A 56,974-nucleotide genomic window follows, 5' to 3' on the forward strand; every position below is an offset into this window, starting at 1 on the left:
AGTTCGAACCTCATCACATTTTCAGTTACACTGAACATCCTGGTCCTGCCTATTACGAGAATCATGCGGAATTGCAGACTCGCGTCACCATTACCTTAGAACCGGTTGGCGGCTGCACCAAGCTGACGCTGATTCAGGATCAATGGACAGAAAACCATCCCTCCCACGCAAGTGCCAGCAACAATTGGCCGATGATGCTCTCGTCGATCAAGACGTATGCGGAGACAGGCAAGACACTTGATTTTGGATTCTAATACAAAAGAATCCCGAGACCAGCAATTTCGTTGGCCTCGGGATTTTTTTCTATTCGTTACTCCGTCATTTCTGCCCACTTGAGGTCGATAAATCCGAGCCCATCTACTTGAACGCCTTTTACCTTGTCACTTTGCACCCACACATCCACATCCGTGAACAGCGGAATCAACGGCATGGCATCCATAAAGATTTGCTCAGCCTCTGCAAACAGCTGCTTGCGTTTCTCTGGATCAGTTTCTACCGATGACTGTTTCAGCAGCTCTTGATAGCGCGGATCTTCCCAGCCCGTGTCGTTGTTGCCTGTTTTGCCATCTCGGAACATTTCCAGGTAGTTCATCGGATCATTAAAGTCTGCATTCCAACCGATACGGCCCATCTCGTAATTGAGTTCATGCATATCCTGCAAATGAACGGCCGCTTCCTTTACCATGATCTTTATATCAATGCCCAGCTTTTGTTTCCATTGGTCCTGAATCGCTTCGGCAATTTTCTTATGTCTGTCGCTTGGATTGTAAGACAAGGTGATCGGAGGCAGCGTTGTCACGTTGAGCTCTTTCATGCCTTCTTCCAGCAGCTTTTTCGCTGTTTCTACATCATTATCCTTGAAGTATCCATCTTTTTTGATAATCATGGACTGCGGCAACATCCCCATCGTTGGCACCTGTCCGACTTGTGTGATGTTATCTACGATAGTTTGACGATCTACCGAGTATGCCAATGCTTTACGAATTTTCACATTGCTGAGCGGCCCTTTTGTCGTATTCATCTTGTACCAGTACATCGTCGCTTTTGGATGAACAACGAGTTTTCCCGCGTCTTTTAGTGACGGAATCGCATCGGTGGGAAGTCCGCCGAGTGGCTGGCCTGCCCAATCCAGCTCACCGTTCTCGAACATGGACAGCGCTGTATTATCGTCCTCGATCATCGCAAACTCAATGCGATCGAGCTTTACTACGTCTTTATCCCAGTAGTGCTCATTCTTTTCAAGCACGATTTTGCTCTTGTGCTCCCACGCTGTCATCTTAAATGGACCGTTGCTTACGTGTGTGGCCGCTTCATTTGCCCATTTGGGATTAGCCTCCACTACTTTTTGGTTAACTGGGTAGTACGTGTAGAAAGCCGTCAGCTCCAGGAAGTAAGGCGTTGGATTCTCCAGCGTGACTTCCAGTGTTTTGTCATCGATTGCCCTCGCACCGAGTTCGTCGGGGTTCGCCTTGCCTTCGTGAATCGGCTTCGCATTTTTGATGTAGTACAACTGATAGGCATACTCGGCACCAAAGGTCTTGCCAAGTGCACGCTTCCATGCATATACGAAGTCATGGGCAGTTACTGGGTCTCCATTGCTCCACTTCGAGTCGCGGAGCGTGAACGTATACACCAGTTTGTCATCTGAGAGCTTCACATCAGATGCTACTGAATTCACTGGCTTTGCGTTTGCATCGAAGCGCGTCAAGCCATCAAAAGTAGCACGAATGATCGCTCCCGAAGTGGCATCCTTCGCAAGACCAGGGTCCGCTGTCGAAGGCTCACTCATAATGTTCGCCCGAAATACCTGCGACTTTGCATTTGCAGACTTTTCAGCGTTTGCTGCATTTCCCTCTGCTGGAGGGGTTGTCGTCGATGGCGTACTCGTGGAGCATCCAGCTAACACGCTTCCGGCGACCAGCATCGCACCAAGAAACAACTTGAGATTTCGTTTCATCAGAAAATTCCCCCTTATCTGTATTTTTCTGTTCCAAACACAATATACGCGACCGGAATTGGGTTGAAAACGGGGTTAGTATAGATTTAATTTAATTTTATGAAAATTCACTATATTATAAACAAAAGTAAAACCCAACCAGCTTTTCGGCCAGTTGGGCTTTTGTTGATCGATCAATTATTTCTACATTAGAACGCTGGAATAATCGCGCCTTTGTATTCATCTTCAATGAACTTTTTCACTTCAGGTGAGTTCAGTTCTTTTGCCAGCTTTTGAATGGCTTCGGAATCCTTGTTGTCAGGACGAGCTACCAGGATGTTTGCGTATGGCGTATCTTTATCTTCAATAAACAGAGCGTCTTTGGTTGGAACAAGCTTTGCTTCCAGCGCATAGTTCGTGTTGATCAGCGCCATATCTACTTCTTCCAGAACGCGCGGCAGCATTGCTGCTTCTACTTCTTTGAATTTCAGGTTTTTCTTGTTCTCAACAACGTCTTTCACTGTGCCGCTGATGCCAGCGCCTTCTTTCAGCTTGATCACGCCGTTTTTCTCCAAGAGTGCGAGTGCGCGACCGCTGTTTGTCGGGTCGTTTGGCAGCGCGATTGTTGCGCCATCAGCTAATTCATCTACAGATTTTATTTTTTTGCTGTAAGCGCCGAATGGCTCGATGTGTACAGCCACCACTGGCACCAGATTCATGTTTTGTCCTTTATTGAAGTCTTCCAGGTAAGGCTTGTGCTGGAAGAAGTTTGCGTCGAGTTGTTTCTCGTTCACTTGAACGTTAGGTTGTACGTAATCAGTGAACTCTTGGACTTCCAAGTTCACGCCTTGTTCTTTCAGTTTTGGTTGAATGAACTTCAAGATTGCTGCATGTGGAACGGGAGAAGCGCCTACCTTCAATGTTACTTCCTGTTTTCCGCCTTGTGCGCCGCCTTCAGCCGGAGCAGGTGCTGTTTCGGTTTTGCCTCCGCAAGCTGCCAAAGAAAATGCCAACACAGTAGAAAGTACAGATACGACTAGCTTTTTCATGAATGATTTCCCCCTTGCATGTATTTCGTTTTATTTTTTGACAATCTATATGGAAAGATCCTATTTGCGGCTGAATTTCAGAACCAAACGGTCCCCCAGCGATTGTAAGATCTGTACCATCACCAGCAAAATAACAACAGTCACAACCATAACATCGGTTTGGAAACGCTGATAACCGTATCGGATCGCCAAGTCACCCAAACCACCACCGCCAATTACCCCAGACATTGCTGTGTAGGAGACCAGTGTTACCGTCGTGATCGTAATACCCGCGATCAGACCGGATCTAGACTCTGGCAAAAGGACATTCCAGACGATCTGCCAATTGGAAGCACCCATAGATTGTGCGGCCTCAATCACGCCCTTATCAATCTCACGCAGAGAGGTTTCCACCAAACGTGCGAAAAACGGAGCGGCACCAAATACGAGCGGCGGAATGGCACCCAGTACGCCGAGTGAAGTCCCTACGATCATTTTCGTCACTGGAATCAGCAAGATCATCAGAATAATAAATGGTACCGAGCGCAATACGTTGACAACGAATGATGCAATCGTATAAAAAGTGCGGTTTTGCAAAAGCTGTCCGCGAGAAGTCAAAAACAGAATGATGCCCAACGGCAAACCAATCAGGACGGTAAACAGAGTGGAGAAGCCAAGCATCGTGAGCGTGTCCATCGTACCTTCGCCGATTTCAGCCCAATCCACATTTTCGAATGTCCAGTCCATTTATATCACCTCTACTTCCAAGCCACGTTGGCGCAGCGTCTCGATGGTCTTTTGATTCTGTGCGACATCGCCTTCCAGCTCGATCACTAACTGACCATACGGCGTATCTTTCATGCGAGAAATCGTTCCCTGCAAAATACTGAACACCGTACCAGTCTCTTGCATGGTTTGGAACAGGATCGGCTGGTATGTTTTTTCTCCGAGGAAGGTGACACGAGCAATCGTGCGGTTCCCCGAGGCCTTTTCGTGCTCGACCGCTTCGCGCAGCTCTGTAGAATCGGCTACTTGCTCCACGAATTCTTGTGTCGTTGGATGCTTTGGACGAAGGAATACATCCAGTACGTTACCCGACTCGACGATCTTTCCTCCATCAATCACGCCGACACGATCACAAATGGAGCGAATGACGTGCATCTCGTGGGTAATCAACACAATGGTCAAGCCCAGCTTGCGGTTAATGTCCAGGAGCAGTGCCAGAATGGAGTTCGTCGTCTGCGGATCGAGAGCTGATGTCGCTTCGTCGCAGAGCAGCACTTTTGGATCATTCGCGAGCGCACGGGCGATCCCGACACGCTGCTTCTGTCCGCCAGACAGCTGGGAAGGATATTTGTCCTTATGAGCCTCCAAGCCAACCAGCTTCAGCAGCTCGTTTACTTTCTTATCAATCTCTGCCTTCGAACGCTTTGCCAGCTTGAGCGGAAAAGCAACATTTTCGCCGACCGTCGAAGAAGACAGCAAGTTGAAATGCTGAAAAATCATGCCGATTGCTCGGCGCTTTTCTTGCAGCTTCCCTTCATCTAGCTTCGTCAAATCGACGCCGTCCACAATAACTTCCCCCGAAGTTGGGCGCTCCAGCAAATTGATGCACCGGATCAACGTACTTTTCCCTGCACCAGAGTGTCCGATAATCCCGTATATTTCGCCTTGCTCTATGGAAAGGTCGATCCCCGTTAACGCTGGGATGGTTTTACCTTGTACTTGATAGCTTTTATGCAATTGACACAGTTGGATCAACGCATCCACCTCCCGACCATAATCTTGATAAAAATATAAAAACCCCTTTTTCATAAACGAAAAAGGGGCTGCAACGCAATTGTATACGTTCGCATCCACCCTTCTCATCTACACAAGATCCAAAAATCCTGTAGGAATTGGCACCGCGACGTTCATTCGAAAATGAACCGGCTGCCGGGCTTCATAGGGCCTGTCCCTCCGCCTCTCTTGATAAGAAAGATATCTACGTATATTATGTTCGTTTGTTCTATTTCTTGATGATACAAAACGGATTATATCCTTTTTGAAAATATCACGTCAATAGTAATAGCAGGAAAAAGTTTTTTAATCCATGACGCCGTTGCGGATGATGGTTGACTTTATGTGGAAGCGAAATGTCGCATCTTTGAACATCTTTCTCCATTCGGCCTGCTTCATATTTGCCTTCCCTCTTCTATTTGAACGATACACGATCCCGAAACCAGCTGGATCGACATTGAGGTCCTGTAATTTGTGTACTACTTTCTGCAGTTCTTTTCCGAGCTCTTCTTCCAGTGCATGTTCCATGATTTTCATCAACCTTGCATTCTCTAGCTTTAACGGGAGGGTTAATTCCAAAATCCGCGCATTTAATCGGATGTGAATATCAAAGATCGGGGGAGATACTTGGGTCAGCTCGATTTTTGAATGGCTGGAAATCGTATCAAAGACAAGCTGCACACGGTCTTTTTTACTTCCGCGACTCTTGGGTACCTCGCCAAAAATATGTGCAGGAACAGAAGTATCGTAGCTTCCAATGCGGAATTTTCCATGCATGAGCTTGATTAAAAAGGCTTCCTTGGGTGTGATCCACCCTACATAACGCTCCCCTCGAAATAATGCGACACCCTTGATTTGCAGCTCATTTCCCTTTCTTGCAATGTACGGCATGATCGGGTCGATTCCTTTGTCATAATAAGCTCGAAAAAACTCATGCATGGTGGAAGAAGGAATTTTTTCCCCTTCAATATTTTGCTCAATCATACGGTATAAATAGATTCCGATATTCCCTTCTTCCGAATAGGGATACGTTAACATATCATATGTTTCGCCTTCAAATAGGCAAAGATAAACCCTGCTGGAAATAGATGAATCCCGATACAACGTGTCAACGATACTGCCAAGCCCACGTCTTGCCAAGTTTTCACTGTAGATTGCGACACGAATCTGCCCACCCAATACTCTTTTATCTGATTGTAAATTAACCCGATCGCGGATTGATTTGCTGGTCTCCCCCGTTGCTGAGAAAATCTGTATTTTTTGTTTTGCCTCTGGATTAATGGAGGGCATGATTGCAGTCCCACGAATGTTTCCATCCTTTGACAAGTCATAGCCGACAGCTGTGGCAAGTCCAGTTTCATCAAAAATCTGCCGATCTCCACAGCCTGTGACCACCATGACGCCAGAACAACACAACGCCAAAAAACGTTTGATGAAGGGCATTCTCCTTTTTCGATCATCAAGCATCAGGCACTCTCTCCTTTGCTCTTCGATTTTGCCCGTTGCGTTCGCTGTTTCAGCAAAACCATCATGTACAAAAAATAGGGGTACAGATATACAACCCATATGCTAATTTTCCCATGCACTGTATAAAGCCAATTCATCTGCTGTCTGGAAAGCATCGTCAAGGAAGCAAGATAAATCACCGGCAAAATCCAATGCAATGAACTTCGCAAGTTGAAGCCAAACAAGCGCTTGAGTCCTCGCGCCGAGCACCACAAATACAGCATGATATTCGGCAAGATGACGATAAGCCACAACGAGATAACGACTAGCTCAAATCTTTCCAGAATGGGGAGGTACACCATCTTTTGCAGATTGAGTGTGGCCCAAATCGTCCTCATGAGCTGACCTTGGCTAAAAAAGACCAAGGTTACAATCATGAGAATTAAATAGATAATGTAAGTCACCAGCACCGCCAACTGTGCACTTTTATTTACCTTGTCCTTATTCTGTACATAGGGATAGACCACGTAGAGAACCTCAAAACCGACACTGGTCAAGGACATAGCCAGCATTCCTCTGAAAAGGTTCTCAAAGCTGGTATCCATGATCGGAAACAAATATTCCCACCGCGCAAATTGCAAAGGGAAATATATATCAAAGACTAGCCATAGCGTTGCAATTATGGAAAAAAACGTATAGCCCGCTATGACTCTTATCCCCCCCACAATGGTGTAGTACGCAAGAAAAAGAATGATTCCAGACAAAATCCACGTAGGTAAATTCGGGAACACCCAGGTTTGGACAACCTCAATGTAGCTGCGAAGAATGATTCCAGCTGTCATTATAAAAAAGGTTATATATATGATGCTGACAGCAGTTCCTAGCCACCTTCCAAACACATCATCTTGAATGCCGTAAATATCGGCCGAAGGGTATTTTTGCATGGTCTTGATAATGATCCACAATGTTAGATGAGTAACCAAGCCTGCAAGTACGACCGAAATCCAAGCATCATGCCCTGCTTCCCTCGCAACGATTCGTTGAAAGCCCAAGATGCCCACCCCAATTTGAGTAGCATGCACCAGCACCCCTGCAAGAAATGCCGTTATCGTATTGTCCTTACTTACATCGATGTTGATCTTCATGGCCGCCTCGCTTACTCGTCAATGTCTTTCTTCTCTTTGGCTCTATCCCTGTCAAAGCGCGATATTCGTTTTGGGTTAAAAAACTTGAGGCGTTCCGAAAGAGAGGATAAGGGAGCGCGTATAAAGCCATCCTTCCAATCTGAAAATCGCACGGGATAAATCGGGTACATATACGGACGCCCCAAGCTGGTCTGGCGAAGCAAGTGACTGGCCAAATAACTAAATCCGACCACAATGCCTAATGCACCCAGCAAACCCGCCAGAAAAATCATCGGAAAACGAACCACCCGGATCGTAGAACCGATCATATAGCTAGGCGCGATAAAGGATGACAAAGCCCCGAGTGCAACAATAATAATCAAGATATTGCTGGTGAATCCGGCCTGAACGATAGCTTGTCCGATAACAATACCGCCCACAATACCAATCGTCTGACCGACCTTGGTCGGCAGTCTCGCTCCCGCTTCCCGCAAAAGCTCAATGATCAGCTCCATCAAGAGGGCCTCCCACAACGGCGGGAACGGTACCCGAGAGCGTGATTGCGCGAGCGAAAGCAAGAGGTCAGCTGGAACCATCTCGTAATGATAGGTCAAGGCTGCTACATAGATCGGCGTGAGGATCAGGGACAAAATCATGGCAAAGATGCGCATGAGCCTGTTGAAGGTAGCAAGACTCCAACGCAAGTAATAGTCATCTGGCGACTGAAAAAATTGCAACAGGGTGGTAGGCCCGAGCAGAGCAAATGGGCTCCCCTCCACGAGTATGGCAATCTGCCCTTGTCGTAAACCGTGTATAGCACGGTCTGGACGCTCTGTTTGCTGAAGAGTAGGAAATAATGATTTCTCATTGTCCGCGATATGCTGAGCCAGTATGGTGGAATCCAGACTGGTGTCTAATTCCAGATCATTAATCCGTTGACGTACCGTATTCACATTTTCCTCATCGGCCGTCCCACTCAAATACAGCATCGACACATTCATCGGTATGGTTTTCCCCACACTCAATCGTTCATGGAACAGTCTTGGGGTAGACATATATTTGCGAATGATACAGATGTTCACATTCAACTCTTCTACAAAGGCGATCTGTGGACCGAGTACAACTGTTTCGATTTCCGGCGCTTGAATGTTTCTGCCAACTGTGCCATCACTGGGGAACGCCAAGCCATAGGACGATTCCTCTACTTGAATAACAATATGGCCGCTGAGTAAACGCTCAATGGCTTCCCCATCATCGAAGACTCGGTTGCTGCTAGACACTCCTAGATGCTGAGCAATCACTGCAATTTCGCTTTCTTCCAAACAAATCTCACGCAGCTTCGGGATGAGCTCGCTGTAAACAACCTTGGCATCTGCCATGGTCGATAAATAGAAAAGTCGCACGCGGCCTTCAGGTTCATCGATATGTTCAGTGACCAAGTCGCTTGTATGTGTAAACCAATTACGTGCACTCTCCCGATCCATCTACACTGTCACCTCAGCACTTAGAAAATCATGGTTAGTCTTTCCTAAAAAATACAAAAAAAACAGCACGCTTAGTTTTGCGTGCTGCTTTTCTTTTCTCCCACAGGTTGATCTGATGCTTCGGTAGGAGGTGCGATTTTTTCTTGGATAAACGACTGAACCTGATCGACATCCGGAACCAGAACTGAACCTGCGCGGTGCGATTCACGGAACATCCCCATTGGCGGCAACTGATAGTTACCTGGCTCTAGCGTGTTCAATTTTAATCCGAGTGAAGACAGCTTCAGCATGTCCACCGAGCTAATATTGGTTTGAACATACGGTGTTACTTCCTTCAAAATGGTAGGAAGCTGCATCAGCGTCGTACCATTTTTCATCTGATCCACGACTGCCGTCATTAATTTCCGCTGACGCTCCGTCCGTGTGTAATCAGAGGTCGCATCATGGCGGAAACGAACATATTGCAAAGCTTTGTCTCCATCCAGCTTTTGCAGACCTTTTTTCAGATTAATATCGTAGACACCTTTGTCTGTCGGGTCATGATAATACATGTTTTTTTCTACATCGATTTGGACTCCACCTACTGCATCAATCAAAGCCTTGAAGCCTTCAAAGTCAGTAATGACGTAACGATCTACTGGAAGTCCAGTGAACTGACTAACCGTTTCCATTGCCAGCTCAGGTCCACCTTCTACAATCGCAGAGTTGATCCGCGAGCTACCTCTACCGGGAATATCTACATACGTATCACGCAGGATTGAAAACATGTCATAACGTTTCCCCGTAGGATCGATGCTGACCAGCATCATGGAGTCAGAACGAGGCAGCCCGTTATTTTTCATCCCTCTGCGGTCTACTCCCATCAGCAGGATATTGACACGTTCCTTACCATCCCACTCTGGTATTTCCGCTGCTTTGGTGGAATTCCCACCACTAGGCGGTGCGATGTTAGGCTCTTGAATATTTTGAGCAAATTGATAAAAAGAGTATCCGTAATATCCAGCTGTCGTAGCTATCACGACAAGCAAAAGAAGCAACACTCGTTTCCATATTTTCATAAAGTCCACCTTTATTCTCTCTATCCTCAGTTGATGTCATCTCTCCACTTTGATTAGTATACTCGAATTTGCGGAAAGTGGAGCAGCCTTTATTTGGGTACCTGTGACATTGTAAACATTTCATTTTACAAAGTTTAGAATATTCGCTATACTATTCTTATCCTTACTGATAAGGGGTGCATTCGCGTGATATCACCGTCAGTTTTCTTCAATCGCTATCCACGTGAGGCCATTTTCTTCCTCATCGCCAGCTTTATTAACTCCTCTGGGAGTGCTTTTATGTGGCCACTTACTACCTTATACGTACATACCATTTTGCAACGCTCGATGACGGAAGCCGGATTCGTCTTGATGATCCAATCTCTCGCTGGCATCTTCGGCCAATTCATCGGAGGATCGTTGTTTCATCGACTAGGTGCCAAGCGTCTTATTGTCGGCGCATTGATTATTCAAGGACTTATTCAATTTTCCATTCCTTTCGTTCAGAGTTGGCCTGCCTACCTGATTCTCATGATGGGGCTTGGCTTTACCTTCAACCTGTCGTTTCCAGCGATTCAGGCATTTATTGGTTTCCGCTGGAAGGAACAGCGTCGCGAATTATTTAACATCGTCTACGTCGGCAATAATTTGGGGATGGCAATCGGAACCGCGTTGGCTGGCGTCATTGCCACTTTATCCTTCCAGCTCACTTTTTGGTTCAACAGCACGAGCACCTTATTGTTTGCCTTGTTCTTCTTCCTTTTTATGAAGAATATATCCCATCAGGAGCTAATCGGAGAAAACCTGGAAGAACAGCAAAAGCATCGCGTGAAAAACAACTTTACCCTGTTATTCCGCTACCAATTGTACTTGTTTATGGCATTGGGCGCAGCATTGATTTTCTTTTCCAATACGGTATGGAATACAGGCGTTGCTCCTTATATTACCGAACAAGGCATGCCGCTGTCTTCGTATAGCTGGCTGTGGACCATCAACGGGATTATCATTTTTGCCGGGCAGCCTATCACGTCTTGGATCAAGCGGCTGTTGAATCAGAACTTGTCTGCTCAACTCGTCGTCAGTGCCATCGCGTATGCTGTCGGTTTTGGGTGTATGCTTGTCTACCACGGTAGTTATTACGCATTTGTTGTCGGAATGGTTATCACTACATTTGGAGAAATGCTCATCTCGCCGACTATCCCTACTTTTATATCGGAAAAAACCGGAGAGAATGCACCCTTTTATTTGGGGGTCGTAGGGGCGATTACAACTGGTGGAAGGCTCTTGGGGCCGTTGGCTATGGGGTTCATGTATGACCATGGTGGTATTCATCCAACTCTGTTCTTGGCAACGCTTGTCTCTGCGGGTTCGGTCCTGCTCTGTCTGTTACACGCTTATTTTCATCGGGAAAATCGAGCAGAGGTTGCTAAATACTGATTTCAATTGCAAAGAAGCCGCCCGATCCTTTTACAGGACGAGCGGCTTTTTGGTTGAACTCAATCTGTCGAGGGCATTCTCGACAGCTAATAAAACAATGACAACGATATTCAGTTGGTTCTTTTTCTCACGGATGAGCAGGTAAGCGACTTTCCGTTGTCTTGCGGACCAAGGCCGATGATGTACGGTACCGCCACACGGCTCCATTCTACCGGATTTGGTGCGGTGTCCACATCTTCTGGCGAGCATGAACGGAGCATGGCAGTATCGATACTGCCTCCTGGATCAAGCGTCACGGCGGCCATTCCCTCAGGTAATTCGGCTGCCAATGATTGCGTCAATCCTTCGATGGCGAACTTCGAAGCGCAGTACGGCGATAAAAACGCTTCCCCGTGTCTTCCCCAGTACGAGCTGATATTGACGACGACTCCTCCATTTGCGCGCTGAACCATATACGGTAAAAAGGAGCGAATCACATAGAAAACGCCATTCACATTGATGTCCATCACTCTCGAAAACTCATTTGCCTCAAGACCAATGACTGGACTGTTCCGGTTGATAATAGAAGCATTGTTAATCAACAGATCGGGAACGCCCACCTCGGCTCTGACTTCCTCTGCCCACTTTTCCACTTGCTCCATGACCGAAACGTCGACGACAGAAAAATGATGCTGTTCTCCGAATTGCTGACGCAGTCTTAGCACCTCTTTTTCCGAACGACCGCAGCCTGCAACTGTCCAGCCTGCTTCGTGAAAACGCTCGACCATTTCCCTGCCCAAACCACGTGTCACGCCTGTAATCACTACCAGCTTGTTCATTTTCTCTCCCCTTATTATTATACTTATTAAACATTTTAGTATAATAACAAAAGGAAATCAATGCCAAGAGATTTGAGTTTGGGCTGTAGTGGTGGGGAGGAAACAGGAGAAAACGCTCAGATTCTAGGTCCACCCACTGGGGGATTGACTGCCCGACTCCATGCAAAAAGCGAAACCGCGTCCAAAGTGGTCCTTTCAGGATGTGCTTTCAGAGGTGGACGCTTAAGGGCGTGTTTCGCTTTTTGCATTGCGTCTCGGTCGATGTCCCTAAGATCTTCGCTTTTTTCTCCTGTTTCCTCTACGAGCTTTCCCTGTTGATCGGTTTTTAAATACCTTAAAAGAATGTAAAGATGCCATCAGTAACGACAGAGAAGAATATTTCCAGGCGTAGCGACTTGTGGAGTCCTACCGAGCGGAGAAGGGATTCGCGGGCAAAAGAAACGCAACCGTGCCCATACGGCGTAGCGGCTACCACTTTTGCGTTTCCCCGTGAATCCCTTCGGAGCGGACAGCCTTAACCCTCGATGGACGGAGCCTGGAGCCTAGACTGGAAATATTCTTCTCTTCACTACAGCCCCGTTTCAAGTCTGTAAAAAAAAGACGCCCGTTACCGGGCGCCTCGTGATGTTTCGGACTTCCTTATTTGTAAGTGTCGTAAGCGTTGGTCAACAAGCCAGCGATTGTTGCCAGTTCGTTGTTCTCGATTTGATGACGCTCGATCATGGTCATGATTTTGCCGTCTTTCATGATCGCGAAGGATGGGGAAGACGGTGCATATCCTTCGAAATACTCACGAGCTTTTGCTGTCGCTTCCTTGTCTTGACCTGCGAATACCGTGAAGATGTTATCCGGCTTTGTAGCGTGATTCAAGGAATGTACAACTGCTGGACGAGCGAGTCCTGCTGCGCAGCCACAAACCGAGTTCACGACAACAAGTGTCAGGCCTTTTGCATTTGGCAGTGCTTGCTCTACTTCTTCAGCAGTGCGAAGCTCTTGAAAACCGTTGCGAGTCAACTCATCGCGCATCGGTTGAATTACTTGGCTCATATATGCTTCATAAGACATCATTGGGCAACCTCTCCTTTGTATCACGTATTCAACTTACTTATTATTATACCCCGACTGCGCCTACCCGAGAAAGCAGAAGCTACACTTCCATCAAAATGGTAAGAATCATTGGGTTACGGCCTGTTTTTTCATATATGAACGGCTTGATCACTTCATTAATCTGTGACTTCAGCTCAGACCATTCCTTGATTTTCTTATCCAATGCTTCTTGCAGACGCCCACGAACGAGCTGTGTCGCTTCCTGAATCAAGGATTCCGAACCGCGTACGTATACGAACCCGCGGCTCACGATATCTGGGCCCGTCAAAATTTTGAAGTTCTTCATATCCAGGCTGACAACTACAACCATCAAGCCATCCTCTGCCAAATGCTTGCGATCGCGCAGAACGATATTGCCGACGTCGCCAACACCGCTGCCATCAATGAGGACAATCCCTGCTTGTACTTTGCTGAGCCACGCTTTTTCGCGGTTGCAATTCAGCACTTCGCCGTTGTCCATAATAAAGATGTTGCTCTCCTCGATCCCAACCTGTTGGGCCAGCTTGGAGTGAGTCTTGAGCATCCGGTATTCCCCGTGGATCGGGATGAAATATTTCGGACGAATGAAGTTGAGCATGAGCTTCAATTCTTCACTGCTGCCATGTCCAGATGCGTGGATGTCAAACGCATGACTCAATACCACGTTGGCACCTGCACGGTACAGCTTGTCTATCGTGCGACTGACGTTGATTGTGTTCCCAGGAATCGGGGATGCGGAAATGATCACCGTATCTTCCGGATAAATGGAAACAGTACGGTGCGATCCGGAAGCAATTCGGGTCAACGCTGCCATCGGTTCACCTTGACTACCCGTGCAAATAATAAGCACTTGGTTGTCCGCGTAGTTGTCGATGTGCTTAATATCAATCAACATGCCCTCTGGCATTTGGATGTAACCCAGTTCTTGTCCAATCAAGAAAACCTTTTCCATACTGCGACCAATAACCGCCACTTTGCGATTGCACTGCTCTGCAGCATCTACCACCTGTTGCAGGCGATGCACGTTGGAAGCAAAGGTAGCCAGGATGATGCGTCCACGCGCTTTGCGTACCACATCGAGAATCCCTTCCCCTACCGTTCTCTCCGACATCGTAAATCCAGGACGCTCACTGTTCGTACTGTCGGACAAAAGCGCCAAGACGTCTCCACTCGCACCAATGCGTGCAATTTTTCCGTACTCCGTTGTTTGTCCGACTGGTGTCATGTCAAACTTGAAGTCACCCGTGTGAATGACCATTCCCTCTGGTGTATAGAGCACAACTCCCAGGGAATCCGGAATACTGTGGTTCGTCCGGAAGAATGTCGCCTTCAGCTTCGCAAAAGGAATTTCCGTATCTTCCGAAATCGGAATCAGCTTCACTTCATTCTGCAAACGGTGCTCTTCCAGCTTCGCCTTGACCAAGCCCAGGGTCAGACGACCACCGTAGATCGGCACCTTAATTTGCCGTAAAATATAAGGAATCGCACCAATGTGATCCTCATGTCCGTGCGTTAACAAAAGTGCTTTGATCTTGTGCTGGTTATCCTTCAGATAAGAAATATCCGGGATAACCAGATCAATACCAAACATTTCATTCTCGGGGAATTTCACCCCGCAGTCAATGATGATGATTTCGTCCTCATACTCGACGCAGTACATATTTTTTCCGATCTCGCCGAGGCCGCCCATCGCGAAAATCTTAACGTCGCTCAATCTCTTTCCTCCTAACATCGTCGTGCATGATTATGGGAATCCGAACCAAGCATGCCATTCTTATTATATCACAACGTAAGACGTTCGTTTCACCCAGTCTTGTCTATTCCACACATTCATCTTCGGTCAATAATCGAATACTGATACTCCAAATCGGCAACTCGTTCATCGGTAACGGTACTAGCTCTCGCCCAGAAATCGTGCTTCGCATAAGAATCGTCGGTCCATACCTCCGTTATTTCTCCTGAAGCGAGCTTTAACGGTATGGCCTCGACCTCTTTTAATACGTTGCCGCTTTTGTTTTTCAATCGCAGCTTTAGATCGATCTCCACCGGCTGGTCCGACTGATTTCGTACCAGGATGAGACTTGAATACGGATACCCGACACAATTTTTGGTACACTCTTGTCTGCTGTATACGAGGGCGAGATCAATAGGCTTCTCGTTGTCCATCTTGGCCTCTTTCCACTGGTCTTTTGCTTTTTGTACGACGATGACGTACTCCGCTTTCTTCAAAAAGGGACCCATCCCTAAAAAGGCAGCAGCAAAAAAACTAAACAAACCAAAAGCTGTGCATAGAAAAACGAGGTTCATCTTCCAAAACTGTTTTCTCATCGTGATCAAAAAGCCAATATACAGGAGAATACAAACAAACACTAACAGGATACAAAAGTATAAAAAGACCTCCAAATCAGACTCCGTAGGTAACACCGGAATGCCATACTTCACTTGCCAATATACATTCACGGCAAAGCAGCCTCCGTAAATCAATACGGCTGAAGCAATCGTCAGCCCCCATTTTTTCCAGAAAGGAGGCTTTTGAAAAATCGCCGTAAGAACCCCCACCAAAACAGGAACGTTAAATAAGGGAATGAGCAAGTAATGCATCGAAAACCTCCCGCACTTCATTGTCATTATTTTCTACGAATGATATTCCGAAAAGTCTTCAAAATACATGGCAAACCATTCGAAAAAGAGAGGGAATAGCAAGTGCAAACCGCTCGTCGCCTATTTCGCTATCGGAACATGATGCCCCTTCTCTCCACCGTCCTTTTCCTGCTCATCTTTCAGCCGTTCCCTACCTATGCCCAGCCTCCCTATGCAAAATGGGGCAGGCTCGCGATGCAGGAAACGATGAAGCGATATCCAAACGCTCAAATTGTGGACTACCTGCATGTCGGACGAAAACAAAAAACGCCCACCACGTCAGAAGAGACGTTTAAGCTCTTGCTTCAAGAAAGCAATCGCAGGTGGGCGTTACTCGTTCATATTGAATTCGTGAATCAAACAGAAGAGGTCGTAAACATCTTCTATGAGGAGACCCGCTAGTCAGCGAGCTGTACCATCTCTTTCATCATGACTTCCAGTTCCATGTTAGCTGCCATCCCGTACGCGCGACGCATGTTTCCCTCTCCATCCACAAGGAACATGCGAGCCGTGTGGGAATAAGAACCATCTGGCTCCTTAATGACCATCAGACCAAAATCCTTCGTTACTTTCTCTACAGCCTGAGCGTCCCCACGCAGGAACTTCCAGCCACTCTGATCTGCCTTGAACTTGGCTGCATAGTCCTGCAAGACTTCCGGCGTATCGTTATCAGGGTCAAAGGAAATGGAAACAAACTCCACTTTGTCTCCGAACAGTCCCTTTTCTTTCAACTGATCTTGCAGCTTGGCCATGTTGAACGTAGTCGCCGGACAAATATCCGGGCACTTGGTAAACATAAACTCTACCAGTCGTACCTTGCCAGCACTTGAATGAAATGTATAGGTTGTTCCGTCACTGTTGTCTAAGGTGAAGTCTGCGATCGGCTTCAATACCTCGATCTTCTCTTTTGTCATGTAATTATAACCAAATACTCCGACGATAGCTAAAATGATAATACCAGCTAACACAGGAAACCAATGTTTCTTCATTGCAGATTCCTGCTGCAATTGTGCTCCTTCACTCATCGGTTGCTTCCTCCCTGCTTGTCCCATGTGTGATGCCTCCTGATTACACACGGGAGGCATTCACACTGTTTCTATCTCGTTTATTGTTCCACTTCACCTGGCCATGCGAGCATGCCGCCAACCATATTCGCCACGTCATACCCTTGTGCACTCAAATACTCTGTAGCTGTATTGCTTCTGGCACCACTGCGGCAAACCATCACAATCGGAATGTTCTTATCCAGCTCATCGATACGATGTGGCAAAAAGCCAAGTGGGATCAGCTTTGCCTCTTTAATGTGACCTGCATTCCACTCATCCACTTCACGTACATCAATGACTTGCAGTTCCTCTTTGGCTTCCAGCTTTTCCAACAGCTCTTGTGGTGTCATTTCCTTTACTCCATGGCTCATCGCTATTTATCCTCCTATATGTACGATCAGATCAGTTGTAACCACCTCCATGATATCACACGCTTTTTTACTTTTCTAACGCGAGGAGCACTTGGCTTCACCCTGCATTGATGCTCCCTATTTTCTACCATTATCTCCTATTTCGCTGCGGCAGTAGCCACACGGGATGTGAACAGCTTGAGACAAAACCGTTACAAATTAATGGCATGAGTAAGCCACCTTCATTCATATATACATAAAAACCTCCCTGATAACTGTATATTCCACATTGACAGCACGGATTTATTTTCATACAATTACGACAACAATTATTTTCATCAAGAGCGGTGGAGGGACAGGCCCTACGAAGCCCGGCAACCAGCAGACTAGCTGCATGGTGCCAATTCCTGCAGAATCCAGTGATTCTGAGAGATGAACAAAAGCCCGTGTATGCTCGGAGCCTTCTTCTTCTCAGGAGAATGCTCCGTTTTTTTATTCGCTGATTCCCCATAGTAAAAGGAGAGATGGACATGTCCGATCAACAACAATGGAAGCCAGAAACACTTGCGGTACACGGTGGGCAGGAGGTTGACCCTGTAACAGGCTCACGTGCTGTTCCGATCTATCAGACAACCTCCTATGTTTTCCGCGATACGGAGCATGCAGCCAACCTGTTTGGCCTAAAAGAGTTTGGGAACATCTATACACGCATCATGAATCCCACACAAGATGTATTCGAGAAGCGTGTTGCTCTGCTCGAAGGTGGTGTTGGTGCACTCGCGACCGCATCCGGGCAGGCTGCCATTACATTCGCCATCTTAAATATTGCACATGCGGGTGACGAGATTGTCGCTTCCAGCAGCCTCTACGGCGGTACCTACAACCTGTTCGCCCACACTCTTCCCCGCCTCGGTATCAAGGTTCATTTTGCAGATCAATCCAATCCGGAAAATTTCCGGACCTATATCAATGAAAAGACAAAAGCCGTGTTTTGCGAGACAATCGGCAACCCGCGCATTGATGTCGCTGATATCGAGGCGATCGCCCGTATTGCTCACGAGAATGGTGTGCCCTTGATCGTGGACAACACTTTTGCGACTCCGATTTTGTGCCGTCCTTTTGAGCACGGGGCCGATATCGTCGTGCACTCCACCACCAAATTCATCGGCGGCCACGGAACAGCAATTGGCGGTATCATCGTAGACTCAGGAAAATTCGACTGGAACAACGGAAAATTCCCAGGTCTGACTACACCAGACCCTAGCTACCATGGCGTCGTCTATACAGAAGCAGTCGGTCCGCTTGCCTATATTATCAAGGCACGTGTCCAGCTCCAGCGCGATATCGGAGCAGCAGTCGCTCCGATTAACTCCTTCTTGTTCCTGCAAGGATTAGAAACTCTACATCTGCGCATCGAGCGGCATAGCCAGAACGCCTTGGCAGTAGCCCAGTTTCTCGCCAATCACTCTGCCGTAGAGTGGGTGAGTTATCCGGGATTGGAGTCAGACTCCCAGCGTGAATTGGCCCAAAAATATTTGCCAAAAGGTGCCGGCGCGATCCTGACCTTTGGCATTCGCGGTGGCGTTGAGGCAGGAAAAACACTAATCGAGTCAGTGAAGCTGTTCTCCCATCTCGCAAATGTCGGAGATTCCAAGTCACTTATCATTCATCCAGCGAGCACAACACATCAGCAGATGACAGAAGAGGAGCAGGCAGCAGCCGGAGTGACTCCGGGACTTATTCGCCTCTCCGTCGGTACAGAAGCCATCGACGATATCCTCTCTGATCTGGAGCAAGCACTACAGCGTGCGTTGCAATTATCCACGGTCGGCTAACCATATCTTTACAGAAAGAAGAATCACATGATCTCTTTGGATAGAGATTTGTGATTCTTCTTTTCCTTTTGTCATTTCGTTCGAAAAATATTGAATTTAGAATTCGTATTTTATAAAATACATAATTATGTACAAATTCTGGAAGGATGATCACATGAAGATTTTGAACATTGGCAGTGAACGAACAACCTATCGGGTCGAGCTCTCGTATTCTCCTTTATTCGAAGCTGCCTTGGGAATCGCTGCCGCTACCTACGACCAATTGCATCACACGATGGAGCACCCTCCTGCCTACTGGCGTCAACTGTTGGACGAGCTTTCACCTTCTGTACGGCAAGAGGTCGACTATGCGAAGGAACACAACACGTGGAAGACGCTTTTGCAACTACTCGATCTTTGCCCATTCGCTGATCTAAATTCCTTTCTCTCGTATGTCAGAGAGCTCTCAATCGAACAGCTCCGATACGAAGCCCTCCCTTACCTCGGTGAAAATAGGCAGGAGGCACGGCGGAAGGCTGCACAAGGAAGCAAGGATGATTGCGCCGCTTTGCAGGAAGCGTGCCGTGCGCACCTCTTTTTTGAATCGTATATCGGACATATTACTTCCGTTGATGGAGAAGTGCTGCGGAGTCATATTCTCCAGTTGATGGAAGGCTGGTATACCACTCACATTAAGCCCCGTGAGGAAGAAATCGTTCGCATGCTAGAACGGGATTGGTCGCAAAAGCAAAACAAGCTAGGAAAGCTAACCTCAGAAGCCCTGGTGGAGTATGCGACGGGATCGAGCTACCTTCCAGAGCCTGCCGTGACACGTGTACTGCTGATCCCACAAGCGATCTATCGCCCGTGGACCGTACAGGCCGATGCTGTCGGAACGAAAATTTTTTATTACCCTGTTGCCGACGAAAATTTGCACGATGCTGTAGATCCTTATCAGCCACCCCCATCACTGGTGCAAGCCTTAAAAGCACTTGGAGATGAGCACAGGCTGCGCATGGTCAAAATGCTGGCGGAAAAGGACCTGAGCCTGCAAGAGATAACCGATCAACTCTCTATGGCGAAATCGACAGTACACCATCATCTGTCCATGCTGCGGTCTGCCCATCTCGTTGAATCAGCAGGCTCCCGTTACAGACTCCGCCGTTATACGCTGGACAAGCTTCCTCTGTTGTGGGATGAATTCCTGGACAGGAGCACCTCATGAACCAAACCGCTGTACAAGCCTCTGTCTGGCAGCAGCGTTCTTATCGTTGGATTGTTTTCGGTCAGCTCATTTCAGAACTAGGCGCCTCACTCGGTACCCTCGCCAATAGCTGGTTAATCTATCAGGCAACAGGCTCACAAGGTGCGGTCGGACAGATGTGGCTGCTGTATTTCGTGCCGTCGCTCGCCATTCAGCTGGTAGCCGGACCGTACATCGACCGATTCGATAAAAAGCGTGTCATGCTTTTTTCTCAATGGATGCGAGCGGCTGCCTTTTGTTTTTCCTTTGCGGTCATTACTTCCGGGACGGAATCGCTCTGGCCTCTGTATTTCACTGCCTTGATCAACGGTCTCGTTCAACCGCTGTATGTGCCAGCAAGCCAGTCGCTCCTCCCTGCTCTGGTCAAAAGAGAGCAGCTCCTCCAAGCCAATGCCTATTTGGATAGTGTCCTGCGCATTGCCTTGATTACAGGTCCGCCATTGGCTGGGATTCTCGTGGCGAGTATCGGCGGTGAGTCCGTACTTGCATTGGTCGCGATCAGCTATGCGCTCAGCGGTTTCTTTCTGGTTCTTTGTCCACTCGCCCCAGCGGATACCGCCAACAAGAAGCAATCGTGGTACGTCATGTTTAAGGCTGGTCTTGCGATTTTTTGGCAGAAGCCCCTTCTACTCTGGCTCGGTCTGTACTCGGCTCTCGTCCAATTTGCTGTCGGAGTCACACTTGTACTAAACCTGCCTTTTGTAGCCGGCGAGCTACAAGGCACCTCGTTTTATGTAGGCTTGTTTTTGGCTGGCTATCCGCTGGGATATTTCTTCGGCTCATTGCTCGTGCCTCGCTTCCGTAGCAGCCTTGGACAGCCCCTGATCATGTTGGGGTCACTGGTACTAGGTGGCTTGAGCTTTGTTGCAATAGGCTTTACCCATGACATCTGGCTTGCAATCACCATCGAACTACTGGCTGGTCTGTTTGCTCCCTTTTTCCAGGTACACAGCACAAGCCTGTATCAGCTTCACGTTCCTTCCGAGCTAATGGGGCGTGTACTGTCTGTCCGCTTGCTCATCGTGCGTGCGACGATGCCCGTCGGTATTTGGCTAGGCGGACAGCTAAGCGATCAGGTAGGGATTCGCCCTCTTTACATATCTGTAGGGGCCGTCATCGTGCTCGCCGCGCTTACAGGATTATTATTTCGAAAATTTGTAACTAACAGGATATTCCATATATAATAAAAATCGTATGACTCCGCATTTTTGAATGAGAAAAGGAGAATTTTCATGATACATCCGACATTGGATAACCTTCAGCATGCTATCAGTAGCGTCATCGTGGGAAAGGAAAGTCAGACCCGTCTATTAGTAACGGCCTTGCTTGCCCGTGGTCACGTATTGCTGGAGGACTTGCCCGGAATGGGAAAAACCGTGCTTGCCAAAACATTGGCGCAAGCGATTGGCGGCTCTTACAACCGCCTGCAATTCACCGCGGATCTGCTGCCATCCGATGTCGTCGGTCTTCACGTATTCAATCAACGAACAAGTGAATTCGAACTACGAAAGGGACCTGTTTTTGCGGATGTCTTGCTCGCAGATGAAATCAACCGGGCCACTCCCAGAACTCAATCCGGTTTACTCGAATGCATGGAGGAACGCCAGGTTACGATTGAAGGCGTCACCCTGCCACTCCCATCGACCATGCTGGTCATCGCTACCCAAAATCCGATTGAATCGGAAGGGACCTATCCGCTGCCGGAAGCACAGTTGGATCGCTTCCTTTTCAAGCTGTCTCTTGGCTACGGTACACGAGAGGATGCCAAAGAAATTTTGCGGAGATTCCGCAGCGGCTCCCCATTAGAGGCAGTCGAGCCGGTCATCACTGTCGAACAAATTGCGGCTCTGCAACGCGAGGTCACGACCGTTCACGTCAGCCAACCGGTGGAAGACTATATCATCGAACTGACGGAAGCGACTCGCCAGCATCGCTCGGTTGAGGTCGGCATCAGTCCACGCGCCATGCTCGCCCTGTTGCGATCCGCCCAAGCTTACGCGTTCGTTTCTGGTCGTACTTATGTCTTGCCCGATGATGTAAAAGTGGTGTTCCCAAGTCTGGCAGCTCACCGCATCCGCCTGTCCATGGAAGCAGAGCTGCACGTGACGGAGCAGGAAGTCGTGGAGCAAATCTTGACCAGCGTCCCCGCTCCCGTCGAAGAAAGCGTGTAGTGCGATGATCACCAAGCAAACCTTTCACGTAATCGGTTTTGTCTTACTGCTCTTCGCCGTTTTTTCCGGGCATTGGTTTTTCTTTCTGTTTGGGGGCTTTTTCTTTTTTCTCCCCGCTGCACAAGACTGGTGGGCCAAGTCCATGTCCAAATGGGTGTCGCTTGAGTGGTCCAGTGATCAAACGCGCGTCTTGTCAGGGACACCCGTGCACATTACAGTTCGCCTGCACAATCGTTCGTGGCTGCCTTTGCCTGCTACCTGGCTTCGCTTCACACTGCCGGAGCATGTCTCAGTGGAAGGTGCAGACGAGGTGCGAATCCTCAATCATCGGACGAGCGTTCGCCTGCGGTTTGATCTACCGATGCGGCAAAGTGCCACACGCACCTTGACTCTCATCCCAAACAAACGAGGCACAGTCTGGCTGACGGATGTGCAATCCGAGACATTGCCATTATTGGGAGAGGAGCCTACCGCCATGACACTGTCGGTTTCCTTTTCCTTGCTGGTCTATCCGCTGCCTCTTGCGCTTTCTCCCGTCGTACTTGCTGAATCGGAGCCGGACGGGAATCGGCTTTCTCGTCAGCGCCAACAGGATGATGTCACTTTTCAGCGTGGTGTTCGGTCGTACATGCCAGGCGACCGTTTCAAGCACATCCATTGGAAGGCAACCGCCAAAACAGGCTCGCTCGAGACGCGTCTTTTCGAGTATACAGCCCATCCAAACTGGAGAATCGTCGGGCATATCCTGCCCTCGTATGAACCCATGATGCAAAAGTATAACGATATCACCAATGAACGGACGATCTCCTGTCTTGCGGCTTTGGCTGGCCTGTGCAGGAGAAAATCGGTTGGATACGAGCTGTACCTCACCGTGAAGCAACGAGGACGTGAGCATTTTCATTTGCCTGCGGGAAGTGGCAAGGCACACCACTTACACGTCATGACCCAGCTGGCGCAAATCCACCATTTTGTGACAACGCCACTGGCGCCTGTTCTTCGCCGGTTAGAGGGAGCGCATGGGAAGGAAGCCATTCTCATTGTGACACCACGAATGGACCCATCCCTACAAGCCTCTGCGGAGCGCCTTATTCAATGCGGTCATCAGGTTGCGGTACTGGACGTTTCTTCTGACCCTGTCATCATCCAGCGCTTCCAGCATGCTCGTCTGAAAAAAAGGAGCGTGATGATGGGATGACACTCTCGTTGATGGGCCGGTGGACGCTCGCGTTTTGGCTGGAGGCCATGCTGACGGGCGTTTTCCTGGTATTGTTTGGGTATATGACAGCAGGCTTTGGTCAACTGCTCACGTTTTGCCTGGTCGCAGCGATCCTGCTCATGACCGGGGGCTGGTTGTACTATGGTGGTGGCGGTCGATTTATGCTCCATCTGTTGCTGTATCCCCTTGTGTTTTTCATCGGAATGGGCAGCTTCTATCTCTACGATTCTTGGCTTATCGCGCTTGTACTGGCTGCTGTTTATTTTTGGAGGGTACAAAGCGCTGCATCAAAAGGGTATCGACACGACAGTCTGCAACGCAGATTTGTTCTGGCGCTGATGGCGGGCCTCATGCAGCTCGTGATAGCAGTACTCTACACCTCCATCGTTGACCCAGGTTCCCATACACTCGCAGCCTCTTTTTCCATGCTTGTCTTCATCACTCTCAGCTATATGTTGGTGGCGATTGTGGCGTTCGTGCTGCGGGAAGGATCACTCTCTACGAGGCTACCTGCTCGCATCAGCTTGCTACTAGGCAGTCAAGTGCTCGGCACACGTTTTCTTTTAATCTCAGGCTATTTGGCTGTCAGCTCTATCGTACTTGGTCTCATCTATTGGATCTGGAGTTGGATAAAAGGGCCGGTCAGCGATGGGCTGTATACGCTCTTTGAGCCAGTGCTTATTTTCATTGTGGAAATGTTTGAGCAATTGTACGAGAAGGCGAACCAAAAACAGGCAGGCATGAAGGTACTCATGGAAAGTACAGGGCAAAAAGCAGATCATCCTGTGGTACAGATACAGCTCGGGGAATCACTCTTTTCTATTCTGCAGCCGTACTTAATCATTGCCTTCATCCTCGCCTGCGTGATCCTGCTCGGCCGATACATATGGAAAAAGCGCTTCAAGGGGACGATTACGTTAGAAAAAGAAGTGGCGGCTGCACAAAATACCGTATTGAGCAATGTTCCTCCCTCTACCAGTGAAGAAAGCTTAGAAAATGGCTCTGCCAAATGGTTCAAACAGCCAGTCGGCCCAGAGGATGATCCCACCCGATACGCCTACTATCAATTCCTTGTCCTCATGGAGAAGCAAGGAGTGCCGATCGAGCTGCATGAGACACCCCAAGAGTTTTTCAATCGCCTGCGGGAACATCCCTTGCTAGATGCAGGTCAGCTGGATGCAGTCGCTCGCATCACCCGTTACTATCAGCAATATCGCTATCAGGAAAAGGCGCTTCCCGAAGCGGATTTGACAGCGATGCAGCAAGCCGTGCAGACGCTCGGCGCTCGTTTCTCTGAGACATAATACCTCTCCACAACCACGTGCTATGCGTTAGCCGTGGTTGTTTTCTTTTTCTCTTGACATTGAGAAGTCCCTCCGGCATAATTTCTTCAATTTTGCCCGCTCCCAAAATGAATTCACCAGATGGTTAATTGAACGAGAAAGGAGGATGCTCGGTGCAAGATTTGCCTGACTGGCTGCGTAAGCATCTTCATGTCGCATACATACCCGGCTATGAGTTTTTCTTAAGTCTCCACGTGCTTGCAAAGCCAGAGCATCACACCTCCCGCTTGCATTGGGCGGAGGAGTTGCTCACTGCTTTACCTGCCCCGCTCTTGAAAAAGCTTCACTATTTTAGCTCCATGTCCAATCAGTTTCTCGATGCCATGGACTTCCTGGCACCTTGGGAGGAGTGCTTTGAGCATTCTGTTGAGGCCGCGTTGGAGCGTGTACAGGCGATGGATGCCGGAGAGTTTGCCCAGCTCATGATTGGTCCCGTCTATCATCCCAGACAACTTCACGCTTGGATGCAAGGACGTACAGACGAGATTTTTGAAGAGCTGAAACCAGAGCATCGGGAGCTTTTGCGCCATCCGCTCTCGACCAAACGAAGCTTTCTGGAGCTTTGCTACGACTATCTGCCTCTTTTCCAGAAGGAAGAACGGCGGATTGAACCGTGGCTCGTCCGCGCCGTACATGAGGCACAAGAGCAGATCAAGCTAGACCCGATTCCGTTTTTGTCGCAGGTTCACCCGCGCTTGAAGGTGCACGAGAACTTCTTGCAATTTCATAAGGCAAAAACGTACACATTTGGCTATTCGGAGCTGGCCCGTATCCATTTGCGTGTCTCTACTTTTGTAGCGCCGCATTTGTTGCTCGGCATTTACGACGACCATATCTCTGTGTGCTTATCCGTAGACGTTCCCGGCACCAGAGCCACCTCGGTGATTCCCGTTGACTTCATCAGCAAAATGAAGGTGTTCAGCGACACGACACGGACTGCGATTCTCAAATCATTATTGGCTCATCCTTACTGCACGCAGCAGTTGGCTGACCTGCACAACATCAGTGAGCCTGCCGTCAACAAGCACTTGAATCTGTTGGTAGACACAGGCTTTATCTGGAGTGAACGGCGGGGACGGTATGTGTTTTACCGCGCGATTGCATCACGGCTGGAACAACTCGCCGTCGATCTGCATGAGTTCATCGATATGCCTGATCCCGGACTTGTCTCTCCACCTGCTTCATCACATCCCTCAGAACGGAGGAAATAACGTGTTTCATGTCGCCAAAGCTACCTTTATCCGCAATACCCGCGTAATGCTTCGTGCCTATCCGTGGTCGTTTGTCATCGGCCACATTTTCTCCGGGCTGTATACGGTGCTGTTTGCCTTCTTTGCCTATCACTATGTATTTGCCGGGCAGTTAGATGAAAATTTCGCATATCTCACCGGCTCGTCCGATTACTTGTCGTACGCCATCCTCGGCGGAGCTTTTTATGCGTTTGCCGTCTCGACCTTGATGAATGTCAGCCGCTCACTCATTACGGAGCTTCGGGAAGGGACCTTGGAGGCCGTTTTGCTCACCCCTTCTTTGCGAAGAGGGTATTTTTTGGGGAATGTCGCCCAACAGCTCATGCGTACTTTGTTTGAATTTTCGGTGATTGTGCTGGTAGGGGCGTTGTTTGGGCTCACCCTCTCTCAAACAAATGTATGGAGCGCCGTCCTAGTCTGGATATTGTCTACAGGAGCTTTCTTTTGCCAGGCACTCGTTTTGGGCAGTCTCATGCTACGGTTCCGCGATACGTACATCACACAAAACACGCTGTTTGCTGTGATGGCCTTTGTCAGTGGGGTGACGTTTCCGATTCCGTATTTGCCTGAATGGGTGCAACCACTCGGTCTCATCATGCCGCTCGCGCCTGCGCTGGATGCTTTTCGGCAATGCGTGATTCAAGGAGCGCCGCTGCATGCTGTTTCCCCACAGCTGTTTCATATGGCAGCCTTATCCCTCGTCTATCTCGTCATGGGGGTGTGGGGCATACGTCGGATGGAAAAACGCGTCATGGAATCGATTTTCGGATAACGAACGAGGAGGTCAATAATCATGCTGATCGCAGAAAATGTACGGAAGGTATACCGGGTGAAGGAGAAAAAAGGCTGGTTTCGCCAGCAATGGACGGAGGTCGAGGCAGTTGCTGATCTGTCTTTTCGCATGGTACCCGGCAAAATTATTGGATTGTTAGGCATTAATGGTGCAGGAAAAACAACAACGATCAAGATGTGCTCCACACTGCTCACCCCAACCAGTGGCACGATCACGGTAGACGGATATGACGCGGTAAAAGACGATCGGTTCGTCAAAGCCAAGGTCAACATGATCGCAGGGGGCGAGCGAATGCTGTACTGGCGGCTGACAGGGCGGGAAAACCTGCAATACTTCGGCAGTCTATACGGTTTGCAAGGGCAGGAACTGCGTAATCGGATCGATTCATTGCTTTTGCAGGTTGGCCTGTATGAGGCCGCCAACACCCCTGTCGAGCGCTATTCCAAAGGCATGAAGCAACGACTGCAAATTGCCCGCGGCCTGATCAATGATCCGCGTTACCTGTTCCTGGACGAACCGACTCTCGGCTTGGACGCCCCCATCGCCCGGCAGCTTCGCAAGCATGTGAGTGAGCTCGCTTCTCAGCATGGAAAAGCCATTCTGTTGACCAGTCACTACATTCATGAGGTAGAGGAGCTTTGCGACGAGGTATACATCATCGATAAAGGAAGACTCGTGGCGCATGATACACCGGAGCACCTGATCAAATCGCTCCACCTGGATACAGCCTTACAGGTAGTGATCCCCTCTCTCTCCGACTCGCTTGATTACGATCTGCGCCAGCTGGCTCAAGATTACGACGGCTCGCGTGAAATCGCAGAAACAGACGAGCAGACCTGGGAAGTGAGATTACGGGGAAAAACGGATATGACAACTCCGCTGCTTTCCCTCTTGGCTGCTCACCAATCCCCCGTCTTGCATCTCTCCACCCAACAGCCATCATTGGAGGACGTCATCCTGCACATGGCAGATCGGAGGGGGGCATGAAACAGCTGGGTAGCCTGCTTTTGGCAGAAATCATCAAGGAGCATCGCCACTCGTTTCACAGCAAAATGATCTACTTCTCGCTCTTGGTCTGGCCTGTCATTAATTTCGTGACCGCGTATTATTCGTTTGCCCCGTTCCGGATGGGAGCTGATTCCCCTCTAGCCCGGTTCATCAGCTACGAGCAGTTGCCTTTGTTCCTATTGACTGGCTATTTAGGCTACATCTTTTATTGGTGCCTGGTGCAGTCTTCCTGGCAGATGAGCTTTGAACGGCAAGCGGGAACCATGGAAATGATCTTCATCAGTCCGGTCAACCGACTCGCTTTTCTGTATGGGCGTTCGCTTTCCTCGCTGATCGAGGGAGTCTGGCTGTTCTTTTGTTTTGTCCTGTTAGCCTTGTTTTTTGTCGATGGCATTCAATTGAGCGGCTGGTGGGCGCCTCCACTCGCCTTCCTCATTTTGCTGGTATCGGCCATCGTCTGGGGCGGCTTTCTCTGTGTGCTCTTTCTGTTTTCACGCGACGCGAGCTTTCTGTACACCGTCCTGGATGAGCCGATGCTAATCTTTTCTGGTGTCCGTCTGCCCCCGATGGCCTTTCCGGTTTGGGCCAAGGTCATTTCCTTTTGCTTTCCCCTGACCTACGCGCTTCAGTTGATTCGCGAGCTGCTGATGGAGGGGGCACCATTACAAGCAATGCTGCCGAGTATGGGACTTCTCGCCGCTGTCTTGCTCCTGCTGGTGACGGCGACTGTCGTGTTGCTGAAGCTGGCGGAGAAGCATATGAAAAAGACCGGGAACATGGTGATGTATTAAGTGCTGGTGAAAACCCAGATGAAGAGGATCTTAGGGTCGTGCTTTTGCTTCAGAAGGAATCGTGGTTGTAGGTTGTAATTCGGCTAGAAGTAGCTTTCCTCTCAGCGGGTTCCTACTTTTCCAGCTAATAATTTTCAATTACAAACAAACGAAACCTTTTCCAAAAATTACCGTCTTAAAAAGTATAATGATTTATGGAATCGGTAGGGGAAATATAAATTCCCACTTTCATATCGTTTTGACGGAGGTCTGGTCTTATGAAACGAATATTTTTATGTGTTGTTTGTATTGGGTTATTATCCGGATGCGGAGTTAGCACTCAAGGTCAAGAAATACACCAGCAAAACACCCCGATTGTTGATTCCGAGGCTCCAAAAAAACATCCAGAAGTAAGCAAAATCATCATCCAGAGAGGAAAGGAAATATTTATTTCGGACGTTTCCCCTATTTGCGATGGGCTTCTCGAAAACTCGATGGATTTGTACACCGTTGCTTATCGGAGGGATGGCAAGCTGATAGGCACAAAAGATGAGAAGGAGCTACCTTTTTTACAAGAGAGCCAACCTTATCTCCAAGGAAGTCTAGATGAGGGAGAAAGCACGCAAGACCATACGTATATTCGATTGGTCAGAGAGCCTTTTATTCCAGAAGTGGGAGTCAACGAATTCCCGAGAAAGGACATCGTGCTTTTCTTGGAACCTACCACTCCTAATGCTGCCTTTGTTGGCGTTCAAAACCCACAAAAACTAAAAGAATGGAAAATTTATCAAGTGGAGGATTATGGGGTATGGTTAAAAAAGCAAATTGATTTAGAACTCAATTTAAGTAAAGGCCTTTGAACGCTCCCACCACTTAGGCTATCCCCGTAGTCCCTACGGTTATGACAAAACGAGTACATTGGACTCTTCTCGGCTAAATACGGTAAAAAAACAAGAAGCACCCGTTTTGAGGTGCTTCTTGTTTTTGAAAAACAGGTTAGAGGCGCTTACGAACGGATTCCAGGTAGTCAATAACTTCATCGTAGTATTTGTCATGATTGGTACCGCCGTAACCTGCATCAGCAATATAACGTGCACATTTTTCTGACTTAGGATTATTTGTGCCCTTCAAGTAATCGATTAATTTGGAGTAACGCTTTCCTTGTAAGAAATCTGCAAACGCTTCTCCGTGAGTTGAACGGCCAGGAAAAGCCGCCCACCCTCTTATCCCTTCACCGATATTCCCTTCAGGGTAGGTCGAGTCTACATACATCATATTCGACCAGTTCTGGTTCTCAACTTGTGTATCATACTGAGACCACCCCGATTCCCCGCCCCACATTGCAAGGATTAATTCAACAGGCAAACCGTAGCAAGCATCACTGGTCCTTCCTGCTACTGCTTTAAAAGCATCAATAAAAGCAAGGATTTTTTCATTCCCTCTATTATTGGGATTGACCCCAACATATGTGTCTACAATTCCGTCAATCTTCACTCTTTTTGTAGGAATAGGCTCATACTTAGCCATTCTTCATTTCCCCTTTTTGATAGTTGATCAACGACTTTTTGACCGGTCAATGTCGCTTCACCTATCTAGGAAAAAAAACAGGAAAACTAGAAACCACTTTTTTACATTATTTTTTTAGCAGCTGGAGAGCAGAAGCAATTTGTTCGACTTCCTTTTCAAATTGGTTGGAGTCATTACTTACAGCTACATTGGTGCTATTCAATTGAAAATATAATTCTGCGACGGCTGCCTCAACATTTTCCTTATGATTCGAGAAGGAAATCCATTTTGCAGGAGTACCGTTATCGAGTTTGGTTTCTTGCTGTTGTATAACGGCACCCCCAAGTAAAACTTCTTGAGGGGATAAACTAATTTCTAATGTTTGATCACCTTGCTCATTTTCGAATCGGAGAGAAATCTGTTTTGTTTGCTCGCTACCGGAAATCTCCTGTAATGTTAAACCCTCTCTAACAAATAGCGGGACATAAATATTCTGTATACCAAATTTCTCTGCATCAGCCATTATTTTTGTTTTATTTTCTTCTGTCAATGTCAACGGTACAAAGCCCTGAGGCACTTCTTGCTTAATCATTTGTTGCTGCTGGGAAGCAGGCTCCTGTGATAGTTGACTTGGCTGTGAACATCCTGCAACTAAACCCACGAAACAAACAATCGGAATCATCAAGTTGTTTTTCACATGTAATCTCTCCCTCTAACTTCATGACAGTCTCGAGTATAAAGAAAAATAGTAATTTTTCCAATTTATGGTTTCTTTTTGTGCTCGTTTTTTACCTATGTATATGAGGGTCGAGAAATTTCAGGGGGAATGTAAGACTGTTTCAATTGGAAGTACAAATACATTATGGCAGGTGATTTTAGTGGAAGATGAAATGCTGAAAGAACGTTGTAGAAGAATCCTTAAGCGAATTGCTTGGAGAATGCAATACGCTGCTAAAACCCGATTTAATCGGGAAACCGCTATCATTGAGGAGGTATTTGGCGATAACTTAATAGATTCCATAGACTCGAGCATATACGTGCAGGAGCTACTCATGCAAATTCCCGAAAAACCCCGATTCATCATTAAGAGTATTGTGATAGACAGACTTACGGAAGAAGAGGTGGCCAAGCAGCTAAATATGACTCGACAAGGGGTACACAAATGCAAAAAGAAATACTTGAATGTATTGGCGCACAAAATCAGTCATTCTCCATCATTTTGAGACGTGCACAGTCCGGTGATACGCAAGCCTTACCTAGCATCCTCGATTTTCTCCTTCCAGTTATGGAGCATCCCACTTCTTTTATCAAGCTACCACGTGAAGAAAGCATAGATAAATGAAAACAGCCATGCTGGAGGTTAATCCGTCATGGCAAGGCAAGATGCAAGCATGATATCAACAGAACTTTTGAATGTCTGAGTTGCCGTGATTTCCGACGAACCAGTGGCTAGCTTATCGACTCAACTCTATGAGCGCTTTCCTTACTCCACCGTCAACAGCTTCTCCACAAATCCCCCAATTTCCCGTTCCCGATCAACAAAATGAACCTCCAAAATCCAATCGCGCGGGTGCCCGTTATGGTCCGGCTCTCTCATCGGCTTGTGATTGTCAGGGTGAATATAGTTGACGATATCATCCCCTTGAATCTTTTCATGCGGGAATTCGCCGATAAGATGCCCTGCGTGTGGACCACCGTACTCCCAGCCGTATGCTTTGGCAAGCTCGCACATGTAGGTAAACAGCTCGCTGCTCGTAATATCCGGCTTGGACAAAAAGTAAGTCTTGCCCTCGTCCCACGCTTTTTCAATATCGTCGCGCAGCTTTTGTTTTACCGGATCATTTCCAAGCACATACGTCCGACCAAGATCAGCTTCCCAGTCCTCAAAAATGGGCCCGAAATCGAGAAAGACAATATCTTCAGGAGCGACAATCAAATTCGGTGGGTTTTCTCTGTATGGATACAGCGTGTTTCTGCCCGCTCGCACAATCCGCTTATGCCAATATTTTTTGATCCCGAACAATTGAAAGGCCAGCTCGTAAATTTCCTTGTTAATCTCTTTTTCCGTCACACCGCTGCGAATAATGCCCTTTTCTTCGATGGTGGTAAATAAAAACTCAGCTTTGGCCTCTGCTTCGCGCAGTGCCTGATGTCTCTTCTCCAATAATGGATTCATCGTTTAATAGCCTCCTTTTCCGTTTACGGAAGAGCTAACTCATACCTCTCGCCCAACTCTCGCAATTTTGCGATAATGGTTTGCTCCACATGATCGTCCATGGCGATTTTTTCCTTCGCTAATGCAAGCAGCGGTTGATACTCGCCAATCAATACGGAATGATGCGCTTTTTCAAACAGCGGCAAGTCATTCATGTCATTGCCAAAGCAGATGAACGGCTCCCCTGCCACATCGAACCGATTCAGGGCAGCCCATTTATTCACTCCCCGATAAGTAAGGTCGAGAATGCCTTCTGCGGAATGGTAATGCAGCGTAACGTCGAGTTCCTTGATTCTCGCCACCAATTCTTCGTAACGGTCACACGATAAAATCAGGATTTTCAGCACGGCATTCAGTTGATCCACGTCCACACGGCTGGCTGTCCGATTGGGATCGATATAGCTCAAAAAAGGATGTGCCGACACACAATTATGTGCGTAATTCCACGAGTCATCGATGAAATACTGCGCGCGATAATCATCGAGAATGCTGATGATTTCATGTGCCAAACGATCCGGGATTGGCATGCTGCCCTGCAAGCTCCCTCGGTGATGTGTCATCGCTCCATTCGCGCCAATAAGGAGATGGTTGGCAAACCGCTCATCGAGGACAGGCAGCATGTCACGGCACGGTCTTGCGGAGGCGAAACCTACAGTATGTCCCGCCTGTTCGAGTGCAAGCAGGCTATCCAAAATGTTCGTTGAGATCGGCTGACCCTTGAAGCAGATCGTCCCGTCCAGATCAAAAATAAATTTCATTTTTCCCCACCCTTTCTAATTGCTGTCCTGTCCATCGTAATGGATAGCCATTCGTGGCCAAAGGGACAGTTCGTTCAAGATGAGTGGGACAGAAACTGATCTGTTACTCGAACCAAGCGCTAGCCAACAAGCGAATGCCCTCCTGAATATCGTCGGGGGTCAATGCTCCGTACCCTAGTAATACCGTCGGCTGCTCCCTTGTATCTTGGAGCCAGTATCGGGCAGTTCCGTAGACTTTTACGCCTTTTTGATAGGCACGTTCCATGAGTTCCGCTTCCGTAAACTGACTTTTTACGGTCAAAAATACATGCAGTCCCATATCCTTCCCTTCTATTTCCACACATCCGTCCATGTAACGCGTGACTGCTTGAAGAAACACCTCTCGCTTCTCCGCGTAGTTTTTTCGCATGTGCTGCAAGTGTCTATACCAATAGCCATCGGACAAATACGCCGCTAGCGTCAACTGGTCCAAACGGGAAACAGGCTGATCGTATTCAGGCACGCGCTGGTGAAAACGCGATAACAGCTCGTAAGGAAGGACGACGTAGCTGACGTTTATGAGCGGCAGCAATGCTTTGGAGAGCCGCCCAATGTAAACAACCTTTTGGGGAGACAGACTCTGGATCGAAGGGATGTAGCTCTCTTGATATTTGAACTCCCATTCGTAATCATCCTCCACCAAATAAGAATGCGATAAGGATTGCGCCCACAGAGTCAATTGATTTCTTTTCTCTAGAGGCATCGTCATTTTGTTGATGAATTGCTGGGAAGGACTCACGTACATGACGCTTGCCCCGCTTTGCCTCAGCTCTTCGATCGATACACCATCTGCGTCCAAGGAAATACCGTGTACCCGGTAGCCACCGTTGAGAAACGTATTTCTCGCACCATCATAGCCCGGATTTTCTACGCCGATCACATGCTTCTCTCTGTCCAGAAGCTGGACGACAATCGACACCAACTGTTGCGGGGTGGCTCCAATAATGATCTGCTCCGGCGTGGCGAGGACTCCTCTTGTTTCATGCAGCAATTTCGAGAGTTCTTTTCGCAAGACGTACTCTCCCTGAGCCAGCCCCTCCACCATATACGTGCGCTGATGGTAGGAAATGAGCTTGTTGCGCAGCTTATTCCACGGATGAAAAGGGAATGTCCCCAATTCGATGTTGCCATAGCGAAAGTCATAGCGAATCTGCGGTATACGAGAGTCTTCTCGTTCTGTTACATGCCGCCTGGAAGGAAGTCCTGCCTTGTACGTCACCTGATATCCTTTTTTCGGAATGCTTGTGACGTACCCTTCCGATACCAGTAGCTGATAAGCAACTTCCACCGTGTTTTTGCTGACAGCAAGCGATTGCGCACAGCTTCTGATCGAGGGGAGAAACTCTTCATACGTAATTTCGTTACGCAATATTTCGTCTTTGATAAAGTGATAGATTTGGATGAACAATGACTCTCCCTCTGTAAAACGAATGGCCGAAAGCTCTCGCACCGAACAGGAACCCCCTTCCTTTTTTGTTTTAGTCTACTACATATTATAGTAAGCCTGAATGAACAAAAGGTCAGCTATCCGCCAGAAGGCTTGCTGTATACGCAGACGCGATCCCCATGGAAATTAAGCCCAGCAACCCAAAAAAGGCTCTCCCCCGACGATACAGTCGAAAGGAAAGCCCATCGCTCTTTTATCTGATTAAAACGCTCTTGAATATTGCTTCGGTGGCTGCAGCTCATCCGCCGACAGCTCATGAATCGCATGCAGTGCCCAATAAGGATCACGCAGCATGCCGCGACCCACTGCTACCAAATCCGTATCGCCATTGCCAATGGATGCTTCCGCCACTTTTGGATCATCGAGGTTGCCGACTGCAATGACAGGGACATCCAATGCCTGCTTAATCTCGCGTGCCAATGGTACTTGATAGCCAGGATGAACACCTGGACGGCCTGCTGAACCAATCGGTCCTTCCCCGCCGCTAGATATATGGAAAATATCCACGCCTGCTTCCTTGTAACGTCGGCACAGCTCCGTGCTGTAATCTAGCCCATATCCACCATCTACGTACTCTACGGCTGAGACGCGCATGATCAGTGGCATGTCAGCTGGAATGACCTCTTTGATTGCCTGAATAATTTCTACGCCAAACAGCGCTTTATCCCGCCCGTACTCATCATCTCGTTGATTTGTCAAAGGAGAGTGGAACTGGTGAACCAAATATCCGTGCGCACCGTGGATTTCAATGGTATCAAACCCTGCTTCCACTGCACGTCTCGCCGAGTCCTTGAACTTGACGACCATTTGCTTGACCTCTTCTGTCGTCAACGCCCGTGGCGTTTTGTAGCGACCACCTGGGAAAGCAATCGCGGACGATGATACAGGCACTTCTGCGTCTTCCGCTTTGCGGCCCGCATGAGCAATCTGTATGCCAATTTTAGCCCCATACTTATGAACCTCGGAGACGATCCGCGCATACGCCGGAGTCTGCTCGTCAGCCCACAAGCCCAAATCGCCGTTGGAAATTCTGCCATCCGGCTCGACATCGGTCATTTCCACGATGATCAGACCTGTTCCGCCTACTGCACGAGAAACGTAATGAACAAAATGCCAGTCCGTTGGTGTTCCATCGTGTGCATCCACGGAGTATTGGCACATCGGCGGCATGACAATCCGATTTTTCAAGCTAAGTCCTTTAAACTGAAACGGGGTAGACAACAACGCCATTTGCTCCACTCCTTACTTTTTTTCATTATCATGCCAAAAGTAAGCATGTTCTGCAATCCCAAGTTGCACTTTGTGAAAACGAGATATATTTCCGGCTGTTGTGGTGGGGAGGAAACAGGAGAAAACGCTCAGATTCTAGGGCCACCCGCTGTGGGATTGACTGCACGGCTCCATGCAAAAAGCGAAACCGCGTCCAAAGTGGTATCTTCAAGGATGTGTATCAGAGGTGGACGCTTAAGAGCGTGTTTCGCTTTTTGCATTCCGTCTCGGTCGGTGTCCCTAAGATCTTCGCTTATTTCTCCTGTTTCCTCTACGAGCTTTCCGTGCTTAAACGAGTTTTTAAACAATTAAAGATTGAAGAAGATCATCAGTTACGACAGAGAAGAATATTTCCAGACGTAGCGACTTGTGGAGTCCTACCAAGCGGAGAAGGGATTCGCGGGCAAAAGAAACGCAACCGTGCCCGCGCGACGTAGCGGCTACCACTTTTGCGTTTCCCCGCGAATCCCTTCGGAGCGGACAGTATCAGCCCCCAGCGGGACGGAGCCTGGAGCCTAGACTGGAAATATTCTTCTCTCCACCGCGGCCACAGTCTATGTTGCACTAAGTAAAAAAGCCATCCGCATAACGGATAGCTTTTATAAATATCGTCTTTCTTATTCCGGCATCGTGCCAATGTAATTGGATTGCGGGCGAATAATGCGGTTATTGCCTGCCTGCTCCAGAATGTGCGCACTCCAGCCAACCACACGGCTCACAGCAAATGTCGGTGTAAACAAATTGTCATCCAAGCCAACTGCGCGCATTACAGCTGCGGCAAAAAACTCTACGTTTGTATTCAGCTTGCGGCCTGGTTTGTACTCTTCCAGCAGCTGCAAGCCTACTTTTTCTACGTGTGTCGCCAGATCAAACCACGGATCGTTGGACGACAGCTCGGATGCAACGACGCGCAGAGCAGTTGCACGCGGATCGATCGTTTTATAGACACGGTGTCCGAAGCCCATCAAACGTCCGCCGCTCTCCAGCTTGTTCCGCAGCCACGGCTCTGCATTTTCCTTCGTGCCGATCGCCTCGATCATCTCCGTCACTTCGGATGGTGCTCCGCCGTGCAACGGCCCTTTCAAGGTTCCGATAGCTGCCGTAATGGAAGAAATCAGATCAGATTCAGTCGAGCTCACGACACGACCGGAGAATGTGGATGCATTCATGCCATGCTCCTGTGTCAAAATCAGGTACGCATCGAGTGCACGTACATGTGCCGCATTCGGCTTTACACCCTTGAGCATATACAGATAGTTCGCTGTATGATCTAGCTCCGGATTCGGTGCCACCGGCTCACGGCCTTCTAGACAAGCAAAGCGATACGCAACGATTGTTGGCATCTTGGCAGCCAGCGCAATCACCTCATCGATGGTTGGCGGGAAGCCGTGCGAGGAACTGCCCAGGGCCGAAACACCTGTACGCAGGACACTCATCATATCTACATCTGCTGGGATCAGCTTCAAGATTCCTTTTACATGCTCAGGCAGCTCACGGTTTGCTTTGAGCTTATCTTTTAAATCCGTCAACTCCTGCTCGCTCGGCAAATGTCCGAACCAGAGCAGGTGTGCCACTTCCTCAAATGTGTGGTGAATAGCCAAATCACGCGCCCAATGACCGCGGTACACCAGCAGTCCATTAATTCCATCCACCAAACTAAGGTCTGTTTCTGCTACGGCGATACCATCCAAGCCGATAGCCAAAGGATGTTGTTTTGTCATCATCACCACTCCATTTTCGTCTCTTTTCTCTTCAGTATAATCGATTCATAATCGTGAAGGGAAATAAAAGAAAACCGGATTTTTGATCACGTTTTACAATTAGTTAGCAGGAGCTGGAACTGCCTTCTTTTTACGTCCGTACGTCAGGAAGCGCCACAGCTTTTCCATCGGACCTCGATTAAAACGCTTCAGCCACAGCCAGCTTGCGAGTAATTGAAACGCATAGATCGGAAGCGCGAGCAAAAGCCAAGAAGAGAGCGGCATGGCCGTAATACCGAACAAAGCAATCAGAATGGTCATGATGACTGTCTGACCTAAATAAGTCGTTAACCCCATTTGTCCTGTGTAGGCAAATGGCTGGAGAACCTTCCTTGCCGAATCTCGATCCAGCAACAGAAACAAGCTTGCTATCAAGCACAGCGCCATAGGCAGTGTACTCAGGTCAACCAATATTTTATTCACCTGTTCAAGCTTTGGACCAAAGACGACACCGCTCGCCCAAACAATCCCTGCTGCGATTGGAAGACTGATTGCCAGAGTGGTAGTAGCGATTCGTTTTAACAACGGTTTATGCTCGCGAATTTGAGCAATCAAACCGCGTTTTCCCGCATACAAACCAAACAGGAACATCACAAAAATCGGTATCAGTGTCGTCTGGAATGATGCTACAAATGGATATACTTCTTGACCATTGAGCGTCTGTACAAGTGCCACGCCTTGAGTGAGCATGTACACTCCTCCCAGACTGGCTGCCACTGCTAGAATCGTAGAAGACTTTCTTCGATAAAATGGCATCAGTAAAAAGCCAAGAAGCGCGTACACCGTCAAAATATCTCCAAACCACAAAATGACGTGAATCACACCAATGAAAAACATCGCGAACAACCGTCTGCTGAAGAGACGAAATACTTTTTGTCCACGTTGTTCAGCCCGTGACATGAAAATGTAAAAACCCAAGCCAAACAGAAACGAAAAAATCCCGAAAAACTTCGTTTGAATGAATAAATCATAGCTTAAGCGAATCCATGCATCGATCCCTGCCTCTATTGGCATACGGACGTCTTCCGAATACATGATAAAGCTAGGCAAGTTCACCAGCAAAATCCCGAACAATGCCAATCCCCTTACAATATCAATAGAATAAATCCGATCCTTCTGTGTAATTGGTTCCGCCTGCATATTTGTCATTCCCTCCTGCTGTCTTTAAGCAGGGTTCAGTGTAGCATACATATGCTCATCAAAACTATCGATTCACCTTACCTCTACCTTACAGGCTTGTTATCTTCTATGTCCGTCCACCCGACTGAACAAGTGGCATCGGTGGATACAAGGAATGCAAGATTTCCATAAAATGTTGCGCTGGCTCACTAATTCCTGCTTTCGGTACCAGCAAATAAGATGCGACCTTTGGCAAAACAAGGCCTGGTGTGGGCAGTTCAATAAAACGGTTTTCAAACAAATCCCGATCGACAGCCGTCCGAGGCAAAAAGGAAACACCCAACCCATCCTCGATGAAGCGCTTTGTAATGTCTACCTGCGAAACAGCCATCGTACGCAAGGAAAGCCCCCTCTGACGCAAAAGCAACAGCAACTCATCCCAGTAGCCCGGGTGATTATGGGTCAGCAGACGGTTCGATTGCACCTCTTGCTCCCAATCAGGCAAGGGCGCCTCCATATCTCCGCCGCTGTGAGGAACTGCAAAAACAATAGGATCTTCATACAAAAGATAAGTAGACAACTGGAATTCCCCTGGCACCATCCGGGTCAGGCCCAGATCAGCCTGTCCATTTTGCACCAGCGGGCCAATTTCCACGGAGTCAACAATTTTAATCGAGATATCTACATCGGGATAGAGCTTGGTGTAACGGTGCAGCAAATGGGAAAAACGAGCACGGGCAATAATCGGGGAAACAGCCAGTTGAAGCTTCTCCCGATAGCCCTGTCTCCAAGCCTGCAAGTCCTCCATACTGCTATGCCACTGTTGAAGAAGTCCTTTTGCATGTGGCAAGTAGCGTTTGCCCGCAGCCGTTAACCGAACGCGTTTGCCAACCCGTTCAAACAGCTTGATCCCCAATTCCTTTTCCAATTGACGTATATGCTGACTGACAGTAGGCTGCGCAATGAACAACGCTTCTGCTGTCTGGTGAAAATTTTCTGTCGTGGCCGCGACCATAAACGTTTGCAGCACGCGAAAATCCACGTGATCTCCCCCCTGCTGTCGCTTTTTCTGTGTTCTATATGCATACAAAAGTAGGAAGAATGCAACTTTTTGGGTCTTTCTTCCTCATTTTTGAAGAAATTTACTGGAAATCGTTCTCCTTTTTCCCCCTTATGGTACAATACAAAATCGAGTGCGCAAAATCATTACGCACATTGGACTCACCAAAGAGAGAGAACAAAAGGGGAGAGAAAAGATGGAAACTGCAACAAACGTGAACCCACCGCGCAAAAGCAAGAAAAAAGCATGGCTGATCGCGGGGGCAGCGGCTGTCGTTGTACTGGGTGGTTTAGGAACCGCTTATGCCAAGTACGACTTGTTTAAGAGTGCAAAAACGATTTACCTGCAAGCGGAAGCGGAGAGCATGATGAAGTTTTCTAACGACGTATCCAAAGCTTACGGAGAATACCAAGACTACATGAAGCCGTACTTGGAAAAACCAGTTCACTCCACCACTGAGTTGAGTGACATTGCCCTAGATGCAACCATCCCAGACCCGCAAGCGCAAAAAATTCTCGACATGCTGGGCAAAGCGAAGATCGTGATGCAAAGCAACATCGATGAACAGAAAAATCAACAATCGGGGAACCTGGAAGTTCACCTACAAGATAAAAAGCTGGCCTCTCTAGAGTACTTCATGAATGATTCTGTTATGGGCTTCAAGCTGCCGGAGTTTTACTCTAAGTACGCTTATATGGACCTGAAAGATCGCGATGCACTTAAGCAAAAGCTGGGCGGCGAGGAACTGCCAAAGCGCTTCGTACGCTATAGCGATTTAAATGAAGCGATCAATTTTAACCAAGATGAACTCAAAACGGTCATGACTCCGTATGCCTTGCTGTATGCTGACAGCATCAAAGACAGCCAGGTAAGCATCAAAAAAGACGTTCCTTTCTCTGAAGAAGGTCTCAAGGAAGATGCACGAGAGATCACCGTTACTTTCAACGCTCAAGAAGACGCGGCTCTGACGAAGCAAATTGCAGAGAAAGCAAAAGCAGACCAGAAGCTGTTTGACCTGATCTACAGCCGCTACCACAATGTGGCTACCCTGATGCTCGACAGCGGCTACAAAGTAGAAGAAATCAGCAAAGAAGAATTCAAGAAAAATTACGAGCAAACCTTCGATGACATCATCAAGGATACAGAAGATACAAACGCCAAATCAACTGAGCAATTGAAAATGGTCGTGCTTGTGAATAGCGATCATCAAATCTTGTCCCGCAAACTCTTGGTCGACGAGAAAGGGAAAAAAGATCAATTGGTTTACAGCAGTGTTTCTTACGATAAAGGCGCAGAAACATACTACCGTTACTCCCTGCACAACCTGTCTGATCAGCAAAATGGCGAAATGTCTTTCACCTACAGAGCGACAAAAGAAAAAGACAAGACAAAGGGCAAGTTCAGCATCCTAATGAAAGAGACCGACCAGCCAATTCTGGACCTCTCGACTACTTTCGATACAACTAAGCAAGACAAGAAAACAACCGGAAAGTATGACTTTGCACTCGTAGCGGCAGACGAATATTCCTCCAACCCTGTCGCTCTGACCGGTAATGTTACCGTGAACGAGACGAAGACGGACAATGGTGTAGATTCTGACGGCACGGTAAAAGTGAACTTCTCGAACCCTACTCCGGATATGCCAAAAGGCTTTAGCTTCAAGCTGAAGTCCAAAGCAGAATTCGGCAAAGCACTGGAAATTCCAGCTATGACTGCTGACAACTCCATCAATTTCGTTACAGCGACTGACCAACAAATGATGGAAGCGCAACAAGAAGTCATGCAAAACGCAGATAAGTTCATGAATGAACACGCTGAGCTCGTGCAACAGTTTATGGGGCCTTAATTGTTTCGTGATAAGAAGAATCCGCTCGTAATGGTCAAAGCTATATGATAGTCATTGAAAAAGTGGCAAGCTGACATCGGTCCCCAACTGATGTCAGCTTTTTTCAGTTTCCTAAGTATTCTAAATACGCGAACGATCGCCAACACGCTGACTATTTTGCAGAATAAACACACTCAATCGTTATTATCCCCCTAACTCCTTATTCTTTGAGTATTTACCCTAACAATGATCAACGCATTTATTACTATAGAAAATATTTACAATAATGTTATTTTTTTTGATATCTTATATTAATAAAAATATCTCAGGAGGTAAAAAGTGAAAAAAATTAAAAAGGGATTTATTTGGTTTACAGTTATGTCCTTACTTTCCTTATCTAACTTAATTGTAACCAATGATGCCTATGCTTTAGCTAAAAATGGTTTGAGATCACAAGTTGCTTTAAACATTACGACAGCGAGTGTAAATACTCCTAATGATACAGATGTAGTACCTTTGGCGATGTCTTTACAAGAAAAGATAGAAACATATGACTTAGCTGCTATTGAAACATCAGGGCTTATTTTTTCTGACACTCTAGAGTTTACTGATTGGGATGAGATAACTGGTGAGAGTTTACTGTCTTTGTAACAGTGAATGCTAGTGGACAGATAACATATGTCAATGATGGTGCGCATTCTCCTCAACAAATAGATGCATTCAAAAAGAAAAAGAGAAAGAGACCAGCTTCGGTACCAACTAAAACGAATGGTGGATTTGACGCAAAAGACTTTATCACTGATCATGCTTACACTAAACATAAGTATGATCCGTCAATTAAATCTACGAGTTCAAAAACTCAGTACGGAAAAAACGTAAATGTAAAAAAATTACGTGAAATAACGATGAATGAAGCTGATGACGTGAAAAAAGTTAGAAGTACGAAGTACAATGTTACATTTTATTATAAAAGTTTCAAGAATAATATAAGTACAAGCGATACTCCAACTGATCGACATGTCGTTATCATAAATAATTCGGTTCCTGATAGAAGCACACAATACCCAATGTTCTAGAAAAACTCACTCTTTGAACCAAGTACCTCTTCTTCTAAAAGTCACTAGAGGAAATTAAAACAACCGAATCACTAAATATTCAATTTTCTCTGGAGTTAAGCGAATAGAAACTGCAACAAAATAAGGATGCGTGATACACATGCATAAAGCAGGGCAAAGTTATGTACACTCAAGATCCAGGGTTGGGATAAACCGAAACGTTTTAGAAGAAATAAAAGATGTCATTCGATATCTTGATACGGAACCTGACGAATACATGGAAGTCGATCAAATTACAAAAATCAGTCAAAATTCGTTATTGTTTTCACTAAATAGCTATGGTATCAACCAGAAATCGGAAGCGACTCTAACAAGTAGAGAAAGAGGGTCCTCTATGAAAAAAATAAAACAGACATATGCTTATTTGGAATGCCAAAATAAACAAGAGAATGATATTGTCGATGTCCTTTATGAACATATGGAGTCCATTGAGAAAGAGCCTAATGAATATGTAGAGATAGGACAAATCGTCAAATTACGTACAAATACTTTTCTGCTGATTATAAATCACTATCATGCTGATTAATAGTGGGACCTCCAGAGGGAGGTCCTTTCTCAATGTCCATTCCTTTTACTGATAACCTTTGATCACAATATACACAATCGCTACATAAAACACGATCCGATCCACAGTCCGATACATCGACTTGGACACCGGAATGCCGAGCCATCCCACTCGCAACGGCCACAATAACTGAATGCGCCCCACCAGCATATCGCTAATCAGATGGGACAAAATCCCCCAAAGCGCTGCCATGGCAGCCAAAGAATCGCCGAACAGCAGGAACGGAAGGAATAAAATCACCCATGAATGTGTCACCGTACGATGACCGAATCCTTTTTGCAGCATTTTGGACAAAGGTCCCATCAAGTTTCCGAGCTTGCTATTTGCTTGATCGATATCGGGTACAAGTGCCATCGTTGCACCAATGACACTACCCTTCCACGAAGGATAGGCACAGTAGCCTGCAATGGCACCGAGTACCATATGTGTTTTCCATGTCATTTGCCTTTCACACCGTCTTTCTTGGGGAGTCTTGGGAGCTTATGTACGGTTGGTGGAATGGCAAACCAATACCATCATACATACAAGCGTTATGTCTCCAGCAAGGACATGAAGCTCTCCGGATCGAGCCCATCTCCTTCGATCACAATGGCTGTCATTCCGGTTTCACTGCCTGATTCGTGCCCTTCACCTGTGATCCAGAATGCCGCCTGACCACTCTGGATCGGGATGCGCTCTGTACCTTCACCGCGTACCCAGCCTTCACCGTTCACCACGAGAAAAAGCTGAGGGCAAGTCGCCGGATGATAGCCGACAATCCCGCCTGCCTCCAAATGGATACATCCTATCGAAACGGAATCAGGCGTGCGGATGACACGAGAAATCGTCGCCTGGACGGACTGATAGCGATCAATTGTTTTGCCTACTTGCTGATCAAATCGAAATCGTTTCATACTTTCTCCTCCGCCTTTTAACGCGTAAGCCTTATCATAGCGCAACTAGAGGCGCTGTGACAGACTCATCTTCCACGATTACAGAGTATGGCGATGACCTCCACACAGGAAGAGTTTACCACAACAGGAACGTATGTTCTATGGAAATATCGGGAAATTTAACTCAAAAAGCAAAAAACCCTTACTTCCCAGAGCAGATTCATCCCCCACTTTAGCCAAGCTAAGCGGTGAATCTCGTGGTTTTTCTCGTGTATCGAAGATTGGCTTTGTGGAAATTGGCGTAAACCAAAAACACCCCTCAGAATCTCTGTCGATTCTCAGGGGTGTATCCTGTGACGAAGCTTTATACCTTGAAATGGCCTATCAGCTTTTCCAAATCATCCGCGAGGCTCGCAAGTGATGCAGCCGAGGCGTAGATTTCCTCCATCGAAGCAAGCTGTTCTTCTGTAGCAGACGAGACTTCCACCGAGTGAGAGACTGCCGATTGCGCGACAGTCGCGATCATCTGCATCGATTGTCCGACCTTGCCTGTACTTGCCGTAAGGGTATGTGCAGCAATCGATACCTCTTGAATCTCATTCGTCACGCCTACAACAGCATCGCGAATTTGAGAGAACGCTTCTCCTGCTCTTGCGACGCCCCCCATCCCATCTGCTACTTCTTGAGAGCCTTTTTCCATCGTGAGGACTGCGTTGGTCGTCTCCATCTGGATCGACGCTACCAGTTGGGAGATTTCTTGTGCCGATGCAGATGCCTGCTCTGCCAGCTTTCGCACTTCATCCGCCACGACAGCAAAGCCTCTGCCATGTTCACCAGCCCTCGCCGCTTCGATGGCGGCATTCAATGCCAATAGATTCGTCTGACCTGAAATTTGCGTAATGACTTCGACGATTTGACCGATTTGCTCGGAGCGTTTTCCCAAGCCACCTACCAGTGCAGTCAAATTCTCCATCGTTTCTCCGATCCCGTTCATCTGGGAAACCGACTGCTGGATGGTTCGATCCCCCTCTGTCGCCAGCTCTGAGGTACTGGCAGCCGCAGCAGACACGCTTTGGGCACGTGCCGCAATTTTTTCAATTCCTGCGGATATTTCTTCGACTTCTTGCTGACTCTCTTCTACGTTTTGGGATTGTCTGTCCGTTCCTTCCGTCATTTCCTGGATCGTGATGGCGATCTGCTCTGTAGCTTGGCTCGTTTGCTTCGAGCTCGCTGTCAGTTGTTCAGCCGCGGCTGCAACCTGCTGGGCATGTCCACGAACCTGAGAAATCAGCTCTCGTAAATTGGCCAGCATCCGGTTGAATGAGCCTGCCAACTGTCCAATCTCGTCTTTGGAAAAGACGGTCAACTCTTGCGTCAAATCTCCTTCTCCTTCAGCGATCTCATGTAGCTGTTTGTTCACCCGATGCAGCGGTGCCACGATCGAGCGAATTAGAAAACCGCCGACCACAATCGCGACGAGAATTCCCACTGCATTAAAAAATAACTGGATCATGGCCGAAATTCCTTCGTTCTCCGCCAGCTCCTGTCTATCTACTTCGATTTCATTACGCACCTCTTCGACCAGTCCACTCACAACTGAATCTAGTGCTACTCTCGATTGCCGCTCCTTGCCGAAATGATGCGCAATGGCTTCATCATGTAGCCCATTATCCTGTGCCTCTACCGCTTTATCACTCGACTCCAGAAAGGACTTGTATAGTCCCATTGCCTCCTCCATTTTTTCACGATGGTGAGAAGACTCTAGAGAACTGTTCATTTTGGCAAACAGGCTGTCCACCTTTGCTGCCTTTCCTTTCAATTCCTTCCGAAATTCTTCATCGCCTGTTAACAAGTAGGCTCGTTCGTCATTATTTCGACCTGTCATGATAAACTGCATTTCACGCAGATCCGTCAATAATTTTTCCTCTTCGATAATCTGGGTGTAGGATGCCTTCATTGCTAGCATTTGCAGGTGCATATACGTACCTGAACCGAACATGACTGCCAATATGACACCAAAAGCCAGGATGATTTTTGTTCTGATTTTCACAAGATGTGCCTCCCGTCATCTGATACTTTTGTTCATACCCGACTCCTCTTTCCTTCAAACATTTCGATGTGCAAACAAAAGACCGCCAGATTAAATCGCTGTAATTTTAGAACTTTTCAAAAAACACATTGAACAAACAATCAAGAAATAGTAGAATGCAAACGAAGTATATACCATAATTAGGGAGATGAGTTAATGTTAGGTAATTTATCTAAGATAATTACACCTCTTACACTTTCAATGTCATTGCTCACTGTTCCAAGTATGGCTTTTGCTGAAAAAGTTGATGCAAAATACGAGAAAGCTGTTAAACAAGAAAAACTTAACGAAAAATTAGATTACTTACGAGAGCAAGTAAGAAAAACGAAAGATTTTGATAAGGCAATGAAAATAACAATAGAAAAATACAGTAATTTGAAGGTAGTAAATTCAGATGGTGAAGATGGAAAACCGATCAAGGCATTATCTAACGAGGAAGGATGGATTACGTTTACTGATAGAATTGTTTACGATGATGAAAGTGATCAATATGTGTTTGTTGGATATTGGGAGTGGGATGAGAATGAAGGTTTTGTCGGACGTGATCCATACGATTTCGTAGGTGTTTATACAGATAATAAAAGAAGTATGCCAATCGACGTAGATGGGGTTGTCATTCAAGGTTGGAATGGCTTGGGTGATGAAGAAGCTTACTTCGATACAAGAACTGATAAAAAACGTGGTAAGGTGGCGTTAGCAAAACGCGCTACAGACGCAGGTGTTGGCTTTTGGATTAATGATCGATATGTTACAAATGGCACGATAACCGCTGTACTTGAAAAAGTTACAACAAACAAAAATGAGCGGGTCTATTTACAATATGACCATTCTTGGACAAGCACTTCAATTACTGGGATAGGTGGTAACGTATCAGGTGGCGGTGGAGGATTTAATATAACTTGGAACACGGGTGTGAAGTATTTAAATCCACTCACCTCTACAGGTGAATATTGGAAAGGATAATGTTAAAATTTGGGTGTCCTCCTTTATGGTGGACACCTGTTTTCTTAATAAATCAGGAAAATTCAGTCTTTATTATACAATTAAAATGAAGGGGCGGTAATAATGAAAAAGATACTAATCATGCTATCCTTGATTCTAGTGTTTACCTCTGGATGCAATAAGGATGCAGCCGATATCAGTGAAGATGAAATCCGAATGCTTGCATACACCTACTCAGAAAATGTATTCAATAACTATAGATATGTAGGATCTATCAGTGATTTTTTAGGTAATGCCAATGGAAAAGAAATCACATTAGAATCACTTCAAATGTATGTTAATGGGTATAAACAAGGAAATAGCAGGATGAAAATTTATGAAAGTGTAGAAAATATCATCTCGCTCTACCTTGCAAAACACTACAACGAGCAAACCATCGCAAAATTATTTGACGCGAATCGCAAATTGACCCAACTCACAAGGCAGCTTAATGATTTGTTGACAGAAGAACATATAGCGGCAAAACTTACAGCAAATGAAATCATTGAGCTAAGAGAGCGAATTGACGATCTACTCATCTATGTATACCCTGAGCAAGAGCAGGATGAGACAGGTATAAATCTATACACATTCATTACGAAACCTGAGAAATTACTTGAAAAGCATACCGTTACAGATATCGATATCTTTTTTATGAATGTTAACAACGCTATGGAGCAATTGAACAACTTCCTAGAACAAGTCGATAAAACTTAATCCTTTAAACACGTTCGTGTGCAAAAAAAAACGTCAGGCAAAATCCCTGACGGTTCAATCAGTCCGTACGCCTAAACTCCGAGCTTCGCAGCCACTTTACCCTCTATCCCTTTATCTCTATAATTTTTCGATCACTTTATCAATCAAGCCGTATTCAAGCGCCTCTGCGGCGGTAAGGAAATAGTCGCGGTCTGCATCCTTTTCGATTTGCTCGACTGTTTTTCCCGTACGCTCCGAGATGATCGTATACAGCATGTGGCGATGTCGCATGATACGGTCTGCTGCGATCTTGATATCACTCGCCTGTCCTTGACTGCCTCCCCACGGCTGGTGGAGCATGACTTCTGCATTGGGCAGCGCGTACCGTTTGCCGGGCGCTCCTGCTACGAGAAGCATCGCGCCCATAGACGCTGCCATTCCAGTACAGATCGTGGACACATCAGGTGCCACAAACTTCATCGTATCGATAATCGCCATCCCTGCTGTGACAGAGCCTCCGGGCGAATTGATATATAAGTGAATGTCTTTTTTCGGGTCCTCTGCTGCCAGGAACAGCAACTGAGCTACGACTGCATTGGCTACCTGATCATCGATGGCACATCCGAGAAAAATGATGCGATCCTTCAACAACCGGGAGTAAATGTCATAGGACCTCTCTCCATAACTCGTTTGCTCGACTACTACCGGAATGAGATTCATGAAAAACCCTCCTTCGCTTGTTTACGCTCAATTTTTACGCGGCCATTCGCATGCTGGTTGCTTGTGGAACCGCCACTGATTTTTTGTTAAATCCAGATGAAACCTGTGTCACTACTGCCGGATTACTCGCCGGACCCACTGACCACGTCTGAACAGCCGCTTCTCTTTCGACCGCAACTCCATTTCCGTTTCGGCTCGGCATGGCAATGACCTGATCAGATTGTGGCTGGATACGATTTTCCCAAACGATTACGGGTTTGGACTTGTTTGACTCCACAGCGTGTGCCTTCATGCCTCGTCTCCTCCTTGTTTTGGATAAACCGCAAGAACGACCTGATACGTCTCTTGTCCTTTTTCTTTTGGCTGATACTTCGCCACAAGCTGATTCACCAGTTGGACGTATTCCTCTACAAAAGCACTGCGCTGTTCCGCACTAGCTAGCTGAATACTCGCATTCAATGAGGCGCTCGGAACCTCCACCTCTTGATCGGAGCGCTCCAGCAAGAGCATGGCATCCCGCTTGATTCGTTCTGCTGTCTGGACCAGATGAGACAGCGACCCTTGATCCTTCATTTGCTGAACGGTATCATTGCCCCAGTTCAGTCCTTCCGAGAGCACATACGTCCGCGCAATCGCCAAATAAAGCACCTCGACGAGATTGCGCACCTGTCGACTCCCTACCCGCCTAACCAATCCAACCTTTTCCAAGGCCTTCAAGTGATAATTGACACGCTGCGGGATTTCATTGATACCACGCGCTACTTCTGCTGCTGAAGCAGGCTCTGACAAACGGCTTAAAATCTCGGCACGGAGCGGGTTCAATAGCGCCATCGCCTGTTCCGGCTTCTCGACTACATATGTTTCCAGTTGTTCGTGCGCCACAACAACACCTCATGACATTAATCATTTACGTAAAAATAGTTTATTACGTTCGTTTTTGTTTGTCAAATGATGGTTAAGCCTTTTTTTCGACAACGTCAAAAGCCCCGCTATAGCCTGCGGAGCTTTTGTTTTTCATTACAATTCGGTTCGTCATTGAAAGGAGATGGTTTCGCCATCCTTCGGAACATGTACACGTCCGGATAGCTGTTTTTCCTGCAAACATTCATTCAATTCCCAGCGGCTGAGCAAGCAATGGTTCCACGTCTCCATGTGGGCAACGAGAATTCGGCTGTCGGGTACGGCATTTGCGACATGGACGATATCCTCCTTCGTCATCGTGATCGGGTCTCCCGTCAAGAACCGGGCCGCACCTGCGAAAACAGCGATCGCATCCGGACGATATTCAGCGATGGCCTGCTCCACCTCCTCACACCAAATCGTATCCCCCGCCACATACAGCGTCTGCTCACCAGCTCGCTGCAGGACGAAGCCAGATACTGGCCCCATCTGCTGCCCAATTTCCCCTGTTCCGTGTTGACCACTTGTCCGATGCAGGTGAACACCTTGCCATGTATACTCCGCTTCGATGGCAATGACTTGTTCGAAGCCATGCTGCACCAGCTTTTCTCGATCAGGTGGCTGGCAAAATACAGGCAAATGCTTCGGGAGAAGGCGGATGGCCGCTTCATCGAGATGATCAAAATGGGTATGCGTCACCAAGACGGCGTTCACGCCAGCGAGTACTTCCTCCACGGATATGGGCAATTCTACTCCTGGATTCGGGCACTGATTCGGTGTATTTGGTACGGCTGGCAATTCGCCCTTTGTGCTAAACATCGGATCGACCAAAAATGTCAGCCCTGCATATTCCACACGTAAGGTAGCATGTCGTACAAGCTGAATCTGCATGTCATTTCTTCCTTTCCTCGTTATCGCTATAATGGATGTACGTTTATTGTATAAGGCCGTGAACGGTTGCCGCGAAACGATTGCTGGCTTCCCACTTTCGCCGTGAAAGGAGTTACACATGCTAGACCAAATTGATCTCTCCATCCTTGCCTTGCTACGCAAAAACAGCCGCTTGCAGTGGAAGGACATCGGCGAACAGGTCCATCTAAGCGGTCAAGCCGTGGGCAACCGCATTAGACGAATGGAGCAGCAAGGGATTATTCAAGGCTACACGACGCTCATTGATGAAGCTAAAATTGCCCCTTTCCTCACTGCTCTGGTCACTATGTTCATGACCACTACCGATCATTCTCTCTTCACTCGTTTTATCAAAAGTCGCAGCGAGATCGTCCAAGCACATCGCATTAGCGGAGAAGGCTGCTATTCCATGGTGGTACATGTTCAAGATCAAGAGGCCCTCAATTATTTTTTAGATGCCCTGCTTCCTTTTGGGAATTACCGTGTCAACCTATCGATTAACAAATTGAAATAGTTGGTAGTTTGTCAATGTATTCGCTCTCATAAATTTTTAAGATTGCACGATTTTGTGAACAAGAGTAGAATGATGAATACGAAAGGAGGAGAATCGCCATGGAAGATATGCTGTTATTGCTGTTTTCGCTGGAAGATTTCTTCGCCTTGGTCGCGATTTTTGTAGGATGCTTCACTTCTGCTTTTTGTCTCAGACAGTGTTGCCTGCAAAACCGGGCTCTACCTCAGAACGTCACGGATATGTACCGACCTCCCATTAACACATTGTTGGTTGAGACTTATCCAATGGCGGCAAGGCAACCGCAGCGCCTTCGCTTATTCAGGCGCATGCAGCATACAGACAGCGAAATGGATACATATGGTTCCTTTGTTTTGGATCACGTAGCGTAACGAACATCCAAAAGGAGGTTGATCATATGATCGCCAAATATATCGGAGAAGCTTTGTTGTTTATTGTGGGTCTGCCTATTTTTGCTTACCAAACATTCGAAGGAATACATGCATTGGCAGATTTCTTCGCGCAAGTATCCGATTTTACCAATTTCAAATAAGCATGACACATACAAAAGCCTGACCGCATCCTTTGACGGTCAGGCTTTCTTTAATTTGCCTGGATGCGGTCTCCTCTTGTTGTTGGCTGCGAGATCACAAGAAATTCCACATCCTCCGCTCTTTCGTTTTTCATCTGGTGTTTGACTCCTGGAGGCACTTCTAGCCCTTCCTGCCTGTTGATCACATGACGAACGCCATCCACTTCCAGCATAGCCTGTCCTGACAGCACGAAGAAAAACTGTCGCGACCGCTCGTGATAATGGCGCACTTCTGCTGTATTTCCAGGCATCCGCTCATGAATGACGCTGAGCTCTTGGCCTTTGACCAGATGCCAGCCATCGCATTGATCTCCCCAATGATAATGCTCCGCGTTCTCTTTGCTGATTTTCGTCATGCCTGCTCCTCCTCCAGTTTTTGCTCTATCTTCACACGCTGGGGAGCATTTGTCACCAAGTGTTTACTTTTCCTGCTGGCTTTGCTATAATATTTGTGTATGATAAGTGAATATTTGATTCGTAACTGGAGGAGCCTGTCATCATAGGGTTCTTTTTGTCCTTTTTTAGCCGACAAAAAGAAAGCTGTGATTTACGGGCTCTTTTTTATTTTGTAAAAAGGGGGAAACCACATGCTTATTTTTCAGCTGGCTGTCATTTTGATTGCCTCCAAAATCGCTGGTGATATCAGCGTACGGCTGGGACAGCCATCCGTTTTGGGGAAACTGCTCATCGGTATCGTTCTAGGTCCTACCGTTCTCGGGCTAGTCACAGACACAGAAATCCTCAAGGAAATTAGTCAAATCGGGGTTATCCTTCTCATGTTTATCGCGGGCTTGGAGACCGATATTGATGAGTTCAAACGCACCGCCAAGTCTTCAACCAGCGTAGGGATCGCAGGAATTGTCATGCCACTTGCACTCGGTTATGGTGCCGGGATTGCGATTGGTCTCTCCAATATTGAAGCGATCTTCCTGGGCCTGCTGCTCTCTGCTACCAGTGTGAGTATTTCCGTACAAACGTTGAAGGAATTGGGCAAGCTAAAATCAAGAGAAGGCGCAACCATCATGGGAGCTGCTGTTATTGATGACGTTTTGGTCATCCTCGCGCTCGCTTTCTTGATGAGCTTTGCTGGCGGGGACGTAAATCTCGGCATGGTGGTATTGAAAAAAGTCGCGTTCTTTGCCATCGTCATCGCTCTTTCCTGGAAGGTTGTCCCTTGGGTTTTGAAAAAATTTGCTCCGTTGCAGGTTACAGAATCGGTCATTTCCGCAGCACTCATTATCTGTTTCCTGTTCGCTTATTTTGCTGAATATACAGGGGTTGCCGCCATCATCGGTTCCTACATCGCCGGTGTTGCCATCAGCTTAACCAATTACAAGACAGAAGTAACGCATAAGGTCGAAACCATCAGCTACGCGGTTTTCGTGCCAGTCTTCTTCACCTCGATCGGAGTAACGGCACAGTTCTCTGGCATCTTGGAAAATCTCGGATTGATTGTGCTCTTGAGCGTCATCGCAATTGTTTCCAAGCTCATCGGTGGTGCTTTTGGTGCAAAAATCACAGGCTTCCCGTGGAAAAACTCGATGGCCATCGGTGCTGCCATGGTATCGCGTGGAGAAGTGGCACTCATTATCGCCGCCATTGGTTTGGAGAACAATTTGCTCACGCAAGACATGTTTGCCGTCCTGATTGTCGTCGTACTCTTAACCACCATCGTCACTCCACCAATGATGAAATGGTTCTTCTCGAAAACGACACAGCCAGAAGAAATGGCATTGAAAAAGAACGCCTAACACAACCAAGACTGTTTCTCGCCATAGACGCGGGAGACAGTCTTTTTTTATTATGGTAAAAATACCCTATTCCGATAGGAGGAACACCATCATGAAAATTGTAATCGCTCCGGATTCCTTTAAAGGCAGCCTGACTGCCAAACAGGTGGGCGAAGCTATTCGCTCAGGGATTCAACGCGCACTCCCGCAAAGTGAACTCATCGTGAAACCGATGGCTGACGGCGGCGAAGGTACTATGCAATGCCTGGTCGATGCCACAGATGGCAGAATACTGACCGCCACCGTAAAAAACCCGCTTGGACAGGACATTTCTGCTGAATTCGGTATTTTGGGTGACGGTGTAACCTGTGTGATCGAAATGGCTGCTGCATCTGGCCTTTACTTGATTTCTGCCGCAGATCGCAACCCGTTTGTCACGACGACCTATGGCTTTGGTCAGTTGATTACGGCTGGACTGGATCAAGGCTGCCGCAAGTTCATTCTGGGACTGGGTGGCAGTGCTACCAATGATGGAGGCACTGGTATGCTCCAAGCCCTCGGATATGTGCTTCTCGATCAAAACGATCAGCCACTCTCTTTTGGAGGGGGGGAATTATCACGACTGAGCCGTATTGATAACAGTCAGGTTGATAAACGGCTGGCTGACTGTCACTTCGTCATCGCATGTGATGTCACCAATCCTTTTGTTGGACCCAATGGCGCTTCTCACGTTTTCGGCCCGCAAAAAGGAGCTACACCCGAAATGGTGCTGCAATTGGATGATCATTTACGCCATTTCGCTGACTTGATCGAAAAGACCCGCGGCATCGCCATTCACGATCTGCCTGGAACGGGTGCTGCGGGTGGTGTCGCTGGTGCCCTTCTCGCTTTTCTGAATGGTCAGCTGCGTTCCGGTATTGAGATTGTGATCGAGACGACCGGACTCGCGGAAGCCATGGACAAAGCCAATCTTGTGATCACAGGCGAGGGCCAAGTCGACTTCCAGACTGCCCAAGGAAAGACGCCATGTGGAGTTGCCCAAGTCGCGCAACGATACGGCATTCCCGTCATCGTCCTCGCTGGTTCCATTGGAAATGGCATCGACACCCTTTATGAAAAAGGCGTCTCTGCCGTTGTCAGCATCACCAACAAACCGATGACGCTAGATCAATCGATGCTCGAAGCTGCCTCGCTCTTGGAGCAGACGGCCGAGCAGGTTATGCGGATTGCTACTATCCCGCTCCAGCATTGTGTTAACCGTATCTTTTGAATTACTTTGTTTCCCTATGAAGGGTATAGCGCTTTAGTCGCGGGGAGTACTTTTTCAATTCCAATCGCTCGGGATGATTCCGTTTGTTTTTGGATGTGATATAGTTGCGATCTCCGGTTTCGGTGCATTGCAGAGTAATGTTCACGCGCATGGATGTCAGCCTCCTCTTTTTTGTTTACAATGTCGTCTCGATAACAGCATCTGCTGTTGGGAGTGGATCGGGCAGCTTACTCCAGTCCGCCTCGTACTCCTCATCGGTCAGGAGACATGCATCGAGATGCTTCACGATTTGCTCCTGGTTCAGATCAATCCCGATAAAGACGAGCTCTGTGGTCCGATCCCCGTGTACGGGATGCCATGTTTGCTGCCAATCCGGCTCTTCTACCAGAATGGCTTGTTGCTCTTCTGACGATAACGCCGCTGTCCAATAGCCTGCCGTTCCGATTTCGATGGATGGCCCCGCCTGACTGAGTGTCATCGCCACGTCATTTCGTGTCGCCAACCAGAAAAATCCTTTGGCACGTACAATCTCCTCTGGCCAATCCCCCAACCACTTTTCAAAACGGGCTGGATGAAACGGCCTGCGACTGCGATACACGAAGGAGGAAATACCGTACTCGTCCGTCTCAGGTGTATGCACTTCCTTCTGGAGCTCAGCAATCCATCCCGCTGATTGACTGGCAGTCTCGAAATCGAACAGATGGGTATTCAAAATTGCTTGCGGGTCCACCTGTCCACGAACAGCACGGATGAAGCGAGCATGTGGCTGTAGCTTGCGCAGAATCGCTTCCAGCTGGATTAAATCATCTGGAGCAACGCGATCACATTTGTTCAGAATCAACACATCACAGAATTCAATCTGGTCGATCAACAGATCCGCGACCTCACGAATATCCTCTTCACCAACTGCCTGCCCTCTGTCCAAAAGGTTTTCGCCGGACGAAAAGTCATGCCAGAAGCGGTACGCATCTACTACGGTCACCATCGTATCCAGGCGGCATAGAGACGATAAATCGATGCCATTTTCTTCGTCTACGTATGTGAAAGTCTGGGCGACAGGAACCGGCTCGCCTACTCCCGTCGATTCAATCAGTATGTAATCATACCGTCCTTCCAAAGCAAGACGCTCTACCTCCGTCAGCAAATCCTCTCGCAGGGTACAGCAAATGCAGCCATTCGACAGCTCCACGACCTTTTCATCCACGCGTGAAAGACCACTACCTGAGTGAATAAGAGAAGCGTCTACATTTACTTCGCTCAAGTCGTTAACGATCACGGCGACTCGTAGCCCATCCCGATTGTTCAGGACATGGTTCAGTATCGTTGTTTTGCCCGCTCCCAAGTACCCGCTCAGGACTGTGACAGGGATTTTCTTTTCAATCTTGTTCATGCTAGGTTCTCCTTTTCAGTTTTCTCAAAACGTAATTATTACGATTTGGTGGTTATCATAACGCATCGAAATATCCAGAGTCAATACAAAACGTAATTATTAAGTTTTAAGGAACTAAAGAAAAATCAGCCAGATTTCACTCTGACTGATTTCGTCTATACCTACTTTCCTATTGTTTTTTCGCCTTATTCATCCCAACCGCTTCACCATAAACCCCAATGACTGGCTGATACGCCTGACGATCATTTAATTTCCCCTGATCGACGACTGGCTGCGGGCGATTTTCTTTCCACGTAAGCTGACTATACACATGACCTGTCGCAGTCGGCATTGTGACGAGGATGTCTTTCACCTGATCGGCATTACCATCTGTGATGGCGAGCTTCGGAAGAATACCACTGTCGTGCTTTCCTACAGAGATAAACGTCTGCTGATTATCCTTCCCTTCCCGAACCACGACGCGCAGGTTATGGGCCGTCTGATTCATCGATACGCCCATCTTATCGCCTACAAGGAAAATGTGATCCTTGATGTTGTCTCCCGTCACGTCTGCATACTTCGTATCGAGGACAAAGGTACTATCGCTGCTCATACTGAAGCCGCTATTGATCGTCACATCTGTCGACGGCATATTGTCCCAGTCTGCTTTTTGAACCGTTACCTGTAAAAGCTGCGGTTGTTTGTCGACGACGTTCCACACACTGGTCGCCACTGCCAAACGATCCTCCGTGTTTAGCCCATGCAGGATTTGCTTGCCCATGTAACGCAGGTTTCCTTTCGCATCCCGGAAGGGCAC

The 56,974-nt window shown here is 47.5% G+C and carries 59 protein-coding genes and 2 riboswitches (2 of these 61 only partly in view); of the genes, 25 read left to right on the forward strand and 34 right to left on the reverse strand.

The features are described 5' to 3' along the window. Positions 1-254: the 3' portion of an SRPBCC family protein gene (locus tag ODZ53_RS24025; protein WP_172142774.1), read on the forward strand. Its footprint begins 196 nt before the window's first position; 254 of the gene's 450 nt are visible here — the last part of the coding sequence; the start codon falls outside the window, past its left edge; it ends in the stop codon at positions 252-254. 56 nt (positions 255-310) lie between these two features. On the opposite strand, the gene ODZ53_RS24030 is transcribed toward ODZ53_RS24025, so the two are convergent. From ODZ53_RS24030 to ODZ53_RS24065, 8 genes are all read right to left on the reverse strand, one after another. Further along, complete coding sequence (locus ODZ53_RS24030) at positions 311-1,957, reverse strand: peptide ABC transporter substrate-binding protein (RefSeq protein WP_372680581.1); 1,647 nt, start codon at positions 1,955-1,957, stop codon at positions 311-313. A gap of 188 nt (positions 1,958-2,145) precedes the next feature. After that, complete coding sequence (locus ODZ53_RS24035; protein WP_142498488.1) at positions 2,146-2,985, reverse strand: MetQ/NlpA family ABC transporter substrate-binding protein; 840 nt, start codon at positions 2,983-2,985, stop codon at positions 2,146-2,148. A gap of 60 nt (positions 2,986-3,045) precedes the next feature. Further along, the gene (locus tag ODZ53_RS24040) at positions 3,046-3,711 is read right to left on the reverse strand and encodes a methionine ABC transporter permease (RefSeq protein ID WP_012684209.1); all 666 of its coding nucleotides are present in this window, start codon (positions 3,709-3,711) and stop codon (positions 3,046-3,048) included. After that, positions 3,712-4,725: a methionine ABC transporter ATP-binding protein gene (locus tag ODZ53_RS24045; protein WP_372680584.1), complete on the reverse strand. Its 1,014-nt coding sequence runs from the start codon at positions 4,723-4,725 to the stop codon at positions 3,712-3,714. A gap of 101 nt (positions 4,726-4,826) precedes the next feature. Further along, positions 4,827-4,942: riboswitch (SAM riboswitch) on the reverse strand. A gap of 107 nt (positions 4,943-5,049) precedes the next feature. Beyond that, positions 5,050-6,210 (reverse strand): Ger(x)C family spore germination protein, encoded by a 1,161-nt coding sequence (locus ODZ53_RS24050; RefSeq protein WP_372680586.1) that lies wholly within the window; start codon positions 6,208-6,210, stop codon positions 5,050-5,052. Beyond that, a complete protein-coding gene (locus ODZ53_RS24055) occupies positions 6,210-7,334 on the reverse strand; it encodes a GerAB/ArcD/ProY family transporter (protein WP_372680588.1) in 1,125 nt (374 codons plus the stop codon). The genes ODZ53_RS24050 and ODZ53_RS24055 overlap by 1 nt, the downstream gene beginning before the upstream one ends. An 11-nt stretch (positions 7,335-7,345) precedes the next feature. Further along, positions 7,346-8,797, reverse strand: a complete 1,452-nt coding sequence (locus ODZ53_RS24060; protein ID WP_199928198.1) for a spore germination protein — start codon at positions 8,795-8,797, stop codon at positions 7,346-7,348. A 71-nt stretch (positions 8,798-8,868) separates the two neighbouring features. Beyond that, positions 8,869-9,855 (reverse strand): LCP family protein, encoded by a 987-nt coding sequence (locus ODZ53_RS24065; protein WP_199928199.1) that lies wholly within the window; start codon positions 9,853-9,855, stop codon positions 8,869-8,871. Between the two features lie 186 nt (positions 9,856-10,041). Between ODZ53_RS24065 and ODZ53_RS24070 the strand changes: the two genes are divergently transcribed. Then, complete coding sequence (locus tag ODZ53_RS24070) at positions 10,042-11,271, forward strand: MFS transporter (protein ID WP_372680590.1); 1,230 nt, start codon at positions 10,042-10,044, stop codon at positions 11,269-11,271. Between the two features lie 110 nt (positions 11,272-11,381). Here ODZ53_RS24070 and ODZ53_RS24075 read toward each other — a convergent pair whose 3' ends face one another. The 4 genes from ODZ53_RS24075 to ODZ53_RS24090 all read right to left on the reverse strand — a co-directional run bounded on the left by ODZ53_RS24075 (position 11,382) and on the right by ODZ53_RS24090 (position 15,776). After that, positions 11,382-12,089: an SDR family oxidoreductase gene (locus tag ODZ53_RS24075; protein ID WP_372680592.1), complete on the reverse strand. Its 708-nt coding sequence runs from the start codon at positions 12,087-12,089 to the stop codon at positions 11,382-11,384. Between the two features lie 639 nt (positions 12,090-12,728). Further along, positions 12,729-13,157, reverse strand: a complete 429-nt coding sequence (locus ODZ53_RS24080) for a BrxA/BrxB family bacilliredoxin (protein WP_012684201.1) — start codon at positions 13,155-13,157, stop codon at positions 12,729-12,731. 79 nt (positions 13,158-13,236) lie between these two features. Then, positions 13,237-14,907 (reverse strand): ribonuclease J1, encoded by a 1,671-nt coding sequence (rnjA, locus tag ODZ53_RS24085; RefSeq protein WP_012684200.1) that lies wholly within the window; start codon positions 14,905-14,907, stop codon positions 13,237-13,239. A 98-nt stretch (positions 14,908-15,005) separates the two neighbouring features. After that, entirely contained in the window at positions 15,006-15,776 is a 771-nt protein-coding gene (locus ODZ53_RS24090; RefSeq protein ID WP_372680594.1) for a hypothetical protein, read from the reverse strand. A gap of 102 nt (positions 15,777-15,878) precedes the next feature. On the opposite strand from ODZ53_RS24090, the gene ODZ53_RS24095 reads away from it, so the two are divergent. Next, a complete protein-coding gene (locus ODZ53_RS24095) occupies positions 15,879-16,217 on the forward strand; it encodes a YqzG/YhdC family protein (RefSeq protein ID WP_064202600.1) in 339 nt (112 codons plus the stop codon). On the opposite strand, the gene ODZ53_RS24100 is transcribed toward ODZ53_RS24095, so the two are convergent. Together ODZ53_RS24100 and ODZ53_RS24105 are read right to left on the reverse strand one after the other, a co-directional pair. Continuing rightward, positions 16,214-16,840, reverse strand: a complete 627-nt coding sequence (locus tag ODZ53_RS24100) for an SCO family protein (RefSeq protein WP_199928203.1) — start codon at positions 16,838-16,840, stop codon at positions 16,214-16,216. The two genes, ODZ53_RS24095 and ODZ53_RS24100, sit on opposite strands and share 4 nt — an antisense overlap. A gap of 80 nt (positions 16,841-16,920) precedes the next feature. After that, positions 16,921-17,232, reverse strand: coding sequence for a rhodanese-like domain-containing protein (locus ODZ53_RS24105; RefSeq protein ID WP_007721173.1), 312 nt, complete (start codon positions 17,230-17,232; stop codon positions 16,921-16,923). 311 nt (positions 17,233-17,543) lie between these two features. After that, positions 17,544-17,650: riboswitch (SAM riboswitch) on the forward strand. Positions 17,651-17,741: 91 nt separating this feature from the next. Between ODZ53_RS24105 and ODZ53_RS24110 the strand changes: the two genes are divergently transcribed. The 11 genes from ODZ53_RS24110 (at position 17,742) to ODZ53_RS24160 (ending at position 29,700) form a co-directional block, all read left to right on the forward strand. Next, a complete protein-coding gene (locus ODZ53_RS24110) occupies positions 17,742-19,046 on the forward strand; it encodes a homocysteine synthase (protein ID WP_372680597.1) in 1,305 nt (434 codons plus the stop codon). Between the two features lie 154 nt (positions 19,047-19,200). Beyond that, entirely contained in the window at positions 19,201-20,250 is a 1,050-nt protein-coding gene (locus ODZ53_RS24115; RefSeq protein ID WP_372680599.1) for an ArsR/SmtB family transcription factor, read from the forward strand. Further along, entirely contained in the window at positions 20,247-21,473 is a 1,227-nt protein-coding gene (locus tag ODZ53_RS24120) for an MFS transporter (RefSeq protein WP_372680601.1), read from the forward strand. Before ODZ53_RS24115 ends, ODZ53_RS24120 begins: the two co-directional genes overlap by 4 nt. Before the next feature lie 48 nt (positions 21,474-21,521). Next, positions 21,522-22,460: an AAA family ATPase gene (locus ODZ53_RS24125; protein WP_372680603.1), complete on the forward strand. Its 939-nt coding sequence runs from the start codon at positions 21,522-21,524 to the stop codon at positions 22,458-22,460. 4 nt (positions 22,461-22,464) lie between these two features. After that, positions 22,465-23,655, forward strand: a complete 1,191-nt coding sequence (locus tag ODZ53_RS24130) for a DUF58 domain-containing protein (RefSeq protein WP_372680605.1) — start codon at positions 22,465-22,467, stop codon at positions 23,653-23,655. Beyond that, on the forward strand, positions 23,652-24,980 hold the full coding sequence (locus ODZ53_RS24135) for a DUF4129 domain-containing protein (protein WP_372680607.1): 1,329 nt from the start codon (positions 23,652-23,654) through the stop codon (positions 24,978-24,980). The genes ODZ53_RS24130 and ODZ53_RS24135 overlap by 4 nt, the downstream gene beginning before the upstream one ends. Positions 24,981-25,132: 152 nt before the next feature. Next, positions 25,133-26,230, forward strand: coding sequence for an ArsR/SmtB family transcription factor (locus ODZ53_RS24140; RefSeq protein ID WP_372680609.1), 1,098 nt, complete (start codon positions 25,133-25,135; stop codon positions 26,228-26,230). 1 nt (position 26,231) lies between these two features. Further along, positions 26,232-27,041 (forward strand): ABC transporter permease, encoded by an 810-nt coding sequence (locus tag ODZ53_RS24145; RefSeq protein WP_372680611.1) that lies wholly within the window; start codon positions 26,232-26,234, stop codon positions 27,039-27,041. 21 nt (positions 27,042-27,062) lie between these two features. After that, positions 27,063-28,049, forward strand: a complete 987-nt coding sequence (locus tag ODZ53_RS24150) for an ABC transporter ATP-binding protein (RefSeq protein WP_372680613.1) — start codon at positions 27,063-27,065, stop codon at positions 28,047-28,049. Further along, a complete protein-coding gene (locus ODZ53_RS24155) occupies positions 28,046-28,861 on the forward strand; it encodes an ABC transporter permease (RefSeq protein ID WP_199928214.1) in 816 nt (271 codons plus the stop codon). The genes ODZ53_RS24150 and ODZ53_RS24155 overlap by 4 nt, the downstream gene beginning before the upstream one ends. A 257-nt stretch (positions 28,862-29,118) precedes the next feature. Next, positions 29,119-29,700 (forward strand): hypothetical protein, encoded by a 582-nt coding sequence (locus tag ODZ53_RS24160; protein ID WP_372680615.1) that lies wholly within the window; start codon positions 29,119-29,121, stop codon positions 29,698-29,700. A 136-nt stretch (positions 29,701-29,836) separates the two neighbouring features. Here the strand turns inward: ODZ53_RS24160 and ODZ53_RS24165 are convergent, their stop codons facing one another. After that, positions 29,837-30,367: a glucosaminidase domain-containing protein gene (locus ODZ53_RS24165; protein ID WP_172142799.1), complete on the reverse strand. Its 531-nt coding sequence runs from the start codon at positions 30,365-30,367 to the stop codon at positions 29,837-29,839. A gap of 106 nt (positions 30,368-30,473) precedes the next feature. Beyond that, a complete protein-coding gene (locus tag ODZ53_RS24170; RefSeq protein ID WP_372680617.1) occupies positions 30,474-31,043 on the reverse strand; it encodes a hypothetical protein in 570 nt (189 codons plus the stop codon). A 465-nt stretch (positions 31,044-31,508) separates the two neighbouring features. On the opposite strand from ODZ53_RS24170, the gene ODZ53_RS24175 reads away from it, so the two are divergent. Then, positions 31,509-31,688, forward strand: coding sequence for a hypothetical protein (locus ODZ53_RS24175; protein WP_372680619.1), 180 nt, complete (start codon positions 31,509-31,511; stop codon positions 31,686-31,688). Between the two features lie 141 nt (positions 31,689-31,829). Here ODZ53_RS24175 and ODZ53_RS24180 read toward each other — a convergent pair whose 3' ends face one another. From ODZ53_RS24180 to ODZ53_RS24210, 7 genes are all read right to left on the reverse strand, one after another. After that, complete coding sequence (locus ODZ53_RS24180; protein WP_372680621.1) at positions 31,830-32,522, reverse strand: M24 family metallopeptidase; 693 nt, start codon at positions 32,520-32,522, stop codon at positions 31,830-31,832. Positions 32,523-32,545: 23 nt separating this feature from the next. After that, positions 32,546-33,319, reverse strand: coding sequence for an HAD-IIB family hydrolase (locus tag ODZ53_RS24185; RefSeq protein WP_372680623.1), 774 nt, complete (start codon positions 33,317-33,319; stop codon positions 32,546-32,548). Between the two features lie 103 nt (positions 33,320-33,422). Continuing rightward, entirely contained in the window at positions 33,423-34,808 is a 1,386-nt protein-coding gene (pdxR, locus tag ODZ53_RS24190) for a MocR-like pyridoxine biosynthesis transcription factor PdxR (protein ID WP_372680625.1), read from the reverse strand. 198 nt (positions 34,809-35,006) lie between these two features. Beyond that, entirely contained in the window at positions 35,007-36,035 is a 1,029-nt protein-coding gene (locus ODZ53_RS24195) for an NADH:flavin oxidoreductase/NADH oxidase (RefSeq protein WP_372680627.1), read from the reverse strand. Between the two features lie 656 nt (positions 36,036-36,691). Further along, a complete protein-coding gene (locus tag ODZ53_RS24200) occupies positions 36,692-37,795 on the reverse strand; it encodes a citrate/2-methylcitrate synthase (RefSeq protein ID WP_372680696.1) in 1,104 nt (367 codons plus the stop codon). A gap of 99 nt (positions 37,796-37,894) precedes the next feature. Next, on the reverse strand, positions 37,895-38,974 hold the full coding sequence (locus ODZ53_RS24205; RefSeq protein ID WP_372680629.1) for a DUF418 domain-containing protein: 1,080 nt from the start codon (positions 38,972-38,974) through the stop codon (positions 37,895-37,897). 106 nt (positions 38,975-39,080) lie between these two features. Beyond that, a complete protein-coding gene (locus tag ODZ53_RS24210) occupies positions 39,081-39,995 on the reverse strand; it encodes a LysR family transcriptional regulator (RefSeq protein WP_173627346.1) in 915 nt (304 codons plus the stop codon). 214 nt (positions 39,996-40,209) lie between these two features. Here ODZ53_RS24210 and ODZ53_RS24215 point away from each other — a divergent pair, with 214 nt between their 5' ends. From ODZ53_RS24215 to ODZ53_RS24225, 3 genes are all read left to right on the forward strand, one after another. Then, a complete protein-coding gene (locus tag ODZ53_RS24215; protein WP_372680631.1) occupies positions 40,210-41,859 on the forward strand; it encodes a hypothetical protein in 1,650 nt (549 codons plus the stop codon). A gap of 318 nt (positions 41,860-42,177) precedes the next feature. Next, positions 42,178-42,489 (forward strand): hypothetical protein, encoded by a 312-nt coding sequence (locus ODZ53_RS24220; protein ID WP_372680633.1) that lies wholly within the window; start codon positions 42,178-42,180, stop codon positions 42,487-42,489. Between the two features lie 564 nt (positions 42,490-43,053). Next, on the forward strand, positions 43,054-43,479 hold the full coding sequence (locus ODZ53_RS24225; protein ID WP_188066890.1) for a hypothetical protein: 426 nt from the start codon (positions 43,054-43,056) through the stop codon (positions 43,477-43,479). Between the two features lie 45 nt (positions 43,480-43,524). On the opposite strand, the gene ODZ53_RS24230 is transcribed toward ODZ53_RS24225, so the two are convergent. From ODZ53_RS24230 to ODZ53_RS24240, 3 genes are all read right to left on the reverse strand, one after another. Continuing rightward, positions 43,525-43,959 (reverse strand): metal-dependent hydrolase, encoded by a 435-nt coding sequence (locus ODZ53_RS24230; protein ID WP_016740846.1) that lies wholly within the window; start codon positions 43,957-43,959, stop codon positions 43,525-43,527. Between the two features lie 89 nt (positions 43,960-44,048). Next, on the reverse strand, positions 44,049-44,411 hold the full coding sequence (locus tag ODZ53_RS24235; RefSeq protein WP_173627348.1) for a cupin: 363 nt from the start codon (positions 44,409-44,411) through the stop codon (positions 44,049-44,051). A 343-nt stretch (positions 44,412-44,754) separates the two neighbouring features. Next, positions 44,755-46,440 carry a methyl-accepting chemotaxis protein gene (locus tag ODZ53_RS24240; RefSeq protein ID WP_372680636.1) on the reverse strand — a complete coding sequence of 562 codons (1,686 nt, stop codon included), beginning with the start codon at positions 46,438-46,440 and terminating at the stop codon, positions 44,755-44,757. A 195-nt stretch (positions 46,441-46,635) separates the two neighbouring features. Between ODZ53_RS24240 and ODZ53_RS24245 the strand changes: the two genes are divergently transcribed. After that, positions 46,636-47,442 carry a hypothetical protein gene (locus ODZ53_RS24245; RefSeq protein ID WP_372680638.1) on the forward strand — a complete coding sequence of 269 codons (807 nt, stop codon included), beginning with the start codon at positions 46,636-46,638 and terminating at the stop codon, positions 47,440-47,442. A 102-nt stretch (positions 47,443-47,544) separates the two neighbouring features. Further along, the gene (locus ODZ53_RS24250) at positions 47,545-48,177 is read left to right on the forward strand and encodes a hypothetical protein (RefSeq protein WP_372680640.1); all 633 of its coding nucleotides are present in this window, start codon (positions 47,545-47,547) and stop codon (positions 48,175-48,177) included. Between the two features lie 117 nt (positions 48,178-48,294). Here the strand turns inward: ODZ53_RS24250 and clpP are convergent, their stop codons facing one another. The 4 genes from clpP to ODZ53_RS24270 form a co-directional block, all read right to left on the reverse strand. Continuing rightward, on the reverse strand, positions 48,295-48,876 hold the full coding sequence (gene clpP, locus ODZ53_RS24255) for an ATP-dependent Clp endopeptidase proteolytic subunit ClpP (RefSeq protein WP_372680642.1): 582 nt from the start codon (positions 48,874-48,876) through the stop codon (positions 48,295-48,297). A 34-nt stretch (positions 48,877-48,910) separates the two neighbouring features. Next, entirely contained in the window at positions 48,911-49,168 is a 258-nt protein-coding gene (locus ODZ53_RS24260) for a hypothetical protein (RefSeq protein ID WP_173606221.1), read from the reverse strand. After that, positions 49,165-49,758, reverse strand: coding sequence for a winged helix-turn-helix domain-containing protein (locus ODZ53_RS24265; RefSeq protein WP_372680644.1), 594 nt, complete (start codon positions 49,756-49,758; stop codon positions 49,165-49,167). The genes ODZ53_RS24260 and ODZ53_RS24265 overlap by 4 nt, the downstream gene beginning before the upstream one ends. Before the next feature lie 150 nt (positions 49,759-49,908). Further along, on the reverse strand, positions 49,909-50,667 hold the full coding sequence (locus tag ODZ53_RS24270; RefSeq protein WP_372680646.1) for an MBL fold metallo-hydrolase: 759 nt from the start codon (positions 50,665-50,667) through the stop codon (positions 49,909-49,911). Positions 50,668-50,785: 118 nt separating this feature from the next. Between ODZ53_RS24270 and ODZ53_RS24275 the strand changes: the two genes are divergently transcribed. The 3 genes from ODZ53_RS24275 to ODZ53_RS24285 all read left to right on the forward strand — a co-directional run bounded on the left by ODZ53_RS24275 (position 50,786) and on the right by ODZ53_RS24285 (position 51,749). Beyond that, positions 50,786-51,199 (forward strand): Lrp/AsnC family transcriptional regulator, encoded by a 414-nt coding sequence (locus tag ODZ53_RS24275; protein WP_372680648.1) that lies wholly within the window; start codon positions 50,786-50,788, stop codon positions 51,197-51,199. Positions 51,200-51,297: 98 nt separating this feature from the next. Further along, positions 51,298-51,588 (forward strand): hypothetical protein, encoded by a 291-nt coding sequence (locus tag ODZ53_RS24280; protein ID WP_372680650.1) that lies wholly within the window; start codon positions 51,298-51,300, stop codon positions 51,586-51,588. A 26-nt stretch (positions 51,589-51,614) separates the two neighbouring features. After that, a complete protein-coding gene (locus ODZ53_RS24285) occupies positions 51,615-51,749 on the forward strand; it encodes a hypothetical protein (protein ID WP_012684166.1) in 135 nt (44 codons plus the stop codon). A gap of 50 nt (positions 51,750-51,799) precedes the next feature. Here the strand turns inward: ODZ53_RS24285 and ODZ53_RS24290 are convergent, their stop codons facing one another. Further along, the gene (locus tag ODZ53_RS24290; protein ID WP_064202571.1) at positions 51,800-52,144 is read right to left on the reverse strand and encodes a cupin domain-containing protein; all 345 of its coding nucleotides are present in this window, start codon (positions 52,142-52,144) and stop codon (positions 51,800-51,802) included. 231 nt (positions 52,145-52,375) lie between these two features. Here ODZ53_RS24290 and ODZ53_RS24295 point away from each other — a divergent pair, with 231 nt between their 5' ends. Further along, a complete protein-coding gene (locus tag ODZ53_RS24295) occupies positions 52,376-53,539 on the forward strand; it encodes a cation:proton antiporter (protein WP_012684164.1) in 1,164 nt (387 codons plus the stop codon). A 91-nt stretch (positions 53,540-53,630) separates the two neighbouring features. Then, on the forward strand, positions 53,631-54,788 hold the full coding sequence (locus ODZ53_RS24300; protein ID WP_372680652.1) for a glycerate kinase: 1,158 nt from the start codon (positions 53,631-53,633) through the stop codon (positions 54,786-54,788). Position 54,789: 1 nt separating this feature from the next. On the opposite strand, the gene rpmG is transcribed toward ODZ53_RS24300, so the two are convergent. From rpmG to ODZ53_RS24315, 3 genes are all read right to left on the reverse strand, one after another. After that, positions 54,790-54,939 carry a 50S ribosomal protein L33 gene (rpmG, locus tag ODZ53_RS24305; protein ID WP_012684162.1) on the reverse strand — a complete coding sequence of 50 codons (150 nt, stop codon included), beginning with the start codon at positions 54,937-54,939 and terminating at the stop codon, positions 54,790-54,792. A 24-nt stretch (positions 54,940-54,963) separates the two neighbouring features. After that, a complete protein-coding gene (locus tag ODZ53_RS24310) occupies positions 54,964-56,178 on the reverse strand; it encodes a GTP-binding protein (protein ID WP_372680655.1) in 1,215 nt (404 codons plus the stop codon). 169 nt (positions 56,179-56,347) lie between these two features. Next, positions 56,348-56,974 carry the 3' portion of a hypothetical protein gene (locus ODZ53_RS24315; RefSeq protein WP_012684160.1) on the reverse strand. The gene runs 330 nt beyond the window's last position, so 627 of the gene's 957 nt are visible here — the last part of the coding sequence; its start codon lies off the right edge, out of view — the gene reads right to left on this strand; its stop codon occupies positions 56,348-56,350.

Origin of the sequence: Brevibacillus sp. BD137 (assembly GCF_041644655.1) — a bacterium.
GTDB classification, from domain to species: domain Bacteria; phylum Bacillota; class Bacilli; order Brevibacillales; family Brevibacillaceae; genus Brevibacillus; species Brevibacillus brevis_D.

What these genes read in the sequence shown, in the direction of transcription:
- ODZ53_RS24030 (WP_372680581.1), bottom strand. Translation starts at nt 1,957, where the DNA reads ATGAAACGAAATCTCAAGTTGTTTCTTGGTGCGATGCTGGTCGCCGGA.
- ODZ53_RS24035 (WP_142498488.1), bottom strand. Translation starts at nt 2,985, where the DNA reads ATGAAAAAGCTAGTCGTATCTGTACTTTCTACTGTGTTGGCATTTTCT.
- ODZ53_RS24040 (WP_012684209.1), bottom strand. Translation starts at nt 3,711, where the DNA reads ATGGACTGGACATTCGAAAATGTGGATTGGGCTGAAATCGGCGAAGGT.
- ODZ53_RS24050 (WP_372680586.1), bottom strand. Translation starts at nt 6,210, where the DNA reads ATGCTTGATGATCGAAAAAGGAGAATGCCCTTCATCAAACGTTTTTTG.
- ODZ53_RS24055 (WP_372680588.1), bottom strand. Translation starts at nt 7,334, where the DNA reads ATGAAGATCAACATCGATGTAAGTAAGGACAATACGATAACGGCATTT.
- ODZ53_RS24060 (WP_199928198.1), bottom strand. Translation starts at nt 8,797, where the DNA reads ATGGATCGGGAGAGTGCACGTAATTGGTTTACACATACAAGCGACTTG.
- ODZ53_RS24065 (WP_199928199.1), bottom strand. Translation starts at nt 9,855, where the DNA reads ATGAAAATATGGAAACGAGTGTTGCTTCTTTTGCTTGTCGTGATAGCT.
- ODZ53_RS24075 (WP_372680592.1), bottom strand. Translation starts at nt 12,089, where the DNA reads ATGAACAAGCTGGTAGTGATTACAGGCGTGACACGTGGTTTGGGCAGG.
- ODZ53_RS24080 (WP_012684201.1), bottom strand. Translation starts at nt 13,157, where the DNA reads ATGATGTCTTATGAAGCATATATGAGCCAAGTAATTCAACCGATGCGC.
- rnjA (WP_012684200.1), bottom strand. Translation starts at nt 14,907, where the DNA reads ATGTTAGGAGGAAAGAGATTGAGCGACGTTAAGATTTTCGCGATGGGC.
- ODZ53_RS24090 (WP_372680594.1), bottom strand. Translation starts at nt 15,776, where the DNA reads ATGCATTACTTGCTCATTCCCTTATTTAACGTTCCTGTTTTGGTGGGG.
- ODZ53_RS24100 (WP_199928203.1), bottom strand. Translation starts at nt 16,840, where the DNA reads ATGAGTGAAGGAGCACAATTGCAGCAGGAATCTGCAATGAAGAAACAT.
- ODZ53_RS24105 (WP_007721173.1), bottom strand. Translation starts at nt 17,232, where the DNA reads ATGAGCCATGGAGTAAAGGAAATGACACCACAAGAGCTGTTGGAAAAG.
- ODZ53_RS24110 (WP_372680597.1), top strand. Translation starts at nt 17,742, where the DNA reads ATGTCCGATCAACAACAATGGAAGCCAGAAACACTTGCGGTACACGGT.
- ODZ53_RS24115 (WP_372680599.1), top strand. Translation starts at nt 19,201, where the DNA reads ATGAAGATTTTGAACATTGGCAGTGAACGAACAACCTATCGGGTCGAG.
- ODZ53_RS24120 (WP_372680601.1), top strand. Translation starts at nt 20,247, where the DNA reads ATGAACCAAACCGCTGTACAAGCCTCTGTCTGGCAGCAGCGTTCTTAT.
- ODZ53_RS24125 (WP_372680603.1), top strand. Translation starts at nt 21,522, where the DNA reads ATGATACATCCGACATTGGATAACCTTCAGCATGCTATCAGTAGCGTC.
- ODZ53_RS24130 (WP_372680605.1), top strand. Translation starts at nt 22,465, where the DNA reads ATGATCACCAAGCAAACCTTTCACGTAATCGGTTTTGTCTTACTGCTC.
- ODZ53_RS24135 (WP_372680607.1), top strand. Translation starts at nt 23,652, where the DNA reads ATGACACTCTCGTTGATGGGCCGGTGGACGCTCGCGTTTTGGCTGGAG.
- ODZ53_RS24150 (WP_372680613.1), top strand. Translation starts at nt 27,063, where the DNA reads ATGCTGATCGCAGAAAATGTACGGAAGGTATACCGGGTGAAGGAGAAA.
- ODZ53_RS24155 (WP_199928214.1), top strand. Translation starts at nt 28,046, where the DNA reads ATGAAACAGCTGGGTAGCCTGCTTTTGGCAGAAATCATCAAGGAGCAT.
- ODZ53_RS24160 (WP_372680615.1), top strand. Translation starts at nt 29,119, where the DNA reads ATGAAACGAATATTTTTATGTGTTGTTTGTATTGGGTTATTATCCGGA.
- ODZ53_RS24165 (WP_172142799.1), bottom strand. Translation starts at nt 30,367, where the DNA reads ATGGCTAAGTATGAGCCTATTCCTACAAAAAGAGTGAAGATTGACGGA.
- ODZ53_RS24175 (WP_372680619.1), top strand. Translation starts at nt 31,509, where the DNA reads ATGCAAAAAGAAATACTTGAATGTATTGGCGCACAAAATCAGTCATTC.
- ODZ53_RS24180 (WP_372680621.1), bottom strand. Translation starts at nt 32,522, where the DNA reads ATGAATCCATTATTGGAGAAGAGACATCAGGCACTGCGCGAAGCAGAG.
- ODZ53_RS24185 (WP_372680623.1), bottom strand. Translation starts at nt 33,319, where the DNA reads ATGAAATTTATTTTTGATCTGGACGGGACGATCTGCTTCAAGGGTCAG.
- ODZ53_RS24195 (WP_372680627.1), bottom strand. Translation starts at nt 36,035, where the DNA reads ATGGCGTTGTTGTCTACCCCGTTTCAGTTTAAAGGACTTAGCTTGAAA.
- ODZ53_RS24200 (WP_372680696.1), bottom strand. Translation starts at nt 37,795, where the DNA reads ATGACAAAACAACATCCTTTGGCTATCGGCTTGGATGGTATCGCCGTA.
- ODZ53_RS24205 (WP_372680629.1), bottom strand. Translation starts at nt 38,974, where the DNA reads ATGCAGGCGGAACCAATTACACAGAAGGATCGGATTTATTCTATTGAT.
- ODZ53_RS24215 (WP_372680631.1), top strand. Translation starts at nt 40,210, where the DNA reads ATGGAAACTGCAACAAACGTGAACCCACCGCGCAAAAGCAAGAAAAAA.
- ODZ53_RS24225 (WP_188066890.1), top strand. Translation starts at nt 43,054, where the DNA reads ATGCATAAAGCAGGGCAAAGTTATGTACACTCAAGATCCAGGGTTGGG.
- ODZ53_RS24230 (WP_016740846.1), bottom strand. Translation starts at nt 43,959, where the DNA reads ATGACATGGAAAACACATATGGTACTCGGTGCCATTGCAGGCTACTGT.
- ODZ53_RS24235 (WP_173627348.1), bottom strand. Translation starts at nt 44,411, where the DNA reads ATGAAACGATTTCGATTTGATCAGCAAGTAGGCAAAACAATTGATCGC.
- ODZ53_RS24245 (WP_372680638.1), top strand. Translation starts at nt 46,636, where the DNA reads ATGTTAGGTAATTTATCTAAGATAATTACACCTCTTACACTTTCAATG.
- ODZ53_RS24250 (WP_372680640.1), top strand. Translation starts at nt 47,545, where the DNA reads ATGAAAAAGATACTAATCATGCTATCCTTGATTCTAGTGTTTACCTCT.
- clpP (WP_372680642.1), bottom strand. Translation starts at nt 48,876, where the DNA reads ATGAATCTCATTCCGGTAGTAGTCGAGCAAACGAGTTATGGAGAGAGG.
- ODZ53_RS24260 (WP_173606221.1), bottom strand. Translation starts at nt 49,168, where the DNA reads ATGAAGGCACACGCTGTGGAGTCAAACAAGTCCAAACCCGTAATCGTT.
- ODZ53_RS24270 (WP_372680646.1), bottom strand. Translation starts at nt 50,667, where the DNA reads ATGCAGATTCAGCTTGTACGACATGCTACCTTACGTGTGGAATATGCA.
- ODZ53_RS24275 (WP_372680648.1), top strand. Translation starts at nt 50,786, where the DNA reads ATGCTAGACCAAATTGATCTCTCCATCCTTGCCTTGCTACGCAAAAAC.
- ODZ53_RS24280 (WP_372680650.1), top strand. Translation starts at nt 51,298, where the DNA reads ATGGAAGATATGCTGTTATTGCTGTTTTCGCTGGAAGATTTCTTCGCC.
- ODZ53_RS24285 (WP_012684166.1), top strand. Translation starts at nt 51,615, where the DNA reads ATGATCGCCAAATATATCGGAGAAGCTTTGTTGTTTATTGTGGGTCTG.
- ODZ53_RS24290 (WP_064202571.1), bottom strand. Translation starts at nt 52,144, where the DNA reads ATGACGAAAATCAGCAAAGAGAACGCGGAGCATTATCATTGGGGAGAT.
- ODZ53_RS24295 (WP_012684164.1), top strand. Translation starts at nt 52,376, where the DNA reads ATGCTTATTTTTCAGCTGGCTGTCATTTTGATTGCCTCCAAAATCGCT.
- ODZ53_RS24300 (WP_372680652.1), top strand. Translation starts at nt 53,631, where the DNA reads ATGAAAATTGTAATCGCTCCGGATTCCTTTAAAGGCAGCCTGACTGCC.
- rpmG (WP_012684162.1), bottom strand. Translation starts at nt 54,939, where the DNA reads ATGCGCGTGAACATTACTCTGCAATGCACCGAAACCGGAGATCGCAAC.
- ODZ53_RS24310 (WP_372680655.1), bottom strand. Translation starts at nt 56,178, where the DNA reads ATGAACAAGATTGAAAAGAAAATCCCTGTCACAGTCCTGAGCGGGTAC.